This is a genomic window from Neorhizobium sp. 2083 (assembly GCF_031455615.1).
GTDB lineage: Bacteria > Pseudomonadota > Alphaproteobacteria > Rhizobiales > Rhizobiaceae > Neorhizobium.
Window position 1 is genome coordinate 448,916 of record NZ_JAVDTC010000005.1, and the last position, 55,409, is coordinate 504,324.

Consider the following 55,409-nt stretch of genomic DNA (forward strand, 5'->3'; position numbering starts at 1 on the left):
AAACCGGGCCGATCTTCCTGCACAAGCAGCCCTGCCGACGGTATGCCGCCGAGGAGATCATGCCGCCCATGCTATCGAGCACCGATTACATCGTTCGCGGCTACGGTCATGACGACCGGATCGTCTATGGCAGCGGCGCGGTAACGCCGACAGAAAGGATCGCCACGCGGGCCGAGGAGCTGCTCGCCCGCGGCGACATCGCCTATGTGCATGTCCGCTCGGCCCGCAACAATTGCTACCAGTGCCGGATCGACAAGGTCGATGTTCCAGCATTCGCGGATGCTGCTCTGGCCATCTGAAACGCGAAGGCGCACCGTTCTAGCGAATCGGCGCGCCATCACATTTGCTCCCGGGCCTGCTCAAGCCTCAGTTCTGGGTATTGTCGCCCTGCTCGTCCTCGTCGTCGCGTTCGAGATTTTCGGCGAAATCGAGCAGTTGCCTGACGATCTCGCCGCCCTTCTTTTCATCACCCTCGAGCTTGCGGGCGATCACCTCGCGAAGGTTGAGCATGGCGGCATCAACGCTGCGCGGCAGTGACGGGCCGGTTTCGCGGCCGCGCTCGTGGCGTTCCTGCCGCTGCTTGATGCGCTCGGCGAGCTGCGACAGCCGGTCGAGGATGGTCGCGGCAAAGCTGCGGTTCTCGTCGAGATATTTGCGGCCTTCGTCGGTGATCGCATAACGCTTCTTGTTGCCGTCCGCCTCAGCGACGACGTAACCCGCCTCTTCGAGATAGGTCAGCGTCGGGTAGATGACGCCGGGGCTCGGCGCGTAGAAGCCGTAGGTGAGATCCTCGATATGCTTGATGATCTCGTAGCCGTGGCGTGGCTCCTTTTCGATCAGCGCCAGTACGACAAGGCGCAGGTCGCCCTGCATCAGAAAGCGGCCGATACGGCCGTCGCCCTCGTCGCCGAAACCGCGGCCGCCGCCGGGACCACCCCGGCCGCCACGTCCGAATCCCCCGCCAAACGGACCGCCGCGTGCGGCGAAAAATTCCTCGAAGCCTTTGCGCTCGCCGCGATCGCCGCAGCCATTTCTTCCATCGAACCTGTGTTTGAACATTACTTGTCTCCTCAGACTGTCTTTCGATATATCTAAAGATAGCGAGCCTTGAATTTTCGTCAATGACTTAGATATATCTAAATCATATCTGATTGATTTTGAACATAGAAAAACGCCGGACGCGATGCGCCCGGCGTCTTTCCAGCCCCAAACGGATGGCTCAGCGGCCGTCAGCTTCTCCGGTCACGCGACGCTGAGCAGGCTTTCCGGCGCGAACGCCTCATAGCCCAGAGCTTCCGCGACCGGCTTGTTGGTGACGCGGCCCCTGTGGACGTTGAGGCCGTTGCGCAGATGCCGGTCTTCGGCGATTGCCCGCAGGCCACGGTCGGCCAGTGCCAGACCATGCTGCAGCGTCGCATTGTTGAGCGCATGCGCAGATGTCACCGGCACGGCGCCCGGCATGTTGGCCACGCAATAATGCACGATGCCGTCGACCTCGTAGGTCGGCTCGGAATGGGTCGTTGCATGCGAGGTCTCGAAGCAGCCGCCCTGGTCGATCGCGACATCGACCATGACCGCGCCCTGCTTCATGCCCGACAGCATTTCGCGGCTGACCAGTTTTGGCGCGGCAGCGCCCGGAATGAGGACAGCGCCGATGATGAGGTCGGCGGAAAAGACTTCCTCTTCCACTGCGTCGATCGTCGAATAGCGGGTGTGGACGCGGCCGTTGAAGATATCGTCGAGCTGGCGCAGGCGCGGCAGCGACCGGTCGATGATCGAGACGTCGGCGCCGAGGCCGGCTGCCATGCGGGCCGCATGCAGGCCGACGACGCCGCCGCCGATGACGGCGACCTTGGCCGGCAGCACGCCCGGCACGCCGCCGAGCAGGATGCCGCGGCCGCCATTCGCCTTCTGCAGCGCGGTCGCGCCCGCCTGGATCGCCAGACGTCCGGCGACTTCCGACATCGGAGCCAATAGCGGCAGGCCACCGCGCTCGTCGGTCACGGTTTCGTAGGCGATGGCGGTGACGCCGGAGGCGAGCAGACCCTTGGTCTGTTCCGGATCGGGCGCGAGATGGAGATAGGTATAGAGAAGCTGGCCGTCGCGGAGCTGCGCCCATTCGGAGGGCTGCGGTTCCTTGACCTTGACGACCATGTCGGATTTTTCGAAGATTTCCTTGGCCGAACCGACGATCCTGGCCCCGGCTGCCGCATAGGCGCCGTCATCTGCGCCGATGCCGGCGCCGGCCTTGGTTTCGATCAGCACTTCGTGGCCATGGGCCACGTATTCACGTACCGCGCCGGGGGTAAGCCCCACGCGATATTCATGGTTTTTGATTTCCTTCGGGCATCCGACACGCATCCAGCGTTCCTCTCAAGTTGTGGCTTTCGCCGTTGATGTTCCCGGCTAAAAGCAAACCAGAGAATCGCGCGAATGTCCTTGCGAAGACGAATTGCGGAATATCGTATTTTCGCAGATAATTGCCTGAATGACGATTTTTTCGAAGGATCTGCAAATGAGTGCATTGGATGCCATTGATCTTGCGATCATGCGGACATTGCAGCAGCAGGGCCGCATCTCCAATGCGGAGCTTGCCGAGCGGGTCGGGCTGTCGCCGTCGGCCTGTTCGCGGCGGCTCGACATCCTCGAAAAAAGCGGCACGATCAGCGGCTACCACGCCCGCCTTTCCAACAAGGCGCTCGACTACAAGATGATGGTGATCGTCCACATCTCGCTATCCGGCCAGTTCGCCAAGACGCTCACTGAATTCGAGGCGGCGGTGAAGCTCTGTCCCAACGTGCTGGTCTGTTACCTGATGTCCGGCGAATACGACTATATCCTGCGGGTCGCGGCCAAGGATCTCGAGGATTACGAGCGCATCCATCGCGACTGGCTGTCGGCGCTGCCGCATGTGGTGAAGATCAATTCGAGCTTTGCGCTGCGAGAAATCATCGACAAGCCGAATGTAGGATTATGAAATGTCGGGCTATGAAATGCCGATGAGGATGGCGCCTGCCGCGACCACGATGCAGGCGGCGATGCGTTTCGTGGACAGGCTCTCTCCGAGAAACGCCCAGCCGATCAGCACCGCGAACACGACGCTGGTTTCCCGCAGCGCCGAAACCGGCCCGGCCGGCGCCATCGAATAGGCGACCAGCACCGCGCCATAGGAGACGAGCGAAACCAGCCCTCCGCCGACCGCCTTCATCGTTTCGCGGGACCGAGGATCGACCCGCAGTCCCCCGCGCATCACCGTGAAGGCGGCCAGGAGCAGGATGCCGGGCAGCACGAAGACCCAGCTGATATAGGCGCTCGTATTGCCGGACAGTCGTATGCCGGCAGCGTCGACGGTCGAATAACCGGCAATCGAAACGCCGGTCGCCAGCGCGTAGAGCATCGAACCGGTGGAGGCTTTGCCCTTGCCGAGGGCGAGAAGCATGATGCCCAGAACCACGCAACATATGCCGACCATCGAGAGCGGCAGCGGCAGTTCCCTCGCGAAGACCACCCCTGCCAGCGTCACCAGCAGCGGCGCGCTGCCGCGGATGATCGGATAGACCTGCCCCAGCTCCCCATGCCGATAGGCGGCGACCAGCAGCAGGCTGTAGATCAGCTGGAAGACGGCGGAACCGACCAGATAGGGCCAGGCTTCGGCGGCCGGCAGCGGCAGGATCAACGCCACCGGCAAGGCGGCAACCGTCATCGCCAGCGCCATGATCGTCATCGTCCAGAAACGGTCGGCGCCGGAGCGCAGGAATGCGTTCCAGCAGGCATGCAGCACGGCTGCAAAGAGAGCGAGCAGGACGACGGATGTGCTCATGTGCGGCGGCCCGCGGCGATGATATCCGATGCCGCCCTGCGTGCCGCGTCGATGGCTTTGCCACCCTGCCCCATCTCGGCCATCAAGGTGGCTCCCTCGATGAGCATCAGGATTGCGGTGGACGCCGTTTCGGCTTCGGCAGCGGACATCAGCTTCGCCAGAATGTCCGCCATGCGGCGCCGGAGGCTCTCCTTCTGCCTGACGGAGGCTTCGAAGACGGGATGGCCAGGCGAGCCGTATTCGGCCAGCGCATGGGCAAACAGGCAGCCGTTGAAATCTGCCCGATCGAACCAGCGCCCATACCACCCGATGATATCGTCGATCATCCCTTCCGGCTGTTTCGACAATGCGGCCATTCGGTCGAGTTGCTCTTCGAAACGCCGGAACCGCTCCTCAAGGACTTCGACGATCAAGCCCTCCTTGGATGGGAAATGGCGGTACATGGTCATCTTGGCCACCTGAGCCTCGGCGATGATCCGGTCGATGCCGGTCGCGTGAAAGCCGTCCTGCCTGAACAGCCGGTAAGCCGTTTCGACAATATGCTGCCGCTTGGAGGAAGCTTTCGGGGTGTGCTCGGGTGACACGCGATATGCCATTGTGATGAGACAGGTCTGTCTCATCATTGATGACATTGCGTCCAACCGTCAAGTCACTGCCCTCCGGAAGCTTCAGCGTCAGGAGATTCGGATCATCGGTAGATTTTTATGGATCGACCTAAGCGGACTTCAACAGGTCTTCCCTATCAGTGGGAAGAACAGAGGAAACAACGAGGGCCATTCGCATGACGACTACCGCTACAGGACGCATGAAGACCCGCAGCGCCCAAAGAAAGAAGACCCGTATCCTGGGTACGGTCAAGTATTTCAACCAGGCGGTCCAAGGTCGCGTTACCGATCTCTCGGCAACCGGCATGGCGCTCGATCTGGGCGGACGCACGCTGCATGCGGCAGACGGCAGCCCGGTGCGGGTCGAAAGCGAGGAGCTCGGGATCCTGGAAGGCACCGTCAAATGGCGGCGCAGCGGCCGGCTCGGCGTTCAGTTCAGCATCAACAGCAACGCGCTGGCGCAGGTCTCGTCCTATTTCCGTTTCTTCCACAAAGAAATTCCGGCCTCGCGCTGAGGCCGGCCGCGCTCAACTTGGCTTCCATGCGAGATTCAACTTATTCGCGCTCCACGAATCACCACCAAGCACAAATAGAAACGTTGTAAAGACGGCAAAGAGCTAAAATATCAAGCGTCGATTGGCGTTTACCAGTTATTTACTACTTGCCGTTGAATTGATAAGTGATAAAGTCCTAATCTATTCAGAGCAAGCGAAACTAAAGACCGTCCTCGTCAAGAGTAGCGGCTGTTCAAGCGTCCCCGTTTTTCCGGCCTGCATTGTGCTGACAGCCACAGCACGCAGGCAAACCAAGGATGCTTAGATGGTTGCTGTTCCCTTTACTTTGCCTTCTCCGACATCGCGGACGGCGCGCCTGCTGGTTACCCTTGTCACGTGGCTCGCAATCCTGCTTCTGGCGCTGGGCGGCTTTCTGGTAGCGGCCGACGGGGCGGTCGATACTCTGGGCGAGCCGATCCTCCTTCTGGTGCTTGCCGCGGCTTCGTTCGCGGCGTCGATCTGGGCGAAGCGAAGGATACAGCGCGATATCGATGCGAAACTCTATCGGCTTGAAAGGTTCACGCAGGCGTTCGGGCAGACCCAGGGCACTCTGCGCAGCCTTGACGGCAGGATCGTATTCTGGGGGATCGGCGCGGAACGCCTCTACGGTTATTCGGAAAAAGAGGCCCTGGGCAAAAACGCGCTCGACCTGCTGCAGACCCGCTGCCCGCTCTCCCCCGATGAAATCAACGCGATCCTCGTTCGCGACGGCGAATGGCAGGGTGAACTCACGCGCCGCCACAAGGACGGCCGCGAGATCCACATCATCAGCAAATGGTCGCTGAACCGCGGCGAAGCCGGGGAGCCGGAGGTGGCGATCGAGGTGAGCAGCGACATCACGTCGATCAAGCTCGCCGAACGGGAACTCCACCAGACCAACGCCCTGCTGCGGGCCATTCTGGAGACTGCGCCCGGACTGATCTACGCCAAGGACCTGCAGGGCCGTATCATCCTCGCCAATGTCTCGACCCTGGATCTGATCGGCAGGCCCTGGTCCGAGGTCGAAGGGCGCACCGACCTGGAATTCCTCGACAGCAAAACCCAGGCCGAACTGGTGATGGCCAACGACCGCCGGATCATGGATCAGGCGAAAACCGAAGAATTCGAGGAGATCATCAGCCGCGAGGGCCGCCATCCGCGGGTCTGGTCGTCGACCAAAGCGCCGTTGCGCGATGCCGACGGCAAAGTTATCGGCCTGGTCGGCGTCTCGGTCGAGATCACCGAGCGGAAACGGATCGAAGACCGGCTGCAGCTCATGGTCAACGAGCTGAACCACCGGGTCAAGAACACGCTCGCGACCGTACAGGCCATCGCCTCCCAGACGCTCAGGGGCGGCGATCCGATCGTGCGGCAGAATCTGGAACGACGCCTCATGGCACTCGCCGCCGCCCACGACGTCCTTACCCGCGAAAAATGGGAGGGGGCTAGTATCGACGACGTGGTCACCGGAGCGCTGGCGCCCTTCGGCGACGGCGGAGACTACCGCTTCACGGTGTCCGGCCCTTCGCTGCGGCTGCTGCCGCGGGCCGCACTCGCGCTTGCCATGGGCCTGCACGAACTGACGACCAACGCCTTGAAATATGGCGCGCTCTCGACCCTTGCCGGCCAGGTCGCGATCAACTGGCAGATCGTCGAGGGTGCCAGCCCGGCGCTGCGGCTGACATGGACGGAAAGCGGCGGACCGCCGGTCATCGCGCCATTAAGACGAGGGTTCGGCGTCAGGCTGATCGAGCGGAGCCTTGCCCAGGATCTGGGCGGCAAGGCATCGGTGATTTTCGACCAGCCTTCGGGGATCATCGGCACGATCGAAGCGCCGCTTGCGGATGTCGCCGTCTCCGCCGAGGTGACGCCGTTGCTGCAAGCAGGTGCAAGGTGAACGACGCCCAGATCTTCGTCGGCATACGCGTTCTCATCATCGAAGACGAAGCCCTCGTTTCGATGATGCTTGAAGAATTTCTGGAGCAGATCGGGTGCAGGATGATGGGGACGGCCTCGCGGCTCGACGATGCGATCGTCAAGGCCCGGTCGCTTGCCCTGGACATGGCCCTGGTCGATGTGAACCTTGCCGGTGAAGCCAGCTTTCCGGTCGCCGAGATCCTGACTGCGCGGGACATTCCGTTCGTTTTCGTGACCGGATACGGACCGTCCGGCGTGCCCGCCGACATGCGCCATATCCCCATTCTTCCCAAACCGTTCCAGATGGCGCAGCTTGTCGAAGCGATGCGAATGGCGGCCTATTGATCCCGGGTCTTCGCCCTTCCCCCGGCCGGCATCGGGGATAAAGGCGGCGATTGCACGTCCCTATCCTCCTCCTTCAGAATCCGCTTGGAGTTACATTCGGCGCGCGTCAATATGGCGCCGAATTGTCGTTCACCCGTCCGTTCTCAGGAGGCTGCCCATGTCGTCGCTCAACGATCTTCACCCGATCACCCGCCGTTCGCTGCTTGCAGGCGTCGCCGCCTCGTCGGCGCTGGTGATTCTGCACCCGTTCGCCGCGCGTGCCGCCGGCAACCAGGCGCATCTGCGCATCATGGAAACGACCGATATCCATGTCCACGTCTTCCCTTACGACTATTACGCCGACAAGCCGAACGACACGCTCGGCCTTGCCCGCACCGCCTCGATCATCGATGCGATCCGCGCCGAAGCCGGCAATTCGATGCTGATCGACAATGGCGACTTCCTGCAGGGCAATCCGATGGGCGACTACATGGCCTATGAGCGCGGCATGAAGGAGGGCGACAAGCACCCGGTCATCAAGGCGATGAACGTGCTCGGCTACGATGCGGGCACGCTCGGCAACCACGAATTCAACTACGGCCTCGACTTCCTGTTCAAGGTTCTTGCCGGTTCCGGCTTCCCCTATACCTGCGCCAACCTCACCAAGGGTAAGCTCGCCTCCGACCCGAAGAAGGACGAGCTTTTCCTGAAACCCTATGTGATCGTCGAGAAGAAGATCAAGGACGGCTCGGGCGCCGAAAGCCCGATCAAGGTCGGCTTCATCGGCTTCGTGCCGCCGCAGATCATGACCTGGGATGCGAAGAACCTCGAAGGCAAGGCCCAGACCCGCGACATCGTCGAGGCCGCCAAGGCCTGGGTGCCGGTCATGAAGGAGGAAGGCGCCGACGTCGTCATCGCGCTTTCCCATTCGGGCATCGACGGCGGAAGCCAGAGCGACCTCATGGAAAACGCGTCGCTTTATCTCGCCGGCGTTCCGGGTATCGACGCGATCTTCACCGGCCACCAGCATCTGGTTTTCCCGAACAGCAAGGATTTCGACGGGGTCAAGGGTGCCGATACCAAGAAGGGCACGCTGCAGGGCAAGCCCGCCGTCATGGGCGGTTTCTGGGGCTCGCATATGGGCCTGATCGACCTGCTCGTCGAAAAGGACGGCAAGGGGTGGAAAGTCGTGGACTTCACTTCGGAAGCCAGGCCGATCTACCACCGCGACGACGCCAAGAAGATCGTCGCCGACGTCAAGGACAAGCCGGAAATCATCGCCGCGGCCAAGGAGGAGCATGAGGCGACCCTCGCCTATGTCCGCCGCGCCGTCGGCAAGAGCTCGGCGCCGCTCTATTCCTATTTCGCGCTGGTCGCCGACGATCCGTCGGTGCAGATCGTCTCCAATGCCCAGACCTGGTACATCAAGGAGATGCTGAAGGAAGGCCAGTACAAGGACCTCCCGGTCCTTTCGGCCGCCGCCCCCTTCAAGGCCGGCGGCCGCGGCGGCGCGGAATATTACACCGACGTTCCGGCGGGCAATATCGCCATCAAGAACGTCGCCGACCTCTATCTCTACCCGAACACCGTGCAGGCGGTGCTGATCACGGGTGCGCAGGTCAAGAACTGGCTGGAAATGTCGGCCGGCATGTTCAATCAGGTCGCGGTCGGCGCCAAGGACGCGCCGCTGCTCAACAATGATTTCCCATCCTACAATTACGACGTCATCGACGGCGTCACCTACCAGATCGACCTGTCGCAGCCGACGCGCTTCGACAAGGACGGCAAGCTCATCAATGCCAATTCCAACCGCATCGTCGATCTCAAGTACAACGGCAAGCCGATCGATCCGGCGCAGAAATTCGTCGTGGCGACCAACAACTACCGCGCCGGCGGCGGCGGCAAGTTCCCGGAGATCGCCGGCGACAAGGTGATCTTCGTCGCTCCCGACACCAACCGCGACGTGATCGTGCGCTATATCGTCGACCAGGGCACGATCAACCCGTCGGCCGATGCCAACTGGTCGTTCAAGCCGCTGCCCGGCACCAGCGCGATCTTTGAAACCGGCCCCAAGGCACGCCATTTCGCGGGCGAGATCAAGGGCGCCAAGATCGAGGATGCCGGCGACGGCGAGAACGGTTTCGCAAAATTCCGGCTGGTGCTTTAAGCACCGACGTACCTTCCGGCGATATCGGGCCGGCGATATCTGGCCGGCGATAATTGGCCGGCGATATTTGGACGGCAGCCTCGGCTGCCGTCTTTCTTTTCAAGCGCATGAGGCAAGGCAATGCCAAAATCCCTGTTCCAGCAAGTCGATGTCTTCTCCAGCCGGCCGATGGGCGGTAATCCGCTTGCAGTGGTGATCGGCGCCGATGGATTGAGCGACGCGCAGATGCAGTCTTTCGCCAACTGGACCAATCTCAGCGAAACGACCTTTCTGCTCGAGCCGACCGATCCGATGGCCAGCTACCGGGTCAGGATTTTCACACCGTCGCAGGAACTGCCTTTCGCTGGTCACCCGACCCTCGGCAGTGCCCATGTCTGGCTCTCGCAGCAACAGGCGTCACCGACCGAAGACATTGTGCAGGAATGCGGCGCAGGCCTTGTCCGCATCCGCCGCGACGGCAACCGGCTTGCGTTTGCGGCGCCGCCGCTCAGGCGCAGCGGCCCGGTGGATCCGGCGCTGGTCGAACGGATCGCCAAGGCGCTCAGCCTGCCCGCCAACCTGATCGAGGATTCCAACTGGTGCGACAACGGCCCGGACTGGATCGGCGTGCGCCTGCCCTCCCGCGCCGATGTGCTGGCGGTCAAGCCGGACTATTCCGCTCTCACCGGCACCCGCGTCGGGCTCGTCGGGCGCTTCAATCCCGATCTCGACGGGAAGGACGCGCAATTCGAGGTGCGTGCCTTTACTCGCAACGGCTATGAGGATCCGGTCACCGGCAGTCTCAACGCCGGCCTTGCCCAATGGCTGATCGGATCGGGTGCTGCGCCGGAAAGCTATGTTGTGGCGCAGGGCACCGTGCTTGGCCGCGCTGGCCGGGTGTATGTCGACAAGGTCGGCGACGATATCTGGATCGGCGGAGAGGTCACCGACTGCATCGAGGGCACGGTCACTCTCTGACGCAGCCGGCGGCCGTGGCGCATTAAGCCGCCTCGGCCTTCTGCCCGATCCGCGACAGAAGCAGCTTGAGCTCCGCCGGCGGTTTCTGTTCGATGCGGCGGTACTCCCGGCCATCGCGGGTACGCTGGACGAGACGGGAATCGAAGAGATCGCGACGCAGCATCGCGGCATCGCCGAAGAGATGCAGCGTATTCAGAAGCTCGCTGATCTGGCGCTCGGTGAACTCCCGGCCCGCCGGGATCTTCGACCACAGGAACCAGAGGCAGATTTCCTGCTGCCCGCGCTTGCCGGGCCAGCGGACCAGCCGGCCCTGCCCGTCGAAATGGCGGGCGGTTTTCAGCACCCGGTCTTCATCGGGAGCCGGCTCATCGTCCAGCACAGGGCGCCATTGGGCGATGACGTCGGCGGTCCTGGCGACCGCTCGAAAATGCTGGTAGTTGCGGAAACCGGCCGCCTTGGTCAGCAGATTGAGGATTTCCAGATGGCTCGGCTTGTGGTCGAGCGTGTCGATCTGTCGACGGATGGATTTGGCGAAAGCCGAAAGGTCGGCGATCTCCATGGGAAGGATGGATCTCGGCATGTCTTATCCTCAAGCGCGCCGTTCCCTCAATCGGGGTGTCGCTGGTCGCCGGCTTGTCGACTCTGGCACGGGATAAGTGCTGATCATCTTCGTCATGAGCAGGTTTAGCTTCCCTTTCGGGACGGCGACGCCTCGGTGAACTGCAGACCGTGGCGCCGTTATAGCAGAGGTTGAAACAGCGTCAACTCGCAGCCGGCGCGCTTGGCCGGTCCGCCCCATGAAGGGAATGGTTACACTTCGCGGGCAAGATATTTGCTGATAAAATCACTTGAAATCGCGTGAGGAGGACGCGCATCCATGCTCGAAAAGACCAAGACCGCGGTGAGCTACGGTGACGAGCCCGGCCTGCGCTTTGTCCTCGTCCTCGACGGCCACGGCGGCTGCAGGACGATGAACATGGCGGAGGCCTGCAGCTGGAAGCGGGAGGACGGTATCGTCTGGCTGCATTTCGAGCGCGATCATCCGGCGACGGCGGAATGGGTCAACACCCATGGCGGCTTCGATCCGCTGGTGGCGGAGGCGCTTCTCGCGGAGGATTCACGCCCGCGCGTCGAGCCCGTGGGCGACGGGCTGCTGATCATCCTGCGCGGTGTCTGCGCCGCCCCGCCGGACGAGGCGGAAAAAACCTCGGACGAGATCGACCTCGTCCCCCTGCATATCTGGGTGGACGAAAACCGGCTGGTGACATTGCGCGACAGCGGTCATTACATCACGGCGCTGCGCGATATCCGGCGGGCGCTCGACAACGGCAAGGGTCCCCGGCAGGCTGGGGAACTGCTGGCGCTCGTCAGCGACAAGCTCGTCCGCGATCTGGAGCCGGTGCTCGACGGCATGGACGAAGAGGTCGACGAACTCGACGAGCTGATTTTCAAGGGGGAAGCGAGCGAGGTGCGCCAGAGGCTCAAGCTGCTGCGCCGCCGCGCCGTGCAGCTGCGCCGCTATCTCGCGCCGCAACGCGATGCGCTCAACAGGATCGAGCACGACGACGCGCCGTGGCTCAAGGAACGGGACAAGCTCCGCTTTCGCGAGGTGATCGACAAACTGATGCGGTTCATCGAATATCTCGATGCCATCCGCGACCGGACCGGCATTCTCCACGACGACCTTTCGACGGTCATCGGCGAGCGGATCGCGCGCAATTCCAACCGGCTGGCCGCGCTGGCCGCCCTTCTCCTGCCGCCGAGCGTCGTCGCCGGCCTTTTCGGCATGAATGTCGGCGGCATTCCCGGCGTCAACGACACCTGGGCTTTCCTGATCATCGTCGCGCTGGTCGTGGTCATTTCCGCGGGCACGCTGTGGATCCTCAAGCGCATCGACTGGCTTTGACCCCGCTTCGACGCGCCCGGCCGGAACAGCTTCGGCTATTCGGCGGCCAGAGGAAGCGCCTCCCGGGATTCGATGCCGAGCATCTGCTTGAAGTCACCGTGGCTCGGGCAGCTGGAAAGCCGGCGCTCCATGGCATCGACCAGCCACCGGCCCGCAGGTCCGAGCGGATTTGCGGTCTTGCGCATGGCATAGAGCGGGTACTCGCTCTGCTCGTATGCTTCGAGATCGAGCGCCACGAGACTTCCGTTCATGATGTCCTTTCCGGCGACTGAAGCCGGCAGGCCGCCCCAGCCGAGACCACCCTTGATCAGCTGGTGCTTTGTGGCGATGTCGCTGACGCGCCATGTCCTGTAGGACAAGACGTTGAAATCGCGGCCTTTCGTCAGGCCCGACGTATCGGTCACGACCAGCTGGACTTCCTCGCGCACGTCGGCGATCGTCAGGGGCCGGCCGAGATTTGCAAGCGGGTGTTCGGCAGCGGCGACGGGAATCATGAACGAATAACCGATCTTCTCCATCGTCAGCGAATCCTCCTGCCGAAGGATCGACCCGCCGATGCCGATATCGGCACGGCCGCTCATGACCATGTCCATGACCATGCCAAGTTCGCCGACATTGAGATTGAGCGTAACGCTCGGAAAGCGGTCGCGGAATTCCCGCAGTTCCAAAACCATGGCATCCGAGGGCACCATCACGCTCAGCGCCAGCGACAGTTCCGCCTCCAGCCCCTGCTTGATGCTCTTCGCCCGGGCGCGCATCACCTGCAGGTCGGCGACGATCCGGCGTGCGTCGGTCAGCATCGCCTTGCCTGCTTCGGTCAGCTTCGGCTGGCGCGCGCCGCTGCGCTCGAAAAGCGGCATTTCGAGCTGGGCTTCCAGATTGCCGATCGTGTAGCTCACCACTGATTGCGCCCGATTGAGCACGCGCGAAGCGGCGGAAAAGCTGCCCGTTTCGGCGACGGCGAGAAACACCTGCAGCTGGTCGAGGGTCGGATTGGCATCCATGGTCTTCATCCAAATTTTCGATAGATCGCTTCGAGATTATCTCAGTTTTATCGATGGGCGTCCACGCCTATCTAATCTCTCGAACAGAGCGGATCCACCCGCTTTCTCCAATCCCGGATAACTGCAGACCCAAGCTGCAGACGTATCTCCAGACAAGGAAACAAACCATGTCCTCCATTCTTCTCGTGACTTCGAGCCCGCGCGGCGACGACTCGCTCTCCAGCAAGGTCGCCCATGACCTCGCCAACGAACTGAGCGCCCGCGACAACGGCACCTCGGTCGTACATCGCGATCTCGGCGCCAATCCGATCCCGCATCTCGACAGCGTCACCACGTCGGCGATCCGCAAGCCGGCCGCAGACCGCAGCCCGGCGGAAGCCGCCGCCGCCGACTATTCCGACAAGCTGGTCGCCGAACTCATGGCCGCCGATACGGTGGTCATCGCCACGGGCCTCATCAACTTCAACATCTATTCGACGCTGAAGAGCTGGATCGACAACGTCGCCCGCGCCGGCCAGACGTTCCGCTACACGGCGGAAGGCCCGGAAGGCCTCGCCACCGGTAAGAAGGTCTATGTCGTGCTTGCATCCGGCGGCGTCTATTCGGAAGGTCCGGCCGCCGGCATGAACCATGCCGTCCCCTACCTCACGACCGTCCTCGGCTTCCTGGGGATGACCGATGTGGAAGTCATCTATGTCGAAGGCGTCGCCTTCGGCCCGGAAGCTGCTGAAAAGGCTATCGCCACCGCCCAGCAGCGCAACCGGCAGCTTGCTCTCGCCGCCTAAGCACCCGTCCCTGCCCCTGACGGAACGAGCCTGCCGAGACGGCCGTGGACATTGTCCCGGCCGTCATTTTTTGCGCGGTAGAGCCGCTCGTCGGCGCGCCCGAGCATCGCATCCAGCGCGTGTCCGTCATCAGGAGCGGTCGCCACGCCGATCGACACCGTCACACATTGACCGTCGGGACGAATGACCGACCGGCAGATGGCGGTGCGCAGACGCTCCGCGATCGTCAAGGCGGCATCGTGATCAGTGTCGGGCAGGATCAGCACGAATTCCTCGCCGCCGAAACGAGAGAGATGATCGCTCGGGCGCGAGCCGGCCTGCAGGCAGAGCGCGATTTCCTTCAGCACCTCGTCACCCTTCAGGTGGCCGAACAGGTCGTTGACCTGCTTGAAGTGATCCGCATCGATGATGATGAGACTGAGCCCCGTACCGCGGTCGAGACAGCGGTGGATGAGCTTGGGAACATCCGCCTCCAGCCGGCCGCGGTCGAAAAGCCCGGTCAGCCCGTCGACGCCGCTCTTGGCAAGCAGCGCCTGATAGCGCTCGCGAAACGTCAGGTCGTTGAAGATGTCGGTGATCTCGCGCGTCGACCTGGCCAGTCGCGGGATCTGCTCGATCTTGAGATAGACGGCAAACAGCAGCGCGTAGAGAACCACGGCGAGCATCTTGGCATACCAGCCGCCGAAAAAGACCGAAGGCGGCGCATCGAAGAGGATATTGAGCGCCGAATAGAATCCGACCTGGTCGAAGGTCAGCATAACCGCGCCGCTGAGTGCGAATCTCAGCACGACATTGTTGCGCAGTACGCGGCCGAGCCGCTCGTAGAGCAGGATGATGCCGATCGCATCGACGTAGAGCAGCGCCGTGCCCCACACCATCAGCCAGCCCATCTCGTTGAGGAAAGCCATGTCCGCGGCACGGCCGCCCGGCAGCGCCACGACCTCGTGCGCCTGGAGAATTTGGGCGATCCCGACGGTCAGCAGGTTGCCGAGGAAAAGCCCGTAGATCGGCTGGCGGACGGTTGCCGCATCCTCCTTCAAGTAAAGAAGCAGAATCATCATCAGCTTGCCGGCAAAAAAGACCGAAGAACCGGGAGAAACGGTGCCGAACGGAAGTTCAATATAGAAGACCGCCGCGAGATAGGTCTCCATGAAATGCATGACACCGAGAGCGGCAAGAAATACGCCAAGTCCAATCTGGCGGCGGAAATGCAGGAAGGCGGTCATGACAGTGAAATAGATCACCGCTTCCAGAAGGAAGAGGGCTAGATTGAACACTTGCATTTCGATCTACCTTAACCTCCTGCAGGCACTATGCCGCTGTAACCGTTGTCTTTTTTACAAGTTCTCCAACCCGACAGGATTATCGCCATTATGCATGACTATGCAATAACGGCAGGGAGGTTTCGCTTTCGAATGACGGGTAATCCTGGATCTCCGGCAGCCTCTTGGGGACGTTGCGGAGCTGGGTGGCGATCGCGGGATCGACTTCGCGGACGATTTCGCCGGCCTTCCGGGGCTTGCCGAGAAGATAGCCCTGGAGCTCGTCGCAACCCGCGTGAGCGAGGAACAGTGCCTGTTCGATCGTCTCGACACCTTCCGCGACGACCTTCATGCCAAGCCCGGAGCCGAGGTCGATGATGGTGCGGACGATGATCTGCGCGTTATCGACCACGTTCAGGTTGTTGACGAAGCTGCGGTCGATCTTGATCGTATCGAACGGATAGCGGCTCAGGTAGCTCAGCGACGAGTAACCGGTACCGAAATCGTCGAGAGCGATGTGGAAACCCATGCGCTTCAGGTCGTTGAGGATCTGGACGGCTCGCTTGTCGTCCTCGATCAGCACGCTTTCGGTGATTTCGAGCTCGATCCGGCGCGGATCGGCGCCCGTGATTCTCAGAAGATCGGCAAGATCAGTGACGAAATCCGCATGGCGGAACTGCAGCGGGCTGACGTTGACGCTGATATGGCCGTCGAGATCCTCCAGGAGCCTGCAGGCTTCGGCGAGCACCCAGGCGCCGAGCCGGATGATCTTGCCGGAGGCTTCCGCGACCGGGATGAAATCGCCGGGGCTGATCATTCCGCGTTTCGGATGAACCCAGCGCAAAAGCGCCTCGTAACCGATGATGAGGCCGCTTTCCGCCTCGACGCGCGGCTGCAGGTAGAGTTCGAATTCATTGCCCTGCAGGGCAATTTCCAGATCGACTTCCAGCGCCCGGCGCTTTTCGATCAGCTCGTTCATGCCCCGCCTGAACATGCGGCAGGCGTTCCGGCCGGCATTCTTGGCGTGGTAGAGCGCGACGTCGGCGCAGCCGATCAGCGCGTCCATGTCCGTGGCGTGTTCCGGGCACAGCGCGCCGCCGATGCTGACGCTGATATTGGCCTGTTCACCGTGGCCGATATCGATCGGATCCGCCATCGCGACCAGCAGCCGGTTGCCGAAATTCTCGAGCTCGTCGATATCGGACATATGCGCGATGATCACGGCGAACTCGTCGCCGCCCAAACGGGCGACGATGTTGTCGGCGCCGGCCACGGCCGCAAGACGCGCGGCGGTCTCGCGGATCACCGCATCGCCGGCCTGATGGCCATGGATGTCATTGATATCCTTGAAGCGGTCGAGATCGACCATCAGGACGCCGCAGCCCTTGCCGTCCCCGGCCTCGTCGACCAGCTCGGTCAGCCGTTCGGAAAACAGCACCCGATTGGGGAGCCCGGTCAGCGGATCGTGCAGCGCCAGATAGCGCATCCGGCTTTCCGCCTGTTTGCGTTCCCTGAGATCGACGAGGCAGCCGATGCGGGCCTTCTCGCCGCGATAGAGGATGTCGCGGCCCCGTGCCTCGACGGGAATCCCCTCGCCGCTCGCCAACATCGCGACGATCTCGTGGCTGTTGTCGTCGTTGAGCTTCATCATGTCGGCGACGCGGATCGTCTCGCCGTCATGCAGGAAGTCGAAGACGGAACGGCCGATGATTTCGGCAAGCGGCAGGCCCATCATCTTGCCCAGCTGTTCGTTGCCGTCGACAATGATGCCGTTGCTGTGGATCAGGATCGCCTCGAACGTGGCGTTGGCGAGCGCTGCGACGCGCTCGGACTCCTCGTTGTCGCGGCGAAGCTCCATCAGCTCTCCGCGGCTGCGTTCCTCCTCCTCGACATTGTCCATCAGCCGGTTGAAAAGCCCGGTCAGCTTTTCGGCCTCGTCGCCTTTCACCACCGGAAGGCGCTTGCGCAGGTCGGCGTTGCCGCCGAGAAGATCGGTCAGTGCATCTTCCACATGGCCGACGCCGAGGCGTGTCGCGTGTTCGGCAAGGTTCAGCCCGTCCTCTTCGTCCCTGACCGATACGCGAATGCGCATGAGCCGGTTCACGGCCCAGAAGAAGGCGTAACCGAGGCCGAATGACCAGTAGAAACTGACGCCGATCCCGACGAGCTGCACGTGCAGCTGCGCCAGCCTGCCGCCCGCCGGCAGCTGCTCGACCGGCGCAAGCAGCGCGACGAGCAGCGTTCCGGCAACGCCGGCAAAGGCATGGACGCCGATCGCGCCCACCGCGTCGTCGATCCTGAGCGTTCTCTCGATGAAGGCATTGCCGAAGATCGCCACCGCGCCGCCGATCGCGCCGACCATCAATGCGCTTGCGGGATCAAAAATATTGCAGCCGGCCGTAACCGCCACGAGCCCGCCGAGCATGCCGGAATTCGACTTTTCCGGAAGGATGACGCCGTCCTGGTAGAAGCCGATGACATAGCCGACGCAGGTGCCCATGCCGCCCGCCAGCACCGTGTTCGCGATGATCGGCGCGACCTCGTCGGAGACCCCGAGCGTCGAGCCGCCGTTGAACCCGATCCAGCCGATGAACAGCAGCAGCGCGCCCGTGGTCGAGAGAACCGGGCTGTGACCGGCGATCCGGACCGGCGTGCCGTCGGCATTGAACTTGCCGATGCGCGGGCCGATGACCATGCAGGCCGCAAGCGCCACCCAGCCGCCGGTCGAATGGACGACCGTGGAGCCGGCGAAATCGACGAAACCCATCTGTGACAGGAAGGCGGACGCGTTCGGAAACAGGGCCGACCCCCAGGCCCAGTGGACGAAGACCGGATAGATCAGGCCCGACATGAACAGCGAACCGAACACATAGGCCGGGAGCTTCATCCGCTCGGCGACGGCGCCGGACACAATCGTTGCAGCCGTACCGCAAAACATCACCTGGAAGACGAAAAAGGCCGATTGCCAACTGTCCAGGTCGCGCAGGAAATAGAACTCGCTCTGCGTCCCGAACAGGAAACCGTTCGAACGGCTGAAGGCGATCATGAAGCCGACCGCAGCGAAGGCGACGACACCAAAGACGAAATCGAGAAGGTTCTTCTGCGCGACGTTGATCGAGTTCTTCGAGCGCACCATGCCGGCTTCGAGCAGAAGGAAGCCTACCTGCATCAACATGACCAGCCCGGCGGCGACCAGAACCCATGTCATATCCAGCCGGGACACATTCGAAGGGAGATCGCCCGCGAAGGCAAGGGCCGGGAAAAGGCCGCCGGAAAACCCGGAGCCGATAAAAAGCATAAAATATAACCAGCGAGATCGCATCAAAAGTCGACCGCAGTAAAGACATCGGAACAGATGCCTCAAGCTATCGCTAATGACTTAATTTTGAGTATGACTCGCAATTTTTACGATCACAATGCGGAACGCACGTCACGCGGAGCGCGACTTCTCCCCATCGGAAAACAGCGACGGACCATTCTGGTCGATGATCTGCTGCGCCTTGCGGACAGTGTATTCGATAGCGTCGTCCATCGAGGTGAAGACGTCGGCGCGGACGAAATTGCGCACCAGCGTCTCGCCTTCCACGTCCTTCTCGATACGCCCGGCCAGCCGGAACTGCGAGCCTTCGCGGATCGGCGTCGGATGGATGACGCAGCCGGCATGCTCGACAGGTTTTGCGGAAGCAGCGGGTGCTTCGGCAGCTTTGCCGCCACCGGAGAACATCGAGAATATATTGGACAGAAACGAAGCCATGGCGGCTGCCTAGCATATTCCCGCACAGGCCGGAAGCCGGGCACCCAAGGAAAAGTCGCGCTCGGACGTCTCATGCCCATCCGCACGACAGAGGAACCCTCCGCATGAAATGGAAGATCGCCGCAGCATTCCCCCTCCTCATCGCCGCCGCGCTCTGGATCGGCAATACAACCGTCTTCTCCCGGTTTCCAAACGACAAGCCGCTCAGGATCATAGCTCATCGCGGCCAGCACCAGCTTTTCGACACCACCAACGTCAAGAGCGACACCTGTACCGCGAGCCTGATGCTGCCGCCGACACATGCCTTTCTGGAGAATACCGTGGCCGGCATGAAGGCCGCCTTCGACGCGGGAGCCGACGTGGTCGAGCTCGACGTACATTTGACGCCGGACAAGCAGTTCGCCGTCTTCCACGATTGGACCCTCGATTGCCGCACCGAGGGCAAGGGCGTCACCGAACAGACGCCGATGGCCGTCCTGAAGACACTCGATATCGGCTACGGCTATACGGCCGATGGGGGTAAGACCTTTCCGTTCCGGGGAAAGGGAAAAGGCCTGATGCCGACCCTGCCGGAGGTTTTCGACGCCCTTCCCGACAGCCGTTTCCTGATCAATTTCAAAAGCCGCCGCGCTGAAGAGGGCGAAGCGCTCGCTGCCCTGCTCAACAGCCGGTCGGCCGCCCGGGCAGCGGCCTTCGGCGTCTATGGCGGCAGCGAGCCGACCGAAAAAGCAGTAGGGCTGGTCACGGGCCTTCCCGGTTACTCGAACCGCTCCGCAAAATCCTGTCTCCTCACCTATCTCGCGCTCGGTTGGAGCGGCAACGTGCCGGAGGCCTGCCGCAACACGCTCGTGCCCGTGCCGATCAACTACGCCTTCCTGCTCTGGGGCTGGCCGGAGCGTTTTTACGGCCGGATTCGGGCGGCCGGATCGGATGTCGTGCTGATCGGCCCGTTCGAGGCCGGTGACGCCGGATCATCCGGCATAGACGACCGCGACACCTGGGACATGGTGCCGTCGGGATTTCCGGGCTTCGTTTGGACCAATGTCATCGAGAAGACGCGGCCCGAGGTGGAGCGTCGCGGCTTCTGCGCCCTGCCCGCTCGGCCGCATGTCTGCGGCTAATCCAGCGATCTGCGGCAGACAAGACTTCCCGCCGTCATCAAGCCCGCCTATCATTCCCTCCGTTCGGAGGGAGCCCCGGATGCGGAGGAGATTCCTGTCATGGCGGACGGCCATTTATGCCTGCGCGATCCTGGTTGCCGCTTTCGGAGGGATATTGATGTCCGGCCCGCGCATGCCCGCTGACGGTTTTCCCGCTTTCGACGAGACCCGCCTCGGCGCCGATATCGACGCCTATCTTGCTGAGGAAGAAAGCCGTTTCCCGGATGTACGACCGGGCGCCGCCAAGCGGGTCGTCTGGGCCGATCCGGCGACGAAGGCGAAAACGCCTTTCGCCATCGTCTATGTGCACGGTTTCTCGGCTTCAGCCGAAGAGATACGCCCCCTGCCCGACCTTGTCGCGGCAGCGCTTGGCGCCAATCTCTATTTCACGCGGCTTGCCGGCCATGGCCGCAGCGGCGATGCCATGGGGGAGCCAAACCTCGAAGACTGGTTCAAGGATTTTTCCGAAAGTCTCGCGATCGGCGAAGCGGTCGGCAACCGGGTTATCGTCATCGGCACCTCGACCGGCGCTTCGCTTGCGACGCTGGCGCTTGCCGATCCGAAGATCGCGCCGCGCATTTCCGCTGCCGTGTTTCTTTCGCCGAATTACGGCATCAACAGTTTCGGCGCCTTCCTGCTGACGACGCCGGTCGCGCCGCAGCTTTCAAGGCTGCTGCTTGGCGAGAGCCGCGGCTTCACGCCCTATAACGACCGCCATGCCGCCCACTGGACGACCCGCTATCCGACACGTGCGCTGCTGCCGATGGCGGCGCTGGTCAAACTTTCCGTCGAGAGCCCGGTCGAGCAGGTGAAGACGCCGGCCCTCTTCCTCTATTCGTCGCTCGACGAAGTCATCCGGCCCGACAAGGTGCGCACGGTCGCCGGCCGCTGGGGCGGGCCTCACGCGCTTTTCGATGTCGGCACGACCGGCGATCCCGTCAACCATGTGATTGCTGGCGACATCATCTCTCCGGCAACGACCGGAGCGCTTACGGACCGGACGATCGCCTGGCTTAAGACCGTGCTCAAATGACGAGGTTGGCGAGGATCTCGTTTTCGGTAATGTCCTGATACCCCATGCCCGCCGCCTCGAAACGTTCGATCAGGCCCGCGAAATTCTCCGGTCTTGCGGTTTCGATGCCGATCAGGATCGAGCCGAAATTGCGCGCCGATTTCTTCAGGTATTCGAACCGGGCGATATCGTCTTCCGGGCCAAGCAGATTGAGGAAGTCGCGCAGCGCGCCGGGGCGCTGGGCAAGCCGCAGCACGAAATATTTCTTGAGGCCGGAATAGCGCATCGCACGTTCCTTGACGTCCGGCAGGCGCTCGAAATCGAAATTGCCGCCCGAGACGACGCAGACCACCGTCTTGCCCGCGAGCTTTTCCCGGCCCAGCATGTCGAGCGCGGTGATCGACAGGGCACCGGCCGGCTCCAGCACGACACCCTCGACATTGAGCATTTCGGTGATCGTCACGCAGATGGCGTTTTCCGGCACGAGCAGGACCTGATCCGGCGAAAAGCCTTTCAAGGCCTCGAAATTCAGGTCGCCGATCCTTGCCACGGCCGCACCGTCGACGAAGTTGTCGAGCTTGGCGAGCGTCACCGGCCCGCCGGCCTCGAGGCTCTTCTTCAGGCTCGGGGCGCCCTCCGGCTCGGTGAACAGAAAGCCCTTTCCTGCCACGACATCCTTCAGGTACCCGGTCATGCCCGACGACAGCCCGCCGCCGCCGACCGGCAGGATGACCAGGTCGGGCGTGACGCCGTCGGGCAACTGCTCAAGCAGTTCGGCCGCGACCGTCGCCTGGCCCTCGATAATGTCGGCGTCGTCGAAGGGCGGCACCATGACGCCGCCGGTCTCCTCCACATGGGCGCGGGCCGCCGCATAGCACTGGTCGAAAATGTCGCCGATCAGCCGGATGGTGATGAACGGACCGCCGAACATGCGGGTCTTGTCGATCTTCTGCTGCGGCGTCGTCACCGGCATGAAGACCACGCCCGGCACCTGGAAATGGCGGCAGACGAAGGCAAAACCCTGCGCGTGGTTGCCGGCCGAGGCGCAGACGAAGGTCTTGCCGCTCGCGCCTGCGGCAATCGCCTTGCGCAGGAAGTTGAAGGCGCCGCGGATCTTGTAGGAGCGGACCGGCGAGAGGTCTTCGCGCTTCAGCCAGATCTCGGCGCCGTAACGGCGGCTCAGGTGCTCGTTCATCTGCAGCGGCGTCTCGGGAAAAATCTCCCGCATCGCCACCCTTGCTTCGTCCACGCCCGCCTTGGTCACACCCGCCACGCTCACGCTCGCCCTGGTCACATCGGCCATCCATTGAATTTCAAGAATGGTCCCGCTATGCCATAGGCTTACGACTGAGACAAAGCTTCTTTCAGTTGCCGCGAACTTCGGGACAACCATTTTTTGAACGCCAATCTTCTCCGGTCGGTCATCTACATGACGGCGCTCTGCGCACTCTACCTGTCGCTGGCGATGTTCCTGCCGGCGTTGGTGGACCTTTATTACGGGCATGACGACTGGCAGGTGTTCGCCATGTCCGGCTTCATGGTCGGCGGGCTTGCAACGGCAACGGCACTCGCAACCCGCGGCCCCCCGCCGGTCTTCAACAAGCGTCTCGGCTTCCTGCTGGTCAACGTTCTCTGGGCGATGTTCTCGCTGGTCGGCGCCATCCCGCTGTTCCTTGCCGAGCACGAGCTTTCCTTCGCGCAGGCACTGTTCGAATCGATTTCCGGCATCACCACCACCGGTTCGACGGTCATCGTCGGGCTGGATACCATGCCGCCCGGCATCCTGCTCTGGCGCTCGCTACTTTCCTGGCTCGGCGGCATCGGCATCGTCGGCCTCGGCCTGTTCGTGCTGCCGTTCCTCAAGGTCGGCGGCGCCTCGATCTTCAAGCTCGAATCGTCGGAGACCAACGACAAGCCGTTCGCCCGGCTTGCGAGCTTCACCCGGGCCTTCCTGATCGTCTACGTGCTGCTGACCCTTGCCTGCGCAATCGCCTACGATCTTGCCGGCATGGATCATTTCGATGCGCTGAACCATGCGATGTCGACTGTCGCCACGGCCGGTTTCTCGACGCATGACATGTCCTTTGCCTATTTTGACAACAACATGCTTCTCGTCGTCGGCACGATCTTCCTTGCAATCTGCAGCCTGCCTTTTTCAGTCCTCATCCTGCTTGCCGTGCGCGGCCGGCTGGATACGCTGCGCGACCCGCAAATCCTCGTTTTCCTGGGGTATCTGTGCGTCATCTCGGTCCTACTTGCCGTCTATCATCACCTGAAAAACGGTATCGAACTCGACGACGCCCTGATCCATTCGTTCTTCAACATCACCTCGATCCTGTCGACCGGCGGTTTTGCAAGCGACGACTACACATTGTGGGGACCGTTCGCCGTGCTTGTCGCCTTTTTCGCCACGTTCATGGGCGGCTGCTCCGGGTCGACCGCCGGGGGCATCAAGGCCTATCGTTTCGTGGTGATGTTCAACGTCATCCGCGCCGGACTGAACAAGCTCATCTATCCGAACGCCGTCTATCCCGTTCGCTACGGCAGCCTGACGGTGGATGCGGAAACGCAGCGCGCCGTCTTCCTGTTCGTCAGCCTCTATATTTTTCTCTGGGTGGTCGGCAGCGTCGGCATGACGCTGTTCGGCTACGATATCCTGACCGCCATGTCTTCGGTGATCACCGCGCTGTCGAATGTCGGCCCCGGCATCGGCCCGATCGTCGGCCCCGTCGGCAACTTCTCGACGATCGGCGATCCCGCCCTTTATCTGCTGTCGCTGATGATGCTGCTCGGCCGTCTCGAAATCCTGACCGTGCTCGTCCTCCTGACTCCAGTCTTCTGGCGGCACTAACCCGGCACGCGGAGGAAACGGATCGGTCCGCCCGGCTCGTCGTCGTCGAAGACGGCGCAGGTCAGTTCGCCGCCGAACACGCAGCCGCTGTCGATATTGGTGCGGTTGCCGATCGTCTGCGGATTGCCCGGAAGCGGCGTATGGCCGTGACACAGATGCCGGCCCCAGAATTCGCCATCCTCGTCGCTCGGGAACCGCTTCCAGAGCAGGTCGCGCTCCCACTGGCCTTCGAGCGGCAACGTTTCGTCGACGCCGGCATGCACGAAGATCCGGTGCTCGTCGACAAGGATCAGCGGGCGATGCGCGCACCATTCCAGCATGTCCGGCGGCACATAGCCGTCGAAGGATTCCAGCGTCTCACGGCCGCCATTGTCGATCCAGATGAGTTCGTCATGCCCACGGTTCTGATGCGCCCGGACCATCATGTCCTCATGATTGCCCTTGAGCGCCGTCCACCGCCAGCCCTCCCTCCTCGGCCCCGCCGTGACGAGGTCGAGCACGCCCCGGCTCTTCGGCCCGCGATCGATATAGTCGCCTATAAACACCACGTGTCCGCTAGGCGCGTGGTCTTCCACATGCCCGAGCAGTTCCTTCAGCTGCGCCAGGCAGCCGTGGATGTCGCCGATGGCAAAGGTAAAGCCCAAAACACGCCTCCATCACGGTGGATATCAAACGGCCTTCAGCGAAAACGGTTGCAGGCAGGGGCAGGTTTGGTGCGGACGGCGGGGATCGAACCCGCATGACCAAAGGCCGAGAGATTTTAAGTCTCTTGCGTCTACCAGTTTCGCCACGTCCGCATGGGCGTCCTGTTTCTTGAACTTGCGGGGCGTCGTCAAGCACCCAAATTGCGGAAGCGGTTCGCCGGTCGAGAAAAAGCGTGACCGGCCGGATCGGCGGAATGCGGAAAGGGCGTGGTGATCTCTCGCCGCGCCCTTTTCTTCAATTCAAACGCGCCTGATCAGCCGGCGAGCTTGGCTGCCAGCTTGGCGACGTGGGCGCCCTGGAATTTTGCGCCTTCAAGTTCGATCTCGGAAGGCTGGCGCGAGCCGTCGCCGTTGGTGATCGTGCTGGCGCCGTAGGGCGAGCCGCCCTTGACTTCCTCGGTGCCCATCTGGCCGGCAAAGGCATAGGGCAGGCCGGCCACGGCCATGCCCTGGTGCAGGAAGGTGGGGATGAAGCCGAGGATGGTCGATTCCTGGCCGCCATGCTGGGTGGCCGACGAGGTGAACATCGAGCCGAGCTTGCCGACCAGCTTGCCCTGCGCCCAGAGGCCGCCGGTCTGATCCCAGAAATTGCGCATCTGCGAGGCGACCGTGCCGAATCGGGTTCCGGCGCCGACGATGATCGCGTCGTATTCGGTCAGTTCGTCGACGGTCGCGACCGGAGCCTGCTGGTCCATCTTGTAATAGGAGGCCTTGGCGACCTCTTCCGGAACCAGTTCCGGAACGCGCTTGACCGTCACGTCGGCGCCTGCCGACTTCGCGCCTTCCGCAACGGCATAGGCCATTTTTTCGATGTGGCCGTAAGCGGAATAATAAAGCACGAGAACCTTTGCCATGATCTTCTCCATTGGGATGTCTGATTATGTGAACAAGGCCGTCTGCGGCCACAACCGTGTTCACATGTAACGGCTTCACGGGGGAGCGACAGCCCTCGCGGGGTCTACGCACTGTTCAGCATCTGGAGACGATTTTTCGCTTGGCAAACACAAATTCGTAACAGTTGCCCTTTCTGCACCCCTCGTCACAAAATCGCTTCTGCCTTGAAAAAATTGGGCTTAGGAGTGTGGCACTTACGGAGGAATATCCATGTCTGAAGCGTCGCAACCATCCTTGATCGTCACCGCCGCCATGCTCGCCATCGGCGACGAACTTCTGTCAGGCCGGACCAAGGACAAGAATATCGGCCATCTCGCCGATCTTCTGACGTTATCGGGCATCGACCTCAAGGAAGTGCGCATCGTCGCCGACGAGGAGGATGCGATCGTCGAGGCGCTGAATGCGCTGCGCGCCCGCTACGACTATGTCTTCACCTCGGGCGGCATCGGCCCGACCCATGACGACATCACCGCCGATGCGATCTCGAAAGCCTTCGGCGTGCCGTGCATCCACGATCCCGAGGCGATGAGGCTGCTCGCCGACATGTACAGGCGCCGCGAGATGGAATTCACCGAGGCGCGCCAGCGCATGGCGCGCATGCCCGAAGGCTCCAGGCATATTCCCAATCCGGTCTCGACCGCCCCGGGCTTCATCATCGGCAATGTCTATGTCATGGCCGGCGTGCCGCAGGTCTTCCAGGCGATGGTCGACAACGTGCTGCCGATGCTGCGCTCCGGCGCGAAAATGCTGTCGCGGGCGCTCCCCTGCCCCTATGGCGAAGGCGATATCGGCACGCTGCTGTCGGCCGTGCAGAAGGCGCATCCCGAGACCAGCATCGGCTCCTATCCCAAATATGACGGTCAGCGGTTCTCGACCGAAATCGTCGTGCGCGCCCGCGATCCGCAGGTTCTCGATGCGGCCGCGCAGGCCGTGGCGGAGATGATCGCCGGCATCGACCGGGCAAAAATCCCCACCAATCCGACGGCCGACGCCTGATCGGGCGCGCCGCGGCACTCCGTCTCCCGATTGCCGGTCGCCCACTCCTTGACCGGGATCAAGGTGCGACACACGTATTTATCTGACACTGGTTTCCAATCCCGCAGAACCAGTTGATGAGGAGACACAGCCATGGCCTACAAGACCATTCTCGCCGTTCTCGACACACCTCAAAACGCCAGGCAGATCACCGATTTCGCGATTGCGCTCGCCGAGCGGTTTTCCGCCCACCTGATCGGCGTGCATGCCGAAACGCTGGCCGCCGTGCCGCTGATCGCGCCGATGGAAATTCCCGACCCCGCCGCCGTGCAGATCCTTCAGGACGCGGCGCAGAAGGAAACGGCGGAAGTCGAGCGGATCTTCAAGGCGCAATCGGCCCGCGAGGGTCTTTCCACTGAATGGCGCAGCTTCATGTCGTCGGCCGGTTACGGTTCCCACTCGGTGATGGACACCGCCCACGCGGTCGACCTGATCGTCGCAAGCCAGAGCGATCCCGCCCATGCCGATCACCGCGCCGATCTCGAAACCTTCCTGTTCGACAGCGGCCGGCCGATGCTGCTCATCCCCTATACGATGAAGGTGCCGCAGCCGATCAGGCGAGTGATGATCGCCTGGAACGGTTCGCGGGAGGCGGCACGGGCAACCTTCGATTCGATGCCTTTCCTCAAGGGGGCCGAAAGCGTCGAGGTGTTCTGCGTCGATCCCGGCGACCGCGGCGACCAGACGCCGGAAATGGCCGGCGCCGAGATTGCCGCCACGCTTGCCCGGCACGGTATCAACGTGACGCTGTCGACACAGGGAAAGAGCGGCAAGTCTGCCGCCGCGGCAATCGAGAACCACCTTTCCGAAGGTAGCGTCGACCTTCTCGTGATGGGCGGTTACGGCCATTCGCGGTGGTGGGAAATGCTGTTTGGCGGCGTCACCCGCAACCTGCTCGATTCGATGACGGCGCTGACTTTGCTTTCCCGCTGACAAATCCTTGCGTCAACGGGCGAATTGCCGCTATTAGCGAGAGCCAACAACATGCTTTCGCTAATGGTGGCCAGCCTCATGTCTCTTCCCGAAAAAGCCTTTCCCGTTTCCTGGGATCAATTCCACCGCGACGCCCGGGCGCTTGCCTGGCGGCTCGCCGGCCTCGGCCAGGATTTCCGCGCCATCGTCTGTATCACCCGCGGCGGACTGGTGCCGGCGGCGATCATTTCGCGGGAACTCAATATCCGGCTGATCGAGACCGTCTGCATCGCCTCCTACCACGATTACGTCAACCAGGGCGAAATGAACCTGCTCAAGGGAATCACCCCCGAACTGACGGTCGACGAAGGTGCCGGCGTGCTGGTGGTCGACGACCTCACCGATACCGGCAAGACGGCATCGGAAGTGCGCGCCATGCTGCCGAAAGCGCATTTTGCCTGCGTCTACGCAAAACCTTCCGGCGTGCCGACCATCGACACTTTCGTCACCGAAGTCAGCCAGGACACCTGGATCTATTTTCCCTGGGACATGGGTTTCACCTACCAGGAGCCGATCGCCAAGGGCACCAAGGGCTGATTCTCGCCCGCGCTTGCAGGAAACCTCCCGCCTTGTCACTCGCCCGCCCGGACGCAAACCGGTGCGGGCGCGTCTATTACTAGTGGGTGAAAATTCATACTACGCCTCAATATGGTACGCCACGTCCTTAAAAACCCCACTAAGCCGGGCTTATCGCTCGGTCAGGCTGTCACGAAATATTTCGGCCCCCGCCTGAGCAAGCTTCAAGCCACCTTCGCAACTGCCTGAGATTCCTTGGTTATTTCCCCATCCCCGTTATCCACAGCCAGAAACCACAATATCTTGTGGTTACAAAAGCGTTGCAATCTACGCCTTGACGAATCTCTCGGGTAGTTCGACAGTGTCCCTTACGTTGCGGCGGCGACTGGACCGGAATTAACGAGGCCGGTTCTTCTTCGAGTTTGACGGGAAATGACCATGCAGTCCGGCTATGAGGGGCGGGTTGCTGACAGGTCTCCGTGCGTGCTCGATTTTCCGCTCCGGAACAACGGCTGGGACTAGCGGAAAGATTCTGTTAATACTATATGTAGTAGTGTTGCAGCCGTTATCACCACAACATACAGGTTCGCATCGAAAGATGTTTCACCTGGGATCGGGAACATTCAACCGGCTGCGCGCGTCGAACGTGTGGGCTGGAGCGGCACATCTGCGCCTTTCCACAGGCGCCAACAGACGAGGGACTTAAGGCAATGCGCATCGAACGTCGTTTTACCAAGCCAGCTACCGGCGCCTACGGGGAGATCGAATTCCGCAAGGCGGTCAGCGAAATCCGCAATCCGGACGGCTCGATCGTCTTCCGGCTTGCCGACATCGACGTGCCGGCGCAGTTCTCCCAGGTCGCGACCGACGTTCTGGCCCAGAAATATTTCCGCAAGGCCGGCGTTCCGAAGGTCCTGAAAAAGGTCGAGGAAAACGACGTCCCCTCCTTCCTGTGGCGCTCTGTAGCTGACACGGAAGCGATGAAGGCACTGCCGAAGGAAGAGCAGTACGGTTCCGAAACCGATGCGCGCCAGGTCTTCTCCCGTCTCGCCGGCACCTGGACCTATTGGGGCTGGAAGGGCGGCTATTTCACGTCCGAGGAAGATGCGGCCGCCTTCATGGACGAGCTTGCCTACATGCTCGCCACCCAGCGCGTCGCCCCCAATTCCCCGCAGTGGTTCAATACCGGCCTGCATTGGGCCTATGGCATCGACGGCCCCGGTCAGGGCCATTTCTATGTCGACCCCTTCACCGGCAAGCTGACGAAGTCCAAGTCGGCCTATGAGCATCCGCAGCCACATGCCTGCTTCATCCAGTCGGTCGAGGACGATCTCGTCAACGAAGGCGGCATCATGGACCTGTGGGTCCGCGAGGCGCGCCTGTTCAAATACGGTTCCGGCACCGGCTCCAACTTCTCGATGCTCAGAGGCGAAGGCGAAAAGCTGTCCGGCGGCGGCCGTTCCTCGGGCCTGATGAGCTTCCTGAAGATCGGCGACCGCGCCGCCGGCGCCATCAAGTCGGGCGGCACCACCCGCCGCGCTGCCAAGATGGTGGTCGTCGATATCGACCATCCGGATATCGAGGAATACATCAACTGGAAGGTCAAGGAAGAACAGAAGGTGGCGGCGCTCGTCACCGGCTCCAAGATCGTCTCCAGGCACCTGAAGGCCATCATGAAGGCCTGCCTCAACTGCGAAGGCGGCTCCGGTGATGATTGCTTCGACCCGGCCAGGAACCCGGCGCTGAAGCGCGAGATCAAGGCCGCCAAGAAGGACCAGGTTCCGGAAAACTATGTCGGCCGCGTCATCCAGTTCGCCCGCCAGGGCTACAAGGACCTGGAATTCAAGACCTATGACACGGACTGGGATTCGGAAGCCTATCTGACCGTCTCCGGCCAGAACTCCAACAACTCCGTCTCGCTCAAGGACGATTTCCTGCGTTCCGTCGAGAACGACGGCGACTGGAACCTCACCGCCCGCAAGGACGGAAGGGTGATGAAGACGCTGAAGGCCAAGGACCTCTGGGAACAGATCTCCTACGCCGCCTGGGCGTCCGCCGATCCGGGCATCCATTTCAACACGACGATGAACGACTGGCACACGTCGCCTGCCGGCGGCCCGATCCGCGGCTCGAACCCGTGCTCGGAATACATGTTCCTCGACGACACGGCCTGCAACCTCGCTTCCATGAACCTCCTGCAGTTCAAGGACAAGACGACGGCCCGCATCAACATCGCCGATTACGAACATGCCACGCGGCTCTGGACCGTCGTCCTCGAAATCTCGGTGATGATGGCGCAGTTCCCGTCGCGCCAGATCGCCGAACTCTCCTACCAGTACCGCACGCTCGGCCTCGGCTACGCCAATATCGGCGGCCTGCTGATGTCGACCGGCATCGCCTACGACTCTCCGGAAGGCCGCGCCATCGCCGGCTCGCTGACTGCGATCATGACCGGCATTTCCTACGCCACGTCGGCGGAAATCGCCTCCGAGCTCGGCCCGTTCCCGAACTACGCGCCGAACCGCGACAGCATGCTGCGGGTCATCCGCAACCATCGCCGCGCCGCACACGGCGAAACCTCCGGTTATGAGGCACTGTCGGTCAACCCGGTCGCGCTGATCCATTCGGAAAACCCGGACCAGGACCTCGCCGCCCATGCCAAGGCCGCCTGGGACAAGGCGCTCGCACTCGGCGAACAGCACGGCTACCGCAACGCGCAGGTCTCGGTCATCGCGCCGACCGGCACGATCGGCCTCGTGATGGATTGCGACACGACCGGCATCGAGCCCGATTTCGCGCTCGTCAAGTTCAAGAAGCTCGCCGGCGGCGGTTACTTCAAGATCATCAACCGCGCCGTCCCGGACGCGCTGCGCTCGCTCGGTTATACGGAAAGCCAGATCGCCGAGATCGAGGCCTATGCGGTCGGCCACGGCAACCTCAACCAGGCGCCCGGCATCAACCCCGGCTCGCTCCGCGCCAAGGGTTTCACCGACGAGAAGATCGAAGCCGTCAACGGCGCGCTGAAGGCCGCCTTCGACATCAAGTTCGTCTTCAACCAGTGGACTTTAGGTGCCGACTTCCTGAAGGGCGCGCTCAAGGTCACCGACGAGCAGCTCGCCGACATGAGCTTCAACCTGCTCGAACATATCGGCTTCTCGAAGAAGGACATCGAAGCGGCCAATATCCATGTCTGCGGCGCGATGACGCTCGAAGGCGCCCCCTTCCTGAAGGCCGAGCATCTGCCGGTCTTCGATTGCGCCAATCCCTGCGGCAAGATCGGCAAGCGTTACCTCTCGGTCGAAAGCCATATCCGCATGATGGCGGCCGCCCAGCCGTTCATCTCGGGTGCGATCTCCAAGACGATCAACATGCCGAACGACGCGACCGTCGAGGATTGCGGCTCCGCCTACATGCTGTCCTGGAAGCTCGGCCTGAAAGCCAACGCGCTTTACCGCGACGGTTCCAAGCTCTCGCAGCCGCTCAACGCATCCCTCATCGACGAGGACGATACCGAGGACGCGGTCGAGGAACTGCTGGCCCAGCCGGCAGCAGCCCAGGCCGTGACGATCACCGAAAAGATCGTCGAGCGGATCATCGAAAAGGTCGTCCGCACCCAGGAAAAGCTGCCAGGCCGCCGCAAGGGTTATACCCAGAAGGCGAAGATCGGCGGTCACACCATCTTCCTGCGCACCGGCGAATACGATGACGGCCGCCTCGGCGAAATCTTCCTCGACATGAACAAGGAAGGTTCGGCGCTGCGCGCCTTCATCAACAACTTCGCGATCTCCGTCTCGCTCGGCCTGCAATATGGCGTGCCGCTCGAGGAATATGTCGATGCCTTCACCTTCACCAAGTTCGAGCCGGCCGGCATCGTGACGGGCAATGACGCGATCAAGAACGCCACTTCCATCCTCGACTACGTGTTCCGCGAACTGGCGATCTCCTATCTTTCCCGCCACGACCTCGCGCATGTCGATACGTCCGACTTCAACAACACCGCGCTCGGCCGCGGCGTTTCCGAAGGCAAGGCGGACGTGGTCTCCAAGGGCCTGACCCGCGGCTACAAGCCGACGCTCGTCTCCGGCACCGGCGGCGACCGCCCGGCCGCCGAGATCAAGGGTGCCGCCACCGCCGCCCCGGCGCGTGCCTCGGCCGGCACCAACGTCACCGCCTTTGCCGGCGCCGCCGCCCGCAAGCTGGAACCGACCGTCGCTATCTCCACCTCCGAAATCGTCTCCTTCAAGCGGGACTACGAGGAGCGCGCCAAGGAACTCGCCGAAGAGATCGTCGAGGAACTGGCCGAAGAACAGGCCGCCACGACCGCCCTCTTCTCCGACAAGGCCGCCGACGAGGCAGCGACCGCCAAGACCGAAGCCAAGAAGGTGGAAAACGAACGCCGGATGCGCTCGATTGCCCAGGGGTATACGGGGAACATGTGCGGCGAGTGCCAGAACTTCACGATGGTCCGGAACGGGACCTGCGAGAAGTGCGACACGTGCGGTGCGACGAGCGGTTGCAGCTGATTTTTCTGTGAATAGCTGAAGGAAAAACAGCCCGAAGGAAACTTCGGGCTGGACTACCAAGGAGAACAAAACGAGACTCAGGTGAATTGATTTGCATGCATCGGAAATGACAAAGCCGGAGTCCTTAGACCCCGGCTTTTAATACCGCGAAAAGGCCGAAGCCCACGCGGGGCGAAGAGACTCACATCCCTTGCCTGTAGCATGGTTAGTATATGGGATTAGAGAAATCAGAGTCGAGGTAGCTTTGGCAGTTTAAAGCCATCGGAGATGATTATGGCGCGAAATACTGGTGATAACTTTCGACGTGGTGCTGTTACCGGACGCACTCAATTCGAACGCCCTGATGGGCATTTCCAGAAACGCGATGAGCGCACTGGCCACTTCATGGAAGTGAAGCAATCGGGCGGTAAATTCAAAGGTGTTGCGACGGAGCCTGATGGTCGGGATACCGACAACTCCTAGCGATAAACTACTGGAAACCCGTAGCTTCCCATGCTAGAGTTCGAATGGGATAATCAGAAGGCCGCGGCAAATCTCGCTAAACACGGCGTCGATTTTGCCGCGGCCGTTGCCGTTTTTCGGGATCCATTCGCCTTCGATACCGAAGACAGGTCGATGGATTACGGTGAGATTAGACGACGTATCATCGGGCTCGGCAATGGTCGCTTCCTGACTGTCATCTATACCGAGCGCGGTGAAACGATCCGTCTCATCTCCGCCCGAAAGGCAACGCGACCGGAACGCCGGGAGTATGACGATGCAAGATGGTAAGACACCGCAATCCGATTGGGCTCGCGTCGATGCCATGACCGACGAGGAGGCCGAGGCGAACGCGCTGTCCGATCCCGATAACCCGCCCATGACGGGCGAGCAACTCCGTGCCGCTCCCCGTATGCCGCAGGTCAAAGTCATCCGGCGCGCACTCAGGCTCACCCAGGAAGAATTCTCGGCCCGTTACCGAATTCCGCTCGGCACGCTGCGCGACTGGGAGCAAGGCCGCTCGGAACCCGACCAGCCGGCGAAAGCCTATCTCAAGGTCATCGCCGTCGACCCGGACGGCACCGCCGCCGCCTTGCGCAAAAGCGCCTGACCCGAAAAATCCGCCTTCCGTTCCCCCTAAACCTGCGCCTACCCCATTCTATCCCGGACACACCGGTAGGCGTGCGGGCAATGCGTATCTCAGCATCTTTGATGTTCTGCTGCTGATCTCTATCCAGCGGAAACACGCGGTTTTATTCAATCTTGAGACGGGCGTCCTCAACTTCGGGCGGAGAACCAACCGGCGGCATTCCAGTCGAAGCGGCGAGACCTTGCAGTAAGCGCAAGCCCCACCTGAGACCAAGGTCCCGCCCTGTTCCGACCTTGGTCCCGAAGCCGAGCTCTTTGGTCCTAGTCCCATGGATTTATAGGGGCCGCTGCGCCAGACTGCTATGACACGCGAAAGCATGAGGCTTGGGTGAGTCCCTCGGCTTCCGAACGGCAGAAGGAGAAGATCGGTGAAGATGAACAAGGTCCTCAGGGACGGCATCGTCGTCCTGGCACTCGCCGCGGTATCCGCTGGCGGAGGCGTCGCCGGTTTTGCCGGGCCCGCATTCGCCAAAGGCGGCAACGGTGGCGGCAATGGCGGTGGAAACGGCGGCGGCGGAAATGGCGGTGGGCGCGACAAGGCCGCGGACCGCGGCGCCGCCAGCCATGGCCATTCTGGCAAGAGCCGCTCGATATCGGCCAGTCTCGGCTCGGGCAAGGAGCGGACGAAAAAGGATGCCGGCCGGCAGGTCGCCAAGGCGGTGCCCGTTGAGAAAGCCAAACCGGCCTCGAAACTGGCAGGGCTGAACTCCCTGAAGCGCAATTACAACGCCTACCTCAACAGCAACGATCCGCGGATGGCGTCGCTCTCTGCCTATGTGACGGCCTATGCGCAATACGAGCTGAAAAACGGCATCGAGCCCGCGGCGACGGATCCAGAGCTCGGTGAAGCGGCGCTGCGGGAGGCCTTGAAGGATTTCGCGGGCGCCCCCGTCAGCGACGAAGCCTTCGGATGGGCACAGGATACGCTGGGCGTCGGCCCCACCGTCGGCAGGATCGACCAGGTTCGCGACAAGCTCGATACGGAGACCGTGACAGAGACCGTGCGTTAAGGCCAGCGATCAAAACCAAAGCGCCGCGCGCCATTCCGGTGCGCGGCGCTTTGCGATTCTTGCGCCCGAAACCCCGCCTTCACGTCAGGCGGAGTCGGACGGCCTTTATCCTAGAACTTGTAGTTCACGCCGGCCTTGAGCGTCTGGTCGACCACGTCGGTGCGCGCGCTGGCACCGCCCGCCGAGCTGCGGACGTCGTTGGTCATGGTGTAGTTGTATTCGAAGCGGGCCGAGAGGTTGTCGGTGAGCTTCTGCTCGACGCCGGCGCCCAGAACATAACCCGGCTTCCAGCCGTCCGGACCGGACGTGCCGTTCTTGCCGCCGAAGCTGGTCAGCGCGACGCCGGCGGTGCCGTAGACGAGGGTTTGGTTGAAGCCGACGCCGGCCTTGGCCTTGGCGGCGACGCGGCCCTTTTCGGTGATCTTGCCGCTGGGGACGCGGCTTTCCGTGTTGCCGAGATGCGAGGCTTCGATTTCGCCGCCGACGACGCCGGAATCGAGGTCCATGTTGTAGCCGCCGTGAACGCCGAGAAGGAGGCCCTTGTCGCCGTCGAACGGGTTCAGCTTGCGGGATGCCATGCCGAGATCGGCACCCACATAGGCGCCACCCCAGCCAGCCTTCGGCGCACCTGCTGGCTCGTTATAGGTCGGCGGTTCCGAATAGGAGGTGAGGTCGGCGGCCCAGAGGGGCGTGGCGGCGAATGCGGCGAAGATCGCCAGGGCGAATGGCTTCTTGTTCATGATCTTGGTTACTCCGTACAGACGCCCGCGTCTCGAACACATGCAGGCGGTTACTCAAAAGGTTACGCATCGCCCGGCAGCCACAGTCATCCCACCCAAGCCCCTCAGGCCCGGACCACCGGCAGATATCCCTTCATTTTTCACGAATTTATAAACACTCTCTTAACCCGCAGGCCGCGGCGGCGAGATACGCGATCAACAAGTGTAACAGTGTCGGGAGCAGGCTCTCGCCCCCCCCCCGAGGACGAAGCGGAACCGCCACCAACGGCTCTCTGCGGGCGTATCGCGGCTGGATCCTCGGGTCTAGCCCGAGGATGACGCCGATGGGTGGTGTGCTCCGCCCCTTCCTCCGTGATCCTCGGGCTCTCAGGTCGTCATCCTCGGGCTCGACCCGAGGATCCACCCTCCAGGCACCACCCTATCCGGGTATATTCGGCACCTCCCTCTCAGCTCCGTCAAACACTTAACCTCCACGTCATCCCCGCCCTCCCAACCCATGCCTACAATCCCCCCGTTCCGTCGCGGATACACCGCAAGGCGTTGCGGCGAGGCGGAACCGGCGCCGAGTGGGAGGAAACGACGTAAGTCCTTCCATCCGGGGTTCGCGGAAAATGGTCTCCCTCCGGCGACACGGGGAGAGATGGAGGCAAACGGACCGAGCCTTCGTCTCTTGATGCCCGAAAGAGCGCGCCGGGCGTGCCTGTGCGGCACACAGGGTGGTCGACCCGGATGGTTTCGCCGGATTCCTGAAGTCCGACCGACCCTCGGGTTTAACCCGAGGGAATCGGAGCAACCGGCGGCGACATTCCGTCCGGGAAAGCCACGGCAGAGGGACCGCAGTCGCGGGCATAAACCGCCGAACGGGTCGCTGAGAGGTGTCACCTATAAACTAACTTAAGAGGCAGCTTTCAGCGCCCCGTCCGAACCATGATCCATACCACGGCGAGAGATCGCGCGTGAACGACAAGGCGTGTCCTTTCCCCTACCCCACCGAGCGAAGACGGCTTGCGAACCAACCCCAGGAGGTGAAAACCGGCAAATATCCGAGCCACAGGAACCAATGGTCATCCGGCGTGTTGGAAGGACGCAATCAAGATCAACAAACCGTTATCTTTCAGGAGGTTCACCATGGGACGCGGCATTCTGCTCTGGCTTCTCGGCATCCCACTACCGATCGTCATCCTTCTCGTCCTCTTCATGCGCTGAGGAGGTAAACATGCCCATTTCATCCGCGGGCTCCGCGGTCGCAACTCCGGTGGAATCGTCAAGATCCGCGATCGCATGGGGGCCGATCTTCGGCGGCGCGGTGGCCGCCATCGGCATCAGCCTCATCCTCATTCTTTTCGGCTCCGGCCTTGGCCTCACCATGATCTCTCCCTGGTCGGGTGAAAGCAGTTCGGCCGCGACGGTCGGCATCAGCGCGGCGATCTGGCTGGTGGTGGTGCAATGGCTTTCGGCCGCGCTGGGCGGCTATCTGACCGGCCGGCTGCGCACCAAATGGGCCGCCGTCCATACCGACGAGGTGTTCTTCCGCGATACCGCCCACGGTTTCGTATCCTGGGCCGTGGCGACGGTGTTCGTGGCGGGCTTCCTCGCCTCTTCGCTCGGTTCGCTTGCCGGCGCCGGCGCGCAGGCGGTGGGTTCGGCGGCGGCGACTGCCGGCGTTGCGGGATCGGCAGCGGCAGCCGCCTCTTCCGACACTTCATCGGCGGGCAATTCGTCCTCGGGCGGCATCGACATGGCGACGTCCTACTTCACCGATGCGCTCCTGCGTCCGCAGCAGGCCCAGGCGCGTGCCCAGAACGACGATGGGGCAGCAACCGCGGAAGTGTCGCGCATTCTGCTCAACGGCGCGGTAAAGGGCGGCGTGCCCGAAGACGACAAGGCTTATCTGGCGACGATCGTCGCGGCCCGCACCGGCCTTTCGCCGCAGGAAGCCCGCGCCCGCGTCGATGCTGTCCTGAAGCGGATCGACGACGCCAAGGTCGCCGCCCAACAGGCCGCGGACGAGGCCCGCAAGGCAGCTGCCACGACCGCGCTGGTCGGCTCGCTGTCGCTGCTCGTCGGCGCGTTCATCTCGTGCGCAGCCGCCGCACTGGGCGGCCGTCAGCGGGACGAGGAAGAAGACCTGCTTGTTTCGACGCGCTACTGATCGTCGAATGATGACAACGAGCGGCCGCAGAGCATGCGGTCGCTCTTTTCGTATCTCAAGGCTTGCCGGCCCGGATATGCAGGAAGATCGGCGCAACGCGGGTATCGGCGACGACCGGTTCCGCCAGCGCCACCTCTTCCGACGCCATCGGCTCGCCGAAGGCCTCGATCACCAGTCCGGCGTCGATGATCATCGACACCCAGGTGGTCAGCGTCCGGTGGAAACGCGGCACCGAAAAAGGCGTCAGCCCGGCCCGCTCCTCGGCCGGAATTTCCGAAAACAGCCAGCGATCGATCCGGTCCGCCTCGTCGAAATAGTCGGCGATCTGCACCGCCACCGCCTCGCCGGTCTCGTCGCGGATGTTCTTGCGCGTCGGTGGCACGAAGCAGGGATGCAGGATCGAAAACTGCAGGAAGCCGCCGGGCTTGAGCACCCGGTAAATGCCCTTCAGCACCTCGCGCTGGTCGGCCATGTCCATCATCGACATGAAGGCGGTCACGAAATCGAAGCTGTCGTCCGGGAAGTCGATCACCTGGCCGTCGCCGAGCACGTAATCGATGCCGAGCGGATCGGCGGCCTCGGTCTCGCGGGCGTAGCGGATGAAGGTCGGGGCGATGTCGAGCCCGGTCATTTCCGCCCCGCGCCGCGCGACTTCGCGGGTATTGGTACCCTCGCCGCAGCCGAGATCGAGGCCTTTCAGCCCGGCGACGGGCGGCAGCATATCGAGAAAGGCCGGGGTGTTCAGCGCATCGCGATATTTGTCGTAACCCGCCCGCGAATAGATCGTCCAGGTCTCGGCATTGCCCTCCCAATGGGCGCCGACATCAGTCGCATCCATGCTCGTCTCCTCTCAATCGTCGGTTGGGCGGCGAGCTATATCCGCGACGGATGACAAAGGGAAGACGGTGGGGGCAAAAGAAAAAACCTTCCGGCAGCACAACCGCCGGAAGGTTCTGATCGGAACAGGCTCCGCCCAGAGGCGTCGGACGTTACTGCAGCGTGCGCTGGTAAGGCTGCATGTCGGCCGGAGTGCCCGGAGCAACACCCGCTTCGCCGCCGTCGAGGCCGGTGGCGACGACCGAGACGCGGAACTTGCCGTCGAGACTGCGGTCGAAGATCGCGCCGACGACGATATCGGCATCATCCATGACCTCGTCGCGGATGCGGCTTGCGGCCTCGTCCACCTCGAACAGGGTCATGTCGGAACCGCCGGAGATCGAGATCAGCACGCCCTTTGCACCCTTCATCGAGATGTCGTCGAGCAGCGGGTTGGCGATCGCAGCTTCCGCCGCGAGCAGAGCGCGGCCGTCGCCGGAGGCCTCGCCGGTGCCCATCATCGCCCGGCCCATGCCCTTCATCACCGATTTCACGTCGGCGAAATCGAGGTTGATGAGGCCTTCCTTGACGATCAGGTCGGTGATGCAGCCGACACCGGCAAACAGGACCTTGTCGGCGGTCATGAAGGCGTCGGCGAAGGTGGTCTTGGCATCGGCGATGCGGAAAAGGTTCTGGTTGGGGATGACGATGACGGTATCGGCGGCACGGCGCAGTTCCTCGATGCCGGCATCGGCCGTCTTCATGCGGCGGTTGCCTTCGAAGGTGAACGGCTTGGTGACGACGCCGACGGTCAGGATGCCGGCATTGCGGGCGGCCTGGGCGATGATCGGCGCGGCACCGGTGCCGGTGCCGCCGCCCATGCCGGCGGTGACGAAGCACATATGCGAGCCGGACAGGTGATCCATGATCTCGTCGATCGATTCTTCCGCCGCAGCGCGGCCGATTTCCGGCAGCGAGCCGGCGCCGAGGCCTTCGGTCACGTGGGCGCCGAGCTGGATGCGGCGGGAGGCCTTGGAGGTCGCCAGAACCTGGGCATCGGTATTGGCAGCGATGAAGTCGACGCCCTCCAGCTCCTCGGCGATCATGTTGTTGATGGCGTTGCCGCCGCCGCCGCCGACACCGATCACGGTGATCTTCGGCCGCATTTCGGTAATCTGGTATTTCTTGCCGTCCGTCATCGCAATCTCCTTGGCATCGGCACCCGCCGGCCGGGCGGCCTGGTGGCACCCGAATCACATGTATTTTAGCTGGGCAACAAGGCAGAGGCTTGGCGAAAGAACAAGCTCCGCCGCGCAGAAAGCGGCTGAACGAAATTTTCCACAAGTTGCGTGGAACTTTTTTCGTTCAGAGCAATTGTGAGGATTCGATCACAAAAGAGAGAGGAGCCCAGCGTATCATGTCTACGTCCGCTGCACGTACGTCCATCGCCGCCCCCGATGAACATATCCTCACCGTTCAGGAGGCTCTCGAACCGCTCTTTCTTGCGCTCGAAGAGGAGGCGGAGATCAAGATGATCGCCGCTGCCGTCAAAGCCGGCTGGTCGGTGGAGGACGCCGTCACTGCGATCGACGAGCTTCGCCGGACAGAGCTCGTGTCCGCCAGCTGGGCCCATTGATCCATCACAAAAACTCGTTCGCCTGAGCGCCGAAGATGTCCTAAACCTGCCGCACTGCAACAGGGTGCCGCGAGGATTTCATGACCATCAGGAATATCTGCATCTACGGCGCGGGCGCCCTCGGCGGCACGTTTGCCGCAAGGATCGCGAGCGGGCTCGGCACCGAGGCGAACGTCTCCGTCGTGGCCCGCGGCGCCCATCTTGCCGCGATCCGCGAAAAAGGCCTGACCGTCGAGCGGGAGGCTGATGCCGCGCCGCTCAATGCGCGTGTCGCCGCGACCAGCGATCCGTCTGAACTGCCGAAGCAGGATCTCGTCATCACCGGCCTCAAGGGCCATCAGCTCGCCGATGCGGCCGAGGGGCTTGCGAGCCTCCTCAAGGACGGCACGCGGGTGATCATGATCCTCAACGGCATACCGTGGTGGTATTTCCATGGAGACGTGGAAAGCGGACATGCGGAACGCCAGCTTTCCGAGCTCGATCCCGACGGCAGGCTGTGGCGGCTGGTCGGGCCGGAAAGGGTGATCGGTTGCGTCGCCTATCAGGGGGCCGAGGTCATCGAGCCCGGTACCATCCGCCTCAACGGCGACGGCCGTTTCTTCCTTGGCGAGCCCTCCGGCGAGCTCTCGCAGGACCTCGCATCGATTTCGGAGCTTCTCGGCCGGGCCGGCCTCAACATCCTGCCGACCCAGCGCATCCGGGACGCGATCTGGACCAAGCTGATGGGCAATGCCGCCTACAATCCGATCAGCGCGCTGACCCGCGGCCGGATGGACAGCATCATGAACAATCCGCTTCTGGTCGCACAGGTCGGCAAGGTGATGACCGAAACCAGGGCCGTCGGCGAAGCGCTCGGCGCGGTCTTCAGCGGAAGCGTCGACGAACAGCTCAACCGGTCAAGCGGTTTCGGCCCGGTCCGGACCTCGATGCTGCAGGACCTGCTTGCCGGCAAGGCTCTGGAAATCATGTCCCTGACCGGCATGGTGGTGGCGCTCGGAAAGCTCGCCGGCGTGCCGACACCGACCTGCGAGACGGTGCTGGCGCTGACCGTCCAGCTCGACCGGGAAACCCAGATCGAGCGCGAAAGCCTCAGAAATTGATTCAAGTATTTCTAAATTAGAATCCAAAAACGCGAACAAGCATTTGAAAAACAGAGACGATGCCGGCTTGCAGCCGGCGTCCTACAAAGGGACCGAGGTCACTTCCTAACCTCCGCCCAGCCGGCTCATTGGTCCTGCCGTCCAGGACCGCCGACGGCAAGCCGGCGCCGGCAGCGCGATCCGCAAACTTCTCATGCAAAAGAAAATCCCGCCGCGAGGAAGCGGCGGGACAGTTGGATTGGAGGTCAAAAATTTATTGTTGTACGGCGGCTGCAGGGGACGAAAGCCGCCTGTTGTCTTCGGCGCGGCATGGGGACTGTGCCGGCACTGAAGCTGCTGTTCAAAGTGCTAAACACATAGGTAACCGCAATGTTCCACCATTCGTTAACGACGTGTCGTTAAGATTGATGAACTTCTATGTTGGCATTGATGAGGCAGGAATGGCCGTTCCGAATTTCCGCTTTACTCATTACGATCTGAAACCGCAGCGCGCGGGGACGGCAATCGAGGTGACGTTGAATGCGGTCAACAACGTGCGCCTGATGAATGCCGCCAATTTCCAGCGCTTTACCGAACTGCTCGATTTCAAATATGTCGGCGGGGTCGCCAAACGTTCCCCCATCCGCCTGGTCATACCGGAACCGGGCCATTGGCACGTAATCGTCGACATGGAAGGCCATCACGGTCTCGCCGAATCCTCGGTCAAACTGATTGGCGCGCCGGCCAATATCGTGGCTCAGAAGCAGGCGTCCTGACCGGCTCTTGAAAGAACTTCACTTCGCGTTCCGTTCTTTCCGAAGCTTGGCCCACCAGTCGAGCCGCTTGCGGATGTCGCGCTCGAAACCGCGCTCCGGCGGATCGTAAAACGTCTGCCGGCCCATCTTTTCCGGAAAATAATCCTGACCTGAAAAGGCGTCCGGCTCGTCGTGGTCGTAACGGTAGCCTTCGCCATATCCCTCGCCCTTCATCAGCTTCGTCGGCGCGTTGAGAATGTGCTTGGGCGGCAGCAGCGAGCCGTTTTCCTTGGCGGCCCGGGTGGCGGCCTTGAAGGCGTTATAGACCGCATTGGATTTCGGCGCGGTCGCCAGATAGACGCAGGCCTGCGCGAAGGCGAGCTCGCCTTCCGGCGAACCGAGATAATCATAGGCGTCCTTGGCCGCATTGCAGACAACCAGCGCCTGCGGGTCGGCAAGGCCGATATCCTCGACCGCCATGCGGACCAGCCGGCGGCCGAGATAAAGGGGATCCTCGCCGGCATCGAACATGCGCGCCAGGTAATAGAGCGCCGCATCGGGATCGGAGCCGCGCACCGACTTGTGGAGCGCCGAGATCAGATTGTAATGGCCGTCCTGGGCCTTGTCATAGACCGGGGCGCGGCGCTGGACGATCTGGGTGAGGCCCGTCGTGTCGAAGACCTCCCCTTCCCTTGCAGCGCGCCAGACCTCTTCGGCAAGCGTCAGCACGGCCCGGCCGTCGCCGTCGGCCATGCGGATCAGGCTGGCGCGCGCATCCTCGTCGAGCGGCAGCGGCTTGGCCTCCGCCTGTTCGGCACGGGCCAGAAGCTCGCTGAGGCTCTCCTCGTCATGGCTGCGGAAGGTCAGGACCCGGGCCCGCGAAAGGAGAGCGGCGTTGAGTTCGAAGCTCGGGTTTTCGGTGGTGGCGCCGACCAGGATGACGGTGCCGTCCTCCATGACCGGCAGGAAACTGTCCTGCTGGGCGCGGTTGAAGCGATGGATCTCATCGACGAAAAGCAGCGTCTGGCGGCCGTCCATGCGGCGCAGGCGCGCCGTCTCGAACACCTTCTTCAGGTCCGCGACGCCGGAAAAGATCGCCGAAATCTGCTCGAAGGCGAGCCCGGCCTCGCCGGACAGCAGCCGCGCCACCGTTGTCTTGCCGGTGCCGGGCGGCCCCCAGAAGATCATCGAACCGAGCGAGCCACTGTCGATCATCCGCCGCAACGCGCCGTCCTCGCCGGTCAGGTGCGGCTGGCCGGTGACTTCGGCGAGCGATTTCGGCCGCAGGCGATCGGCGAGCGGCCGCCGGTTGGCGACCTCGTCGGGAACCTTCGGCGCGAAGAGATCACCGCTCATCGAAAGAACTGCCTGATGCGCTGACCGTCGCGCTCGATCTCGACCCGCCAGAAACCCGGATCGTCGTTCAGCATCGTCTCCATGCCCTTGGTGGTGGTGACGGCAGTGCCGTTCAACGAGATCAGAATGTCCTTCGGCTGGAAGCCCAGGCGGGCGGCGGGAGAGTTGCGCGTCACGTCGGTCACGATCACGCCGCTCTTTTCGGCCGGAATGTGCATCTCCGTCGCAAGCTTCGGCGAGAGATTGGCGATCCTGAGGCCCGCGAAGGGATTGCGGCCTTCGACCAGCCGTTCGTCACGCGGCGTGGTTTCCGGCGCGGTGTTGAGAGCGAGATTGAGCTTCCGCTGGCCGTCACTGGTCTGGACGGTCAGTTCCGCCTGCTTGCCGAGGCCGGCGGTGGTGAGGCGATAACCGAGCGCATCGGGATGTTCGACGGGAATGCCGTTGACGGCAATCACCACTTCGCCGGGCTTGAGGCCTGCCTTGTCCGCCGGTCCGCCTTCGACGACGCGGGTCACCAGCGCGCCGCGAGCAGTCTTGAGGCCGAGCGCCTCAGCGACATCCGAATTCACCGCGTCGAAGCTCGCGCCGACGAAGGGGCGTTCGAAGCTGGTCTTGCCCTGGGAGGCGGCGGCGAGGAAGACTTTCACGAGATTGGCCGGAATCGCGAAACCGATGCCGTTGGAACCGCCGCCGCGCGAAAAGATCGCGGTGTTGATGCCGATCAGCTCACCGTTCATGTTCATCAGCGCGCCGCCGGAATTGCCCGGATTGATCGACGCGTCGGTCTGGATGAAGAAGCCGAAATCGCCGGTCGTGACCTGGTTGCGGGCAAGCGCCGAAACGATGCCGCTCGTCACCGTCTGGCCGACGCCGAACGGATTGCCGATCGCGAGCACCAGATCGCCGACTTCGACACGGTCGGAATCGGCGACCGGCAGGACGGGGAAATGTTCCTTCGATTTGATCCTGAGGACGGCGAGATCGACGCTCTCGTCCTTCAGCACCACGTCGCAGGGGAATTCGCGGCCATCGGCGAGTGCGATCTTGATATCGTCGGCGCCTTCGATGACGTGGTTGTTGGTGACGACGAGCCCGTCTGCAGCAAGGATGACGCCGGAGCCCAGCGACGACTGCTTTTCCGAGCGGTTCGGCATGCGCTGGCCGAAGAACTGTTCGAAGAAGGGGTCGCCGGCAAAGGGATTGAGGCGCTGCACGACGCGCTCGGCATAGACGTTGACGACGGCGCCGGCCGTCTGCTTGACCAGCGGCGAGAAGGAAAGCTGCATTTCCTGACGGCTCTGCGGCACGACCTTTTCCTGCGCGACCGCCGCCACGGGCATCAGGAGAGCAAGGGCGAGAAGGCCGGTCGACACGCGCTTCAGCATGGTCAGCATGTAAGTCCTCATTTTCAGAAAATCCGGATCGATTTGTAGCGCGGGACGCTAGAAAGAAAAGGTGGCGGAACAACGGAAACCATGGCGAAAACCGTCAAGGTTTTCACCCTATATAGGGCCGATACGCGGAGAAAGACATGACCTGGTTGGCAAAGGCGAAAGGCTGGGCGAAACGGCTGAAACGCGACGTTCTGGCGCTCTGGCTCGCTGCGCGCGACCGCCGCGTGCCATGGCATGCGAAGCTGGTGGCGGGCTCGGTCGCTGCCTATGCGCTGTCGCCGATCGACCTCATTCCGGATTTCATTCCCGTGCTCGGTTATCTCGACGATCTGCTGATCGTGCCGCTCGGCATCGTGCTCGCGGTGAGACTGATACCGGAGCCACTGATGGGCGAGTTCCGCCAGGAGGCGGAGCGCTGGGCGGAGCGCCCGGTGAGCCGCACCGGCTTCGCCTTCATTCTTGGCGTCTGGATCTGTTGTTTCGTCTTCGCGCTCTGGAGCCTTCTGGAACTCACCTGATCTCCAGGCGTTGCGCATCGAGATCAGGAGTGCAGCCATGAGACATCTTATCCCCGCCATCGCCCTCAGCGGCCTTCTTCTCGGCCTGACGGCAACAGCCTTTCCCCGAACCGCATCGGCTGCGAGCTTCGATTGCGACCGGGCCAATCTTGCCGCCGACGAGAAGGTGATCTGCGATACGCGCACGCTCAACGATGCCGACGTGAAGATGGTGACGACGTTCGACATCCTGACGAGCCTGATGGCGATGGGCAACCGCGGCAAGCTGCAGGACGAGCAGAGCGCCTGGCTGAAAAAACGCCAGTCCTGCGGTGAGGATGTGGAATGCATCAGGGCGGCGTATGGCGATCGGCTGAAGCAGCTGGATGAGGCTTACAAGAATTTGGATCGGCCGTTGTGAGGCGAGCATAAAGCTCGATCACAAAACTTCGACAAGCGGCTCGCCGCGTTCCAGCGCGTTGATGATCTCCGGCAAGGCCTTCTCAAACCAAGCGAGCAAATCGCGGCGGCGGGCATTCGGCAGGCGGATCCAGACGATGGACGGCCCTGACTGCAAAAGCGCCTTGCGCTGAGCGAAATCCTCATCCTTGGTGATGACCACCGCGTCGAAGGCTTCGGCGAAATCCCATATTTCGAGGTCGAGAGCCGACTGTAGGCCGCAATCGATGACGTGCTCGGCCTCATGCCCCTGCTCAGTTAGCCAACGGGCGAGAGCCGGAGGTAGCTGCGCATCCACCAAAAAACGCATCAGGCGACGCGCAGCACGGTATGATCGCTTTGGCGCGCGGCATATTCCAAAGCCGCAACGATGTCCAACGCTTCCAACAGCGGATAGTCCTCCAGAATTTCTTCGTGAGTTGCCCCTGAAGCGAGCAACTGCAGGACATCTTTCACCCGGATGCGCAGGCCGCGAATCGTCGGACGTCCCGAACAGATATGCGGATCAACGGTGATGCGATGAAGCTCGGACATTTCTCATCCCTTGGACGCGGAAATGTCAGCATAACATAAAGCGCCGCCAGGAGAACCTGACGGCGCTTTCGATCATTAAATTGGCGATTGGCCTTAATCCGTTACTCCGGCAGGATGCGCACGGCGCCCTTGTCTGCGCTCGCGGCAAATGCGGCATAGGCCTTGAGTGCCGTGGTGACATTGCGCTTGCGGGGCTGCGACGGCTTCCAGCCGAAGGCGTCCTGCTCTTTGCGGCGCTCGGCGAGTTCGGCTTCCGAGACCGCCAGGTTGATCGTGCGGTTCGGGATGTCGATCTCGATCTTGTCGCCTTCGCGAACGAGGCCGATCGTGCCGCCATTGGCCGCTTCCGGAGAAGCATGGCCGATCGACAGGCCCGAGGTACCGCCGGAGAAACGGCCGTCGGTGATGAGAGCGCAGGCCTTTCCGAGGCCCTTCGACTTCAGGTAGCTGGTCGGGTAGAGCATTTCCTGCATGCCCGGGCCGCCCTTCGGGCCTTCGTAGATGATGACGACGACGTCGCCGGCGACGATCTCGTTGGAGAGGATTGCCTTGACCGCGGCATCCTGGCTTTCGAAAACGCGGGCCGGGCCGGTGAATTTCAGGATCGAGTCGTCGACGCCGGCGGTCTTCACGATGCAGCCATCGACGGCGATATTGCCCGTGAGGACTGCCAGGCCGCCATCCTTGGAGAACGGATGTTCGACCGAGCGGATGACGCCCGCCTCGCGGTCGGTGTCGAGTTCGTCCCAGCGCGCATCCTGGCTGAAGGCGACCTGGGTCGGGATGCCGCCCGGAGCGGCGCGGAAGAAGTTGCGGACGGTTTCGCTGTTGGTGCGGGTGATGTCCCAACGATCGATGGCATCACCCAGCGTTTCGGCATGGACGGTGTAGCAATCACGGTTGAGCAGCCCACCCTTGTCCAGTTCGCCGAGGATCGACATGATGCCGCCGGCGCGGTGGACGTCTTCCATATGCACGTCGGCCTTGGCCGGCGCGACCTTGGAGAGGCAGGGCACCTGGCGCGACAGCCGGTCGATATCGTCGAGGGTGAAATCGACCTCGCCTTCGTAGGCGGCGGCGAGGATGTGCAGAACCGTATTGGTCGAGCCGCCCATGGCGATATCGAGCGCCATGGCGTTTTCGAAGGCCTGCTTGGTGGCGATCGAACGCGGCAGGACCGAAAAGTCCTCCTGCTCGTAATGGCGGCGGGCGAGATCGACGATCAGGTGGCCGGCCTCGACGAACAGGCGCTTGCGGTCCGCATGGGTGGCGAGCGTCGAGCCGTTGCCGGGCAGCGACAGGCCGAGCGCCTCGGTCAGGCAGTTCATCGAATTGGCGGTGAACATGCCCGAGCACGAACCGCAGGTCGGACAGGCCGAGCGCTCGATAACCTTGACGTCCTCGTCGCTCATCTTGTCGTCGGCGGCGGCGACCATTGCGTCGATCAGGTCGAGCGAATGGGTCTTGCCCTTCAGCACGACCTTGCCGGCTTCCATCGGGCCGCCCGAAACGAATACGGCCGGGATGTTGAGGCGCATCGCGGCGTTGAGCATGCCGGGGGTGATCTTGTCGCAATTGGAGATGCAGACCATGGCGTCGGCGCAGTGGGCGTTGACCATGTATTCGACCGAGTCGGCGATGATTTCGCGCGACGGCAGAGAATAGAGCATGCCGTCATGGCCCATGGCGATGCCGTCGTCGACGGCGATCGTGTTGAATTCCTTGGCGACGCCGCCAGCCGCTTCGATCTCGCGGGCGACGAGCTGGCCGAGGTCCTTCAGGTGCACGTGGCCGGGCACGAACTGGGTAAACGAGTTGACCACCGCGATGATCGGCTTGCCGAAATCGCTGTCCTTCATGCCGGTCGCGCGCCAAAGCCCGCGCGCGCCTGCCATGTTACGGCCATGGGTCGTGGTTCTCGAGCGGTAAGCTGGCATGGTGTTGTCCTCGATCTCTTGTTCGGGCCGGCACAGTCTACCGCTTTCCGGAGACGCGCGCAAAAGCCCGTGGTTTTGCGGCTTTCCTAGCGCAAAGTGCTCGGAGTGTCACTATCATGACAGGCCAAAGCGGTACGGTTGGCAAGACCGGCCGAGACCGAAATTGTCTTCCCGATCTCGAACCTCTATATTCCCATCAAGGCCTACACGGAGAAAGCAATGACCTCCATCATGTCGATCATCGTTCACGCCAGGCGGGACGAAGAAGCCTCCGTGTGGGTCGCCACGAGCAATGATATCGAGGGGTTGGCCGTCGAAGCCGACACAATGGAAGAGCTGGCGCCGAAAGTGGAGGCCGCGCTCACCGACCTTCTAGAGCTCAACGGTACCTCGTCTCTGATTCACTAGGTCGTGAACTCATAAACCGATGTGATCAGACGTTAAAGAAGCCCCAGCCATCTGCGCGACCGTTGTGTGACCGCGCTAACTTATCCAGACTTTCTTCGATTTCAGTTATGGCTTCGCAAGTGGGCGCGATCTCCTTTGACGCCGTAACGTCCCATGGGTTCATTGCCCTCTCGACCTCATCGATCACAATGGCAAAACCCTGAGCATCAGCCATCTGAGCGAAGGCGTCAGCGGCTATCTTGCTTGGAAAAACGTGGCAGAAATCAACGGATCGGGGCGAAGTAAGGTCCTTTCCGTCGGATGCCATCTTTTGCAGAATCGCTAAATTCTCCGCAAACAACGACATCCCCACCTCCAAAGCGCATTAATTTCCTAAGCGTATCAGGATTCCAAGTCGTATCGAAGTACGATTAAGCCAGCATGAGCCGATACGACATGAATGGCGGATAATCGATATACTCTTGCCTAGTTCACCTCTCCCGCAGTTCGTCGGGATGAATGCCGAAATGGTCGAGGATCATCTGGACGTTGCGGCGGTGCGACTTGAAGAAGAGGTCGAAGACGTCGCCCGCGAGCGGTACGCTGCCGACGATGGAATCGGCGGCGATATTGCCGAGCATCCGGGTGAGTTTTGCGGGGGGTACACCCAGCCTGCGTGCTTCGTTGACGATGTAGAGGCCGACCAGCGCGCCGCCCGCATCGCCCACGAGCGGGATGAGGCCGAAGACGGAATCGGCGCCGAAACGGATGCGGGTGCCCGGAATGCCGATCGCCGTATCCATCAGCCTCGCAATGCCCGAAAGACGGCGCAGGCGGCGCAATCTCTCGGCGCGACCGGCAAAGGCATCCTGGCTTGCGGCATCCCATGTGCGTGCGGCCATCTGAAATCTCCTCCTGTCGGGCGAACGGCCCTATGATGAGAACTGAATAATCGGAAATGGGGTTCCATCGATCGCATTTCCATCCGCAAACCTTCGGTTTTTCACGCAAACGTGGTCCGGCATAATCCCGGCGCTGCTGTGAAACCTTTCGGTTCCGCGTTACGTATAGGATGAGGAAGGCACAAGCTGCCGCAGAGGAGATACTCGCATGCCCGCCTATCGTCCGCCGCATATCGCGGCTTCCGAAATCACTCCCCGCGACATCTACATGTCACGCCGGAATTTTATGGGCGCTGCGGCCGCGGCCGGGCTTGCCTTTGCGGGTGCCGACAGCGCTTTCGCCGCGCCGCTGACAGCCAATCCGAGCGCCTACAAGCTGGACGAGACGCTGACGCCGAAGGAAGCGGTCACCACTTACAACAATTTCTACGAGTTCGGCGTCAACAAGGAGGATCCGGCCGCCAATTCCGGCGATTTCAAGCCGGTACCGTGGTCGGTCAAGGTGGACGGCATGGTTGGCAAACCGAAGCAATTCGGGCTCGAGGAACTGATGAAGATGAACCTCGAGGAGCGCACCTACCGGATGCGTTGCGTCGAGGGCTGGTCGATGGTGATCCCGTGGATCGGCTTCCCGCTTTCTGCGCTTCTCGACCAGGTCGAGCCGCTCGGCAGCGCCAAGTACGTCGCCTTCGAAACCGTGGTGCGGCCGGAGGAAATGCCCGGCCAGAACGGCTTTTTCCAGGCGCTGCCCTGGCCCTATATCGAAGGGCTGCGGCTCGACGAGGCGCGCCATCCCCTGGCGATCCTTGCGGTCGGTCTTTACGGCGAAACGCTGCCGAACGCCAACGGTGCGCCGATCCGGCTCGTCGTGCCGTGGAAATACGGCTTCAAGAGCATCAAATCGATCGTCAGGATCTCGCTCGTCGAGAAACAGCCCGAAACCACTTGGAAGAACGCCAACGCCCGCGAATACGGCTTTTATTCCAACGTCAATCCGGCAGTCGATCACCCGCGCTGGAGCCAGGCGACGGAACAGCGGATCGGCGAAGGCGGCTTTTTCGGCGCCAACCGCCGCCCCACCCTGCCCTTCAACGGTTATGCCGATCAGGTGGCAAGCCTTTATGACGGCCTCGACCTGAAGGCGAATTATTGAGAATGGCGAGCCTCCCCGCCCTGCCCCGCCGTTATCACAAGGCCAGCGTCTGGGCGCTTTACGTGATCGGGCTTTGTCCGGCCGCCTGGTATTTCTATCTCGGGCTGACCGGCGGGCTTGGCTTCAACCCGGTCAAGGAGTTCGAGCACCAGCTCGGCATCTGGGCGCTGCGGTTCATCATCGCCACGCTTTCGATCACGCCGCTGCGCGACCTCGCCGGCATCAACTGGCTGCGATATCGCCGGGCACTCGGGCTGATCGCCTTCTACTACGTGCTCCTGCATTTCGCGGTCTACGTGTCGCTCGACCTGCGCTTCGATTTCGGCGCTGTCGGCGGCGATATCGCCAAGCGGCCCTATATCACCATCGGCTTTGCCTGCCTGCTGCTGCTGATCCCGCTTGCGGTCACCTCCAACAACTGGTCGATCCGCAGGCTCGCCCAAGGCTGGAACAAGCTGCACAAGCTGATCTACCTGATCGCCGCCGGCGGGGCGCTCCACTACGTTCTGGCGGTCAAATCGGTGACGCTGGTGCCGTTCATCCATATCGCGCTGATCGCGCTTCTGGTCGCCTACCGGGCGGTCAGGCGGCCGGTCCTGAACTGGAAAAGGGGCAATGCCAAACCGGCAAAGCCCGCAGCTTCCCGGAGTGCCAGGCAGAACGGCTGACGCGCAGAACGGATTGTCTATCGCAATCCGGATGCATTCCCCCAAACGCAAAGAGCCGGATCCATCGATCCGGCTCCTTTCGCATCCAGCCGCTTTCGCGGCCGCTCAGAAATGCTTGCGGAACAGCAGTCTGTCGAGCGACAGATACCCTCCCCCGAAGGCGGCGTAGAGGAAGGCGCCTCCGGTCCAGAACAGCGATGCCAGTTCGGCCTTGCCCTGAACCTGCTCCAGGAAGACATGACCGCCATCCTTCAGCCGCATCAATGCCTGCGGCGTGAACAGCTGCTGGCCGGTTGCCTTCAGCGCCTCGATGCCGGCCGGGGTCAGGAAAGCCTCGCCATAGGGGTGCGTGACGTGGAACCAGAGCGTCATGGCCAGCATGACGCCATTGGCGAGCGCCACGGGGCGGGTGAACAGGCCGGCGGCGATGAACATGCCACCGAAGAATTGCAGGGCGGCCAGGAAGGGCGACCAGAACCAGCCCGGATACATGCCGATATTCTCGACGAAACCGACCTGCGCGAGCGGCGCGATGATCTTCGGCCATCCCTCGATCACCAGCATTCCGCCGACCGCCAGCCGGAATATGCTCCAGGCCATGGGCTGCGCCAGCTTGTCATAGACGGGAGCCAAAGCGGGAATGACGAGCTCTTCTTTCGCATTCTCAAAAACTACGTGTTCAACCATTTTCGTAACCTCACGATCTTGCCTCAATGCCGAGACCTTATCGCTTTGGCGGGGGAAGCTCTTGACGCAGGTCAAGCTGCCCGGTCGATCGGTGGGAATACCCGTCAGAATGACCGAAAACGCAAAAAGCCGGGCGTTTCCACCCGGCTTTTTCAATTCCGACGATGCGGACAGAATTATGCGGCTTCGGCAGCTTCTGCTTCGGCAGCAACGCGTGCCTTGTCGGCTGCGCCCTTGGCGTCGACATCGCGTTCAACGAACTCGATGACGGCCATGGCAGCGTTGTCGCCCTGGCGGAAACCAGCCTTCATGATACGCAGGTAGCCGCCGTTGCGGGTTGCGTAACGCGAAGCGATGGCGTCGAACAGCTTCTTGACGGCGTCCTGGTCCTGGATCTGCGAGATCGCCTGACGACGAGCGTGCAGGTCGCCGCGCTTGCCGAGGGTAACGAGCTTTTCGACGATCGGACGGATTTCCTTCGCCTTCGGAAGGGTCGTAACGATCTGCTCGTGGGTGATGAGCGAAGCCGCCATGTTGGCGAACATCGCCTTGCGGTGGCTGGCAGTACGGTTGAGCTTGCGGCCGGCTACTCCGTGGCGCATGGCTATTCTCCTTTAATGCAGGTACCCAATTCTTCTAGGGCCTGCCGTTTCCTGGCACATACGGGCACTTCGATCTTTCGATCAGAGGCCCGCTGTTTGACGGGGAAAGGCAGTCGAAACCTGCCTTTGTTGATTTCAGTACTGGTCTTCGTAACGCTTGGCGAGATCTTCGATGTTTTCCGGCGGCCAGGCGGGAACTTCCATACCCAGATGGAGGCCCATGGATGCCAGAACTTCCTTGATCTCGTTCAGCGACTTGCGACCGAAATTCGGAGTGCGCAGCATTTCCGCCTCGGTCTTCTGGATGAGGTCGCCGATGTAAACGATGTTGTCGTTCTTCAGGCAGTTGGCCGAACGGACCGAAAGCTCCAGTTCGTCCACCTTCTTGAGAAGCGCCGGGTTGAACGCGAGTTCGGTAACCGACTCTTCCTCGACGTCCTTCTGCGGTTCGTCGAAGTTGACGAAGACCGAGAGCTGGTCCTGAAGGATACGGGCAGCGAAGGCAACGGCGTCTTCACCCGTGACCGAGCCATCGGTTTCGATGGTCATGGTCAGCTTGTCGTAGTCGAGAACCTGACCTTCGCGGGTGTTTTCCACCTTGTAGGACACTTTCTTGACCGGCGAATAGAGGCTGTCGACCGGGATCAGGCCGATCGGAGCGTCTTCGGCACGGTTACGATCGGCAGGAACATAGCCCTTGCCGTTGTTGACCGTGAATTCCATGCGGATTTCGGCGCCCTCGTCGAGGGTGCAGATGACATGGTTCGGGTTGAGGATCTCGATATCGCCAACCGTCTGGATGTCGCCGGCGGTGACCGAACCCGGGCCCTGCTTGCGCACGACCATGCGCTTTGCGTCGTCGCCATCCATCTTGATGGCGATTTCCTTGATGTTGAGCACGATGTCCGTCACATCTTCCCGGACGCCCGGGATGGAGGAGAACTCATGCAATACGCCGTCGATCTGCACGGCGGTCACAGCCGCACCGCGCAGAGACGACAGAAGCACGCGGCGAAGCGCGTTGCCGAGCGTCAGGCCGAAGCCGCGCTCGAGAGGTTCGGCAACCAGGGTTACCTTGGTGCGGCCGGAGGAGGAAAATTCCACCTTGTTCGGCTTGATCAGTTCCTGCCAGTTCTTCTGGATCATCACTAAATACCTTCCGTTCGTTGCCACCATCCAATCGTGGCAACCGAGCATGAGGAGCACCGATCGGAACGATGTCCATCGGCGATATGGGTAAAGCCGCCGAGCCTCCGGGGAGGATCAGGCGGCTATTCCCGAGTTCAGACGAGAGGCCGCCCAATTCTCAACAAGAGATCCGGCAGCCTCTTCGAGTTCCGACGATCAGACGCGGCGCTTCTTGCGCGGGCGGCAGCCGTTGTGCGGGATCGGGGTCACGTCGCGGATCGAGGTGATCATGAAGCCGGCAGCCTGGAGAGCGCGCAGAGCCGATTCACGGCCGGAACCCGGACCGCAGACTTCGACTTCCAGCGACTTCATGCCATGCTCCTGAGCCTTCTTGGCGCAGTCTTCGGCAGCGATCTGAGCGGCGAACGGGGTCGACTTGCGCGAACCCTTGAAGCCCTTCGCACCAGCGGACGACCAGGCAATCGCATTGCCCTGTGCGTCGGTGATGGTGATCATCGTGTTGTTGAAGGTAGAATTGACGTGGGCAACGCCCGACGTGATATTTTTACGCTCGCGTCTACGGACGCGGGTGGCTTCCTTGGCCATTTTATCCCTTTCGTTGATCTCTGCACCGCCGTAATTCCAGCGGCTCCACCTTCAGGCGAGCAATCAATAACTGTTGGCGAGCAGGACTAGTCACCGCTCACCAACACTGCTCACCCGAAAATTACTTCTTCTTACCGGCGATCGCCTTTGCCGGACCCTTGCGGGTGCGGGCATTGGTGTGCGTGCGCTGACCGCGGACCGGGAGGCCGCGGCGATGACGCAGGCCGCGGTAGCAGCCGAGGTCCATCAAACGCTTGATGTTCATCGCGGTTTCGCGACGAAGGTCGCCTTCGACCTGGTAGTCGCGGTCGATGGTTTCGCGGATCTGCAGGATTTCCGAGTCCGTCAGCTGATGGACGCGCTTTTCAGCCGGAAGACCGACCTTCTCCATGATTTCCGATGCGAATTTCGGGCCGATCCCGTGAATATAGGTCAGCGCGATGACAACGCGCTTCGCAGTCGGGATGTTGACGCCAGCGATACGTGCCACGCCTATTCTCCTTGTTCCAGTTGCCATCCGGCAAGTGGTACTTCTTCCATGAAAGCAGCCCGATAGAAGGCCGCCAGTTCAAACACCATACGGAACAGGTCAAAACGACCGGTCTCGGATGTCCTTGCGGGAAATCCGCGCCGATCGCTAAAGCTGTCGCGAGTTGGCGCGGTGTTTAACGGAATCAGCGCTGAAATGCAACCGCTCCGCCCAAGATTCTTTAACAGATCGATGACGGCTCAGAGAGCCGCCAGGATATTTTCGATGTCGGACGTGACCTTGTCCATTTCCGCCATGCCATCGACAGCCTTGAGCTTGCCCTTGGCATGATAGTAACCGATCAGCGGCGAGGTTTCCTTGTAATAGACCTCGAGACGCTTGGTCATGGTCTCGGCATTGTCGTCGGGACGACGCTTGAAATGCGTCGAACCGCACTTGTCGCAGACGCCCTCGCTCGACGGCTTCTTGTCCGTGTCGTGATAGACCGTACCGCAATTCGCGCAGGAATAACGGCCCGAGACGCGGCGCACGAGCTCCTTGTCGTCGACACGCAGCTCGATGACGACGGAGAGTTCGAGACCCTTGGCCT

General features: G+C 62.1%; 57 protein-coding genes and 1 tRNA gene (2 of these 58 running past the window's edge). 29 read left to right on the forward strand and 29 right to left on the reverse strand.

Annotated elements, in window-relative coordinates:
• Positions 1-299, forward strand: partial view of a DUF1203 domain-containing protein gene (locus J2X76_RS21485; RefSeq protein ID WP_310219313.1) — the 3' portion only. The gene continues 205 nt to the left of window position 1, outside the view; only the last 299 of its 504 coding nucleotides appear in the window; its start codon lies beyond the left edge, outside the window; it ends in the stop codon at positions 297-299.
• Between the two features lie 67 nt (positions 300-366).
• Here the strand turns inward: J2X76_RS21485 and J2X76_RS21490 are convergent, their stop codons facing one another.
• The gene (locus J2X76_RS21490) at positions 367-1,059 is read right to left on the reverse strand and encodes a PadR family transcriptional regulator (RefSeq protein ID WP_310219314.1); all 693 of its coding nucleotides are present in this window, start codon (positions 1,057-1,059) and stop codon (positions 367-369) included.
• Positions 1,060-1,242: 183 nt separating this feature from the next.
• Positions 1,243-2,361, reverse strand: a complete 1,119-nt coding sequence (ald, locus tag J2X76_RS21495) for an alanine dehydrogenase (RefSeq protein ID WP_113282979.1) — start codon at positions 2,359-2,361, stop codon at positions 1,243-1,245.
• A 154-nt stretch (positions 2,362-2,515) separates the two neighbouring features.
• Here ald and J2X76_RS21500 point away from each other — a divergent pair, with 154 nt between their 5' ends.
• Positions 2,516-2,977 (forward strand): Lrp/AsnC family transcriptional regulator, encoded by a 462-nt coding sequence (locus J2X76_RS21500; protein ID WP_113128760.1) that lies wholly within the window; start codon positions 2,516-2,518, stop codon positions 2,975-2,977.
• A gap of 9 nt (positions 2,978-2,986) precedes the next feature.
• On the opposite strand, the gene J2X76_RS21505 is transcribed toward J2X76_RS21500, so the two are convergent.
• Both J2X76_RS21505 and J2X76_RS21510 read right to left on the reverse strand, forming a co-directional pair.
• A complete protein-coding gene (locus J2X76_RS21505) occupies positions 2,987-3,820 on the reverse strand; it encodes a DMT family transporter (protein WP_310219315.1) in 834 nt (277 codons plus the stop codon).
• Positions 3,817-4,416: a TetR/AcrR family transcriptional regulator gene (locus tag J2X76_RS21510; protein ID WP_310219392.1), complete on the reverse strand. Its 600-nt coding sequence runs from the start codon at positions 4,414-4,416 to the stop codon at positions 3,817-3,819. The genes J2X76_RS21505 and J2X76_RS21510 overlap by 4 nt, the downstream gene beginning before the upstream one ends.
• Before the next feature lie 185 nt (positions 4,417-4,601).
• On the opposite strand from J2X76_RS21510, the gene J2X76_RS21515 reads away from it, so the two are divergent.
• The 5 genes from J2X76_RS21515 to J2X76_RS21535 all read left to right on the forward strand — a co-directional run bounded on the left by J2X76_RS21515 (position 4,602) and on the right by J2X76_RS21535 (position 10,323).
• A complete protein-coding gene (locus J2X76_RS21515) occupies positions 4,602-4,940 on the forward strand; it encodes a PilZ domain-containing protein (RefSeq protein WP_113128757.1) in 339 nt (112 codons plus the stop codon).
• Between the two features lie 304 nt (positions 4,941-5,244).
• Positions 5,245-6,855 carry a PAS domain-containing protein gene (locus tag J2X76_RS21520; protein WP_310219316.1) on the forward strand — a complete coding sequence of 537 codons (1,611 nt, stop codon included), beginning with the start codon at positions 5,245-5,247 and terminating at the stop codon, positions 6,853-6,855.
• Positions 6,852-7,220, forward strand: a complete 369-nt coding sequence (locus J2X76_RS21525) for a response regulator (protein WP_113128755.1) — start codon at positions 6,852-6,854, stop codon at positions 7,218-7,220. The genes J2X76_RS21520 and J2X76_RS21525 overlap by 4 nt, the downstream gene beginning before the upstream one ends.
• Positions 7,221-7,377: 157 nt before the next feature.
• Positions 7,378-9,366, forward strand: coding sequence for a bifunctional 2',3'-cyclic-nucleotide 2'-phosphodiesterase/3'-nucleotidase (locus tag J2X76_RS21530; RefSeq protein WP_310219318.1), 1,989 nt, complete (start codon positions 7,378-7,380; stop codon positions 9,364-9,366).
• Between the two features lie 120 nt (positions 9,367-9,486).
• Positions 9,487-10,323 (forward strand): PhzF family phenazine biosynthesis protein, encoded by an 837-nt coding sequence (locus J2X76_RS21535; protein ID WP_310219319.1) that lies wholly within the window; start codon positions 9,487-9,489, stop codon positions 10,321-10,323.
• Positions 10,324-10,345: 22 nt separating this feature from the next.
• Here the strand turns inward: J2X76_RS21535 and J2X76_RS21540 are convergent, their stop codons facing one another.
• Positions 10,346-10,903, reverse strand: a complete 558-nt coding sequence (locus tag J2X76_RS21540; protein WP_310219320.1) for a DUF2087 domain-containing protein — start codon at positions 10,901-10,903, stop codon at positions 10,346-10,348.
• A 297-nt stretch (positions 10,904-11,200) separates the two neighbouring features.
• Between J2X76_RS21540 and J2X76_RS21545 the strand changes: the two genes are divergently transcribed.
• Entirely contained in the window at positions 11,201-12,229 is a 1,029-nt protein-coding gene (locus J2X76_RS21545; protein ID WP_310219322.1) for a zinc transporter ZntB, read from the forward strand.
• A 35-nt stretch (positions 12,230-12,264) separates the two neighbouring features.
• Here J2X76_RS21545 and J2X76_RS21550 read toward each other — a convergent pair whose 3' ends face one another.
• Complete coding sequence (locus tag J2X76_RS21550; RefSeq protein ID WP_310219393.1) at positions 12,265-13,233, reverse strand: LysR family transcriptional regulator; 969 nt, start codon at positions 13,231-13,233, stop codon at positions 12,265-12,267.
• Between the two features lie 167 nt (positions 13,234-13,400).
• On the opposite strand from J2X76_RS21550, the gene J2X76_RS21555 reads away from it, so the two are divergent.
• The gene (locus J2X76_RS21555; RefSeq protein WP_113128750.1) at positions 13,401-14,018 is read left to right on the forward strand and encodes an FMN-dependent NADH-azoreductase; all 618 of its coding nucleotides are present in this window, start codon (positions 13,401-13,403) and stop codon (positions 14,016-14,018) included.
• On the opposite strand, the gene J2X76_RS21560 is transcribed toward J2X76_RS21555, so the two are convergent.
• From J2X76_RS21560 to J2X76_RS21570, 3 genes are all read right to left on the reverse strand, one after another.
• Positions 14,015-15,301: a GGDEF domain-containing protein gene (locus tag J2X76_RS21560; RefSeq protein WP_310219325.1), complete on the reverse strand. Its 1,287-nt coding sequence runs from the start codon at positions 15,299-15,301 to the stop codon at positions 14,015-14,017. The two genes, J2X76_RS21555 and J2X76_RS21560, sit on opposite strands and share 4 nt — an antisense overlap.
• Positions 15,302-15,389: 88 nt before the next feature.
• Complete coding sequence (amt, locus tag J2X76_RS21565; RefSeq protein ID WP_310219327.1) at positions 15,390-18,578, reverse strand: ammonium transporter; 3,189 nt, start codon at positions 18,576-18,578, stop codon at positions 15,390-15,392.
• Between the two features lie 132 nt (positions 18,579-18,710).
• Complete coding sequence (locus tag J2X76_RS21570; RefSeq protein WP_113282988.1) at positions 18,711-19,034, reverse strand: HlyU family transcriptional regulator; 324 nt, start codon at positions 19,032-19,034, stop codon at positions 18,711-18,713.
• A gap of 104 nt (positions 19,035-19,138) precedes the next feature.
• Here J2X76_RS21570 and J2X76_RS21575 point away from each other — a divergent pair, with 104 nt between their 5' ends.
• Together J2X76_RS21575 and J2X76_RS21580 are read left to right on the forward strand one after the other, a co-directional pair.
• Positions 19,139-20,155 (forward strand): glycerophosphodiester phosphodiesterase family protein, encoded by a 1,017-nt coding sequence (locus J2X76_RS21575; protein ID WP_310219329.1) that lies wholly within the window; start codon positions 19,139-19,141, stop codon positions 20,153-20,155.
• A gap of 79 nt (positions 20,156-20,234) precedes the next feature.
• Complete coding sequence (locus tag J2X76_RS21580; protein WP_310219331.1) at positions 20,235-21,227, forward strand: alpha/beta fold hydrolase; 993 nt, start codon at positions 20,235-20,237, stop codon at positions 21,225-21,227.
• On the opposite strand, the gene ilvA is transcribed toward J2X76_RS21580, so the two are convergent.
• Positions 21,220-22,434 (reverse strand): threonine ammonia-lyase, encoded by a 1,215-nt coding sequence (gene ilvA / locus J2X76_RS21585; RefSeq protein WP_405030075.1) that lies wholly within the window; start codon positions 22,432-22,434, stop codon positions 21,220-21,222. The two genes, J2X76_RS21580 and ilvA, sit on opposite strands and share 8 nt — an antisense overlap.
• A 168-nt stretch (positions 22,435-22,602) precedes the next feature.
• Here ilvA and J2X76_RS21590 point away from each other — a divergent pair, with 168 nt between their 5' ends.
• Positions 22,603-24,057, forward strand: a complete 1,455-nt coding sequence (locus tag J2X76_RS21590) for a TrkH family potassium uptake protein (protein ID WP_310219333.1) — start codon at positions 22,603-22,605, stop codon at positions 24,055-24,057.
• On the opposite strand, the gene J2X76_RS21595 is transcribed toward J2X76_RS21590, so the two are convergent.
• From J2X76_RS21595 to wrbA, 3 genes are all read right to left on the reverse strand, one after another.
• On the reverse strand, positions 24,054-24,701 hold the full coding sequence (locus J2X76_RS21595; protein WP_113128742.1) for a metallophosphoesterase family protein: 648 nt from the start codon (positions 24,699-24,701) through the stop codon (positions 24,054-24,056). The two genes, J2X76_RS21590 and J2X76_RS21595, sit on opposite strands and share 4 nt — an antisense overlap.
• Positions 24,702-24,768: 67 nt before the next feature.
• A tRNA-Leu gene (locus tag J2X76_RS21600) sits at positions 24,769-24,854 on the reverse strand.
• Positions 24,855-25,015: 161 nt separating this feature from the next.
• Positions 25,016-25,615 carry an NAD(P)H:quinone oxidoreductase type IV gene (gene wrbA / locus J2X76_RS21605; RefSeq protein WP_310219335.1) on the reverse strand — a complete coding sequence of 200 codons (600 nt, stop codon included), beginning with the start codon at positions 25,613-25,615 and terminating at the stop codon, positions 25,016-25,018.
• A 250-nt stretch (positions 25,616-25,865) separates the two neighbouring features.
• Between wrbA and J2X76_RS21610 the strand changes: the two genes are divergently transcribed.
• From J2X76_RS21610 to J2X76_RS21645, 8 genes are all read left to right on the forward strand, one after another.
• Positions 25,866-26,651, forward strand: a complete 786-nt coding sequence (locus J2X76_RS21610; RefSeq protein ID WP_310219336.1) for a competence/damage-inducible protein A — start codon at positions 25,866-25,868, stop codon at positions 26,649-26,651.
• A 132-nt stretch (positions 26,652-26,783) separates the two neighbouring features.
• The gene (locus J2X76_RS21615; protein WP_113128738.1) at positions 26,784-27,623 is read left to right on the forward strand and encodes a universal stress protein; all 840 of its coding nucleotides are present in this window, start codon (positions 26,784-26,786) and stop codon (positions 27,621-27,623) included.
• A gap of 78 nt (positions 27,624-27,701) precedes the next feature.
• A complete protein-coding gene (gene gpt, locus J2X76_RS21620) occupies positions 27,702-28,199 on the forward strand; it encodes a xanthine phosphoribosyltransferase (RefSeq protein WP_113128993.1) in 498 nt (165 codons plus the stop codon).
• 689 nt (positions 28,200-28,888) lie between these two features.
• The gene (locus tag J2X76_RS21625) at positions 28,889-32,701 is read left to right on the forward strand and encodes a vitamin B12-dependent ribonucleotide reductase (protein ID WP_310219339.1); all 3,813 of its coding nucleotides are present in this window, start codon (positions 28,889-28,891) and stop codon (positions 32,699-32,701) included.
• 273 nt (positions 32,702-32,974) lie between these two features.
• Positions 32,975-33,163, forward strand: coding sequence for a hypothetical protein (locus tag J2X76_RS21630; protein ID WP_310219340.1), 189 nt, complete (start codon positions 32,975-32,977; stop codon positions 33,161-33,163).
• Positions 33,164-33,193: 30 nt separating this feature from the next.
• On the forward strand, positions 33,194-33,472 hold the full coding sequence (locus tag J2X76_RS21635) for a BrnT family toxin (protein WP_310219342.1): 279 nt from the start codon (positions 33,194-33,196) through the stop codon (positions 33,470-33,472).
• Complete coding sequence (locus J2X76_RS21640) at positions 33,453-33,791, forward strand: helix-turn-helix domain-containing protein (protein ID WP_310219344.1); 339 nt, start codon at positions 33,453-33,455, stop codon at positions 33,789-33,791. Before J2X76_RS21635 ends, J2X76_RS21640 begins: the two co-directional genes overlap by 20 nt.
• A 412-nt stretch (positions 33,792-34,203) precedes the next feature.
• Entirely contained in the window at positions 34,204-34,839 is a 636-nt protein-coding gene (locus tag J2X76_RS21645) for a hypothetical protein (protein WP_310219395.1), read from the forward strand.
• 110 nt (positions 34,840-34,949) lie between these two features.
• Here the strand turns inward: J2X76_RS21645 and J2X76_RS21650 are convergent, their stop codons facing one another.
• Entirely contained in the window at positions 34,950-35,579 is a 630-nt protein-coding gene (locus J2X76_RS21650; protein ID WP_310219345.1) for a porin family protein, read from the reverse strand.
• Positions 35,580-36,795: 1,216 nt separating this feature from the next.
• Here J2X76_RS21650 and J2X76_RS21655 point away from each other — a divergent pair.
• Entirely contained in the window at positions 36,796-37,731 is a 936-nt protein-coding gene (locus J2X76_RS21655; protein WP_310219346.1) for a hypothetical protein, read from the forward strand.
• A gap of 55 nt (positions 37,732-37,786) precedes the next feature.
• Here J2X76_RS21655 and J2X76_RS21660 read toward each other — a convergent pair whose 3' ends face one another.
• Positions 37,787-38,569 (reverse strand): class I SAM-dependent methyltransferase, encoded by a 783-nt coding sequence (locus J2X76_RS21660; RefSeq protein ID WP_310219348.1) that lies wholly within the window; start codon positions 38,567-38,569, stop codon positions 37,787-37,789.
• A gap of 151 nt (positions 38,570-38,720) precedes the next feature.
• On the reverse strand, positions 38,721-39,746 hold the full coding sequence (gene ftsZ, locus J2X76_RS21665; protein WP_113129270.1) for a cell division protein FtsZ: 1,026 nt from the start codon (positions 39,744-39,746) through the stop codon (positions 38,721-38,723).
• Between the two features lie 218 nt (positions 39,747-39,964).
• On the opposite strand from ftsZ, the gene J2X76_RS21670 reads away from it, so the two are divergent.
• The 3 genes from J2X76_RS21670 (at position 39,965) to J2X76_RS21680 (ending at position 42,038) form a co-directional block, all read left to right on the forward strand.
• A complete protein-coding gene (locus tag J2X76_RS21670) occupies positions 39,965-40,183 on the forward strand; it encodes a hypothetical protein (protein ID WP_113129269.1) in 219 nt (72 codons plus the stop codon).
• A gap of 80 nt (positions 40,184-40,263) precedes the next feature.
• Positions 40,264-41,283 (forward strand): 2-dehydropantoate 2-reductase, encoded by a 1,020-nt coding sequence (locus J2X76_RS21675; protein ID WP_310219351.1) that lies wholly within the window; start codon positions 40,264-40,266, stop codon positions 41,281-41,283.
• Positions 41,284-41,723: 440 nt separating this feature from the next.
• Complete coding sequence (locus tag J2X76_RS21680) at positions 41,724-42,038, forward strand: DUF1883 domain-containing protein (RefSeq protein WP_113129267.1); 315 nt, start codon at positions 41,724-41,726, stop codon at positions 42,036-42,038.
• 18 nt (positions 42,039-42,056) lie between these two features.
• Here the strand turns inward: J2X76_RS21680 and J2X76_RS21685 are convergent, their stop codons facing one another.
• Together J2X76_RS21685 and J2X76_RS21690 are read right to left on the reverse strand one after the other, a co-directional pair.
• Complete coding sequence (locus J2X76_RS21685) at positions 42,057-43,373, reverse strand: replication-associated recombination protein A (protein ID WP_310219353.1); 1,317 nt, start codon at positions 43,371-43,373, stop codon at positions 42,057-42,059.
• A complete protein-coding gene (locus J2X76_RS21690; RefSeq protein WP_113129265.1) occupies positions 43,370-44,770 on the reverse strand; it encodes a DegQ family serine endoprotease in 1,401 nt (466 codons plus the stop codon). The genes J2X76_RS21685 and J2X76_RS21690 overlap by 4 nt, the downstream gene beginning before the upstream one ends.
• Positions 44,771-44,907: 137 nt before the next feature.
• Here J2X76_RS21690 and J2X76_RS21695 point away from each other — a divergent pair, with 137 nt between their 5' ends.
• Entirely contained in the window at positions 44,908-45,288 is a 381-nt protein-coding gene (locus tag J2X76_RS21695) for a YkvA family protein (RefSeq protein ID WP_113129264.1), read from the forward strand.
• Between the two features lie 37 nt (positions 45,289-45,325).
• Entirely contained in the window at positions 45,326-45,688 is a 363-nt protein-coding gene (locus J2X76_RS21700; protein WP_113129263.1) for a lysozyme inhibitor LprI family protein, read from the forward strand.
• 18 nt (positions 45,689-45,706) lie between these two features.
• On the opposite strand, the gene J2X76_RS21705 is transcribed toward J2X76_RS21700, so the two are convergent.
• The 3 genes from J2X76_RS21705 to ilvD form a co-directional block, all read right to left on the reverse strand.
• Positions 45,707-46,024 (reverse strand): DUF5615 family PIN-like protein, encoded by a 318-nt coding sequence (locus tag J2X76_RS21705; RefSeq protein ID WP_310219396.1) that lies wholly within the window; start codon positions 46,022-46,024, stop codon positions 45,707-45,709.
• An 11-nt stretch (positions 46,025-46,035) separates the two neighbouring features.
• A complete protein-coding gene (locus tag J2X76_RS21710) occupies positions 46,036-46,260 on the reverse strand; it encodes a DUF433 domain-containing protein (RefSeq protein WP_113129261.1) in 225 nt (74 codons plus the stop codon).
• A gap of 101 nt (positions 46,261-46,361) precedes the next feature.
• Positions 46,362-48,197, reverse strand: coding sequence for a dihydroxy-acid dehydratase (gene ilvD / locus J2X76_RS21715; protein WP_113129260.1), 1,836 nt, complete (start codon positions 48,195-48,197; stop codon positions 46,362-46,364).
• Between the two features lie 219 nt (positions 48,198-48,416).
• Between ilvD and J2X76_RS21720 the strand changes: the two genes are divergently transcribed.
• On the forward strand, positions 48,417-48,605 hold the full coding sequence (locus J2X76_RS21720; protein WP_310219397.1) for a DUF1902 domain-containing protein: 189 nt from the start codon (positions 48,417-48,419) through the stop codon (positions 48,603-48,605).
• 25 nt (positions 48,606-48,630) lie between these two features.
• On the opposite strand, the gene J2X76_RS21725 is transcribed toward J2X76_RS21720, so the two are convergent.
• Together J2X76_RS21725 and J2X76_RS21730 are read right to left on the reverse strand one after the other, a co-directional pair.
• Positions 48,631-48,951: a ribonuclease E inhibitor RraB gene (locus J2X76_RS21725; protein ID WP_310219354.1), complete on the reverse strand. Its 321-nt coding sequence runs from the start codon at positions 48,949-48,951 to the stop codon at positions 48,631-48,633.
• A 124-nt stretch (positions 48,952-49,075) separates the two neighbouring features.
• Entirely contained in the window at positions 49,076-49,486 is a 411-nt protein-coding gene (locus tag J2X76_RS21730; protein WP_310219356.1) for a DUF4112 domain-containing protein, read from the reverse strand.
• A 208-nt stretch (positions 49,487-49,694) separates the two neighbouring features.
• On the opposite strand from J2X76_RS21730, the gene msrP reads away from it, so the two are divergent.
• Complete coding sequence (gene msrP, locus J2X76_RS21735; RefSeq protein WP_113129258.1) at positions 49,695-50,639, forward strand: protein-methionine-sulfoxide reductase catalytic subunit MsrP; 945 nt, start codon at positions 49,695-49,697, stop codon at positions 50,637-50,639.
• A gap of 2 nt (positions 50,640-50,641) precedes the next feature.
• Entirely contained in the window at positions 50,642-51,307 is a 666-nt protein-coding gene (gene msrQ / locus J2X76_RS21740; protein ID WP_310219357.1) for a protein-methionine-sulfoxide reductase heme-binding subunit MsrQ, read from the forward strand.
• 105 nt (positions 51,308-51,412) lie between these two features.
• Here the strand turns inward: msrQ and J2X76_RS21745 are convergent, their stop codons facing one another.
• The 6 genes from J2X76_RS21745 to J2X76_RS21770 form a co-directional block, all read right to left on the reverse strand.
• On the reverse strand, positions 51,413-51,994 hold the full coding sequence (locus J2X76_RS21745; protein WP_113129256.1) for a DoxX family protein: 582 nt from the start codon (positions 51,992-51,994) through the stop codon (positions 51,413-51,415).
• A gap of 176 nt (positions 51,995-52,170) precedes the next feature.
• The gene (gene rplQ, locus J2X76_RS21750) at positions 52,171-52,596 is read right to left on the reverse strand and encodes a 50S ribosomal protein L17 (RefSeq protein WP_038585860.1); all 426 of its coding nucleotides are present in this window, start codon (positions 52,594-52,596) and stop codon (positions 52,171-52,173) included.
• Between the two features lie 135 nt (positions 52,597-52,731).
• Positions 52,732-53,742 (reverse strand): DNA-directed RNA polymerase subunit alpha, encoded by a 1,011-nt coding sequence (locus tag J2X76_RS21755; RefSeq protein ID WP_113129255.1) that lies wholly within the window; start codon positions 53,740-53,742, stop codon positions 52,732-52,734.
• A gap of 198 nt (positions 53,743-53,940) precedes the next feature.
• Entirely contained in the window at positions 53,941-54,330 is a 390-nt protein-coding gene (gene rpsK, locus J2X76_RS21760) for a 30S ribosomal protein S11 (RefSeq protein WP_007766864.1), read from the reverse strand.
• A gap of 121 nt (positions 54,331-54,451) precedes the next feature.
• Complete coding sequence (gene rpsM, locus J2X76_RS21765) at positions 54,452-54,820, reverse strand: 30S ribosomal protein S13 (RefSeq protein ID WP_037084707.1); 369 nt, start codon at positions 54,818-54,820, stop codon at positions 54,452-54,454.
• 239 nt (positions 54,821-55,059) lie between these two features.
• Positions 55,060-55,409 carry the 3' portion of an adenylate kinase gene (locus J2X76_RS21770; protein WP_113129254.1) on the reverse strand. It continues 301 nt past the right edge of the window, so 350 of the gene's 651 nt are visible here — the last part of the coding sequence; its start codon lies beyond the right edge, outside the window — the gene reads right to left on this strand; it ends in the stop codon at positions 55,060-55,062.

Bases quoted from the DNA above. Each gene is read 5' to 3' on its own strand.
- wrbA (WP_310219335.1), bottom strand. From the start codon at position 25,615: ATGGCAAAGGTTCTCGTGCTTTATTATTCCGCTTACGGCCACATCGAA.
- J2X76_RS21710 (WP_113129261.1), bottom strand. From the start codon at position 46,260: ATGTCCGAGCTTCATCGCATCACCGTTGATCCGCATATCTGTTCGGGA.
- J2X76_RS21630 (WP_310219340.1), top strand. From the start codon at position 32,975: ATGGCGCGAAATACTGGTGATAACTTTCGACGTGGTGCTGTTACCGGA.
- ilvA (WP_405030075.1), bottom strand. From the start codon at position 22,434: ATGCGGGAGATTTTTCCCGAGACGCCGCTGCAGATGAACGAGCACCTG.
- J2X76_RS21545 (WP_310219322.1), top strand. From the start codon at position 11,201: ATGCTCGAAAAGACCAAGACCGCGGTGAGCTACGGTGACGAGCCCGGC.
- J2X76_RS21510 (WP_310219392.1), bottom strand. From the start codon at position 4,416: ATGGCATATCGCGTGTCACCCGAGCACACCCCGAAAGCTTCCTCCAAG.
- J2X76_RS21690 (WP_113129265.1), bottom strand. From the start codon at position 44,770: ATGCTGACCATGCTGAAGCGCGTGTCGACCGGCCTTCTCGCCCTTGCT.
- J2X76_RS21535 (WP_310219319.1), top strand. From the start codon at position 9,487: ATGCCAAAATCCCTGTTCCAGCAAGTCGATGTCTTCTCCAGCCGGCCG.
- J2X76_RS21725 (WP_310219354.1), bottom strand. From the start codon at position 48,951: ATGTCGTTGTTTGCGGAGAATTTAGCGATTCTGCAAAAGATGGCATCC.
- J2X76_RS21515 (WP_113128757.1), top strand. From the start codon at position 4,602: ATGACGACTACCGCTACAGGACGCATGAAGACCCGCAGCGCCCAAAGA.
- J2X76_RS21685 (WP_310219353.1), bottom strand. From the start codon at position 43,373: ATGAGCGGTGATCTCTTCGCGCCGAAGGTTCCCGACGAGGTCGCCAAC.
- J2X76_RS21650 (WP_310219345.1), bottom strand. From the start codon at position 35,579: ATGAACAAGAAGCCATTCGCCCTGGCGATCTTCGCCGCATTCGCCGCC.
- J2X76_RS21745 (WP_113129256.1), bottom strand. From the start codon at position 51,994: ATGGTTGAACACGTAGTTTTTGAGAATGCGAAAGAAGAGCTCGTCATT.
- J2X76_RS21570 (WP_113282988.1), bottom strand. From the start codon at position 19,034: ATGGCTTCGTTTCTGTCCAATATATTCTCGATGTTCTCCGGTGGCGGC.
- J2X76_RS21505 (WP_310219315.1), bottom strand. From the start codon at position 3,820: ATGAGCACATCCGTCGTCCTGCTCGCTCTCTTTGCAGCCGTGCTGCAT.
- J2X76_RS21490 (WP_310219314.1), bottom strand. From the start codon at position 1,059: ATGTTCAAACACAGGTTCGATGGAAGAAATGGCTGCGGCGATCGCGGC.
- msrP (WP_113129258.1), top strand. From the start codon at position 49,695: ATGCCCGCCTATCGTCCGCCGCATATCGCGGCTTCCGAAATCACTCCC.
- J2X76_RS21755 (WP_113129255.1), bottom strand. From the start codon at position 53,742: ATGATCCAGAAGAACTGGCAGGAACTGATCAAGCCGAACAAGGTGGAA.
- J2X76_RS21550 (WP_310219393.1), bottom strand. From the start codon at position 13,233: ATGGATGCCAATCCGACCCTCGACCAGCTGCAGGTGTTTCTCGCCGTC.
- J2X76_RS21730 (WP_310219356.1), bottom strand. From the start codon at position 49,486: ATGGCCGCACGCACATGGGATGCCGCAAGCCAGGATGCCTTTGCCGGT.
- J2X76_RS21635 (WP_310219342.1), top strand. From the start codon at position 33,194: ATGCTAGAGTTCGAATGGGATAATCAGAAGGCCGCGGCAAATCTCGCT.
- gpt (WP_113128993.1), top strand. From the start codon at position 27,702: ATGTCTCTTCCCGAAAAAGCCTTTCCCGTTTCCTGGGATCAATTCCAC.
- J2X76_RS21530 (WP_310219318.1), top strand. From the start codon at position 7,378: ATGTCGTCGCTCAACGATCTTCACCCGATCACCCGCCGTTCGCTGCTT.
- J2X76_RS21625 (WP_310219339.1), top strand. From the start codon at position 28,889: ATGCGCATCGAACGTCGTTTTACCAAGCCAGCTACCGGCGCCTACGGG.
- J2X76_RS21560 (WP_310219325.1), bottom strand. From the start codon at position 15,301: ATGCAAGTGTTCAATCTAGCCCTCTTCCTTCTGGAAGCGGTGATCTAT.
- J2X76_RS21670 (WP_113129269.1), top strand. From the start codon at position 39,965: ATGTCTACGTCCGCTGCACGTACGTCCATCGCCGCCCCCGATGAACAT.
- J2X76_RS21720 (WP_310219397.1), top strand. From the start codon at position 48,417: ATGACCTCCATCATGTCGATCATCGTTCACGCCAGGCGGGACGAAGAA.
- J2X76_RS21700 (WP_113129263.1), top strand. From the start codon at position 45,326: ATGAGACATCTTATCCCCGCCATCGCCCTCAGCGGCCTTCTTCTCGGC.
- J2X76_RS21640 (WP_310219344.1), top strand. From the start codon at position 33,453: ATGACGATGCAAGATGGTAAGACACCGCAATCCGATTGGGCTCGCGTC.
- amt (WP_310219327.1), bottom strand. From the start codon at position 18,578: ATGCTTTTTATCGGCTCCGGGTTTTCCGGCGGCCTTTTCCCGGCCCTT.
- J2X76_RS21520 (WP_310219316.1), top strand. From the start codon at position 5,245: ATGGTTGCTGTTCCCTTTACTTTGCCTTCTCCGACATCGCGGACGGCG.
- J2X76_RS21580 (WP_310219331.1), top strand. From the start codon at position 20,235: ATGCGGAGGAGATTCCTGTCATGGCGGACGGCCATTTATGCCTGCGCG.
- ilvD (WP_113129260.1), bottom strand. From the start codon at position 48,197: ATGCCAGCTTACCGCTCGAGAACCACGACCCATGGCCGTAACATGGCA.
- J2X76_RS21680 (WP_113129267.1), top strand. From the start codon at position 41,724: ATGGCCGTTCCGAATTTCCGCTTTACTCATTACGATCTGAAACCGCAG.
- ftsZ (WP_113129270.1), bottom strand. From the start codon at position 39,746: ATGACGGACGGCAAGAAATACCAGATTACCGAAATGCGGCCGAAGATC.
- J2X76_RS21615 (WP_113128738.1), top strand. From the start codon at position 26,784: ATGGCCTACAAGACCATTCTCGCCGTTCTCGACACACCTCAAAACGCC.
- rpsK (WP_007766864.1), bottom strand. From the start codon at position 54,330: ATGGCCAAGGAAGCCACCCGCGTCCGTAGACGCGAGCGTAAAAATATC.
- ald (WP_113282979.1), bottom strand. From the start codon at position 2,361: ATGCGTGTCGGATGCCCGAAGGAAATCAAAAACCATGAATATCGCGTG.
- J2X76_RS21695 (WP_113129264.1), top strand. From the start codon at position 44,908: ATGACCTGGTTGGCAAAGGCGAAAGGCTGGGCGAAACGGCTGAAACGC.
- J2X76_RS21675 (WP_310219351.1), top strand. From the start codon at position 40,264: ATGACCATCAGGAATATCTGCATCTACGGCGCGGGCGCCCTCGGCGGC.
- J2X76_RS21610 (WP_310219336.1), top strand. From the start codon at position 25,866: ATGTCTGAAGCGTCGCAACCATCCTTGATCGTCACCGCCGCCATGCTC.
- J2X76_RS21575 (WP_310219329.1), top strand. From the start codon at position 19,139: ATGAAATGGAAGATCGCCGCAGCATTCCCCCTCCTCATCGCCGCCGCG.
- J2X76_RS21540 (WP_310219320.1), bottom strand. From the start codon at position 10,903: ATGCCGAGATCCATCCTTCCCATGGAGATCGCCGACCTTTCGGCTTTC.
- J2X76_RS21645 (WP_310219395.1), top strand. From the start codon at position 34,204: ATGAACAAGGTCCTCAGGGACGGCATCGTCGTCCTGGCACTCGCCGCG.
- J2X76_RS21660 (WP_310219348.1), bottom strand. From the start codon at position 38,569: ATGGATGCGACTGATGTCGGCGCCCATTGGGAGGGCAATGCCGAGACC.
- rplQ (WP_038585860.1), bottom strand. From the start codon at position 52,596: ATGCGCCACGGAGTAGCCGGCCGCAAGCTCAACCGTACTGCCAGCCAC.
- J2X76_RS21555 (WP_113128750.1), top strand. From the start codon at position 13,401: ATGTCCTCCATTCTTCTCGTGACTTCGAGCCCGCGCGGCGACGACTCG.
- J2X76_RS21500 (WP_113128760.1), top strand. From the start codon at position 2,516: ATGAGTGCATTGGATGCCATTGATCTTGCGATCATGCGGACATTGCAG.
- msrQ (WP_310219357.1), top strand. From the start codon at position 50,642: ATGGCGAGCCTCCCCGCCCTGCCCCGCCGTTATCACAAGGCCAGCGTC.
- J2X76_RS21655 (WP_310219346.1), top strand. From the start codon at position 36,796: ATGCCCATTTCATCCGCGGGCTCCGCGGTCGCAACTCCGGTGGAATCG.